The organism is Mesorhizobium sp. Ca11 (assembly GCF_020165275.1).
Lineage (GTDB): Bacteria > Pseudomonadota > Alphaproteobacteria > Rhizobiales > Rhizobiaceae > Mesorhizobium.
The window spans coordinates 1-51868 of record NZ_JAIUHU010000023.1 but is presented as its reverse complement, the minus strand read 5'-3'; the positions used below and the strand labels follow the sequence as shown (position 1 = coordinate 51868).

The window sequence follows — 51868 nt, the reverse complement described above, 5'->3', positions numbered from 1 at the left end:
TCCTTCCCACTTCAACCATACACCAGAACCAACACACAGGATTCCAGGGTCTGCGCGCGTCGCTTCGCTCCTTGCTCCGCCCTGGAATGACGAAGTGGAGGGTTTGCCGCCACCTACCCCTCATTGATCATCGCTTCGATGTTATAGCCGTCGGGATCGAGCACGAAACAGGCGTAGTAGTGCTCAGCATAATCCGGACGCGGCCCGGGCGCGCCGTTGTCCGCCGCGCCAGCATCGAGCGCCGCGCGATGGAACGCATCGACCTCGGCCTTGCTCTTTGCCCGGAAGGCGACATGCAGATGGGTGAGCGGCGGCGTTTCGCCCGTGCTCTGGATCTCGAACAGGCTGCCATTGCCGACATCAAAGGCCCAGAACACGCCGTTTTTGCCGAAGGAGAGGCTGTAGCCCAACGGCGCAAAAGCCTTTTCGTAGAAGAGCTTGCTCTTGTCGAGGTTGCTGACTTCGATGGTGATGTGGTCGATCATGGTAGGGCGGAACACTCGGCGGTCATGGTGGCGGTCGGCCTGCGCCGCGGTTCGTCAGGGACGGTGCAGTCTCATCAATCTGCCTTGTAGCTCCATTGTGCGCGTCTCAAAGGCCTCAGGTTTTTCATAAAAAAAGTCGAATAATTCCTCGATCATTTCTAGACACCAATGAGCGTCTTCATATTCGACTTCGAAGGACCGAAGTCCGTTGCTCGTCATGAAAGGGTGTGCTGCAAGATTGCCAATGCACCTGATCATATCGGCATAGGCTGTATAAGTTCCCGCCATTCCCCCTGGGCGATCGGTTTTGGTAGCTGACCTAATCTGTTTGGCTAGACTTCTTTGGGTGTGACCAAGCGACAGCAATAGGTCTTCAAGGCAGCGTCTTGAAATGACAGCCGAGCCAGCTGGGCTGACAGGAAGAATCTTGCATGCGTCCTCATATGTGCGCCAAACGTCATGGGGGACATAGAGAAAATCTCTTGGGGTATATGAGTAATCCAAACTAAGATTGACCTTAAGGGTAAGCGAGCAAGGCCCCGATTTCCGAAAAGCTAATCTTGCCTGGCTTGTGGCATGTTATGCCTCTACCCTAATGCCGTGGCGCCAGACGCTACGCCTCTACATACTCCGCCAGGCTGACGCCTTTCGGCACATCCAGCCCGTCAGCACGCAAACCTTCGATGTGGAAGCGGATCGCATCACGGATTTCGGTTTCCACCTCAGCTACCGTCGCTCCGGTAGCGATGCAGCCTGGCAGGTCGGGCACATATGCAGAAAAGTTATTTCCGGCTTTTTCGATCACCACGGCGTAGCGCATACCATCACTCCTTCAGGCCGGACTGCTTGAGGATGCTGTTCAACGTTCCTGGTGCAACCTCTTCAGACGGCTTGCCGGCCACGGTGACGCGGCCGGCTTTGGTCTTATGCTTATATTGGCGATGGCTGCCTTTGGTTGCAACCAAATACCAGCCGTCGGCCTCCAGCATGCGAATAACTTCGCGGACTGTAAGCCGAGGCGGCATCTAAGCTCTCAGCTGCATCCGCTCGTGCTTCCACACGTGTCGCACTTCTCGCAGGTGCCGTTCCGCACCATGGTGAAGTTGTGGCACTCGGAGCATTCGTTGCCGGTGTAGCCCTGGAGAAGCGATTGCTGGCGCCTTGTCGCGGCGAGCTTTTTCGCTTCGGCCGCCTCGTTGGCGGCAGCGTCGGTGAATAACGCCTCGGCGCCGCCGGCGGCCTCGGCTTCTTCTTCCACCATATCCTCGACCAGTTCCCTGGCGCGCTCCTCATAGTCGCGCTTATAGGCGATGGCCTCGTCGCTTGCCGGCTTCAGCGCCAGCACGTTGGAGCCTGAGAAGGCGGTGGGCGCCGCGCGGGCAGGGGCGGTCGACGGCCCAGAGCCGCCGAAACCCTTCGGGTCTGAACCAGCAGCGGACACCAGCTTCACCGGCGAGGCGCCGCGATAGAGGCCCTTGGAGAAGGGCGTCGCCTTGCCTTCGGTGATGCCGCGGCCGAGCGCGGTCTTGTCGAAGTCCGACTGGTCGACATGGGCGAGGTCGTGGCGGCCGAGATAGGAGACCGCGAGTTCGCGGAACACGTAGTCGAGGATCGACGTCGCGTTCTTGATGGCGTCGTTGCCCTGCACCATGCCGGCCGGCTCGAACTTGGTGAAGGTGAAGGCCTCGACATACTCGTCGAGCGGCACGCCATATTGCAGGCCGAGCGAGATGGCGATGGCGAAGTTGTTCATCATCGCGCGGAAGGCGGCGCCCTCCTTGTGCATGTCGATGAAGATCTCGCCCAGGCGACCGTCGTCGAACTCGCCGGTCCTGAGATACACCTTGTGGCCGCCGACGACTGCCTTCTGGGTGTAGCCCTTGCGGCGGTTCGGCAGTTTCTCGCGGTCGCGGTAAAGCCGCTCGACAACGCGCTCGACGATCTTTTCCGTCACCTGCACGGCACGCTGCGCGGCGGGTGCCGCGATCAGCTGTTCGACCGCCTCGTCCTCGTCCTCGTCGTCATCGACGAGCAGCGAGGCGTTGAGCGGCTGCGACAGTTTCGAGCCGTCGCGATAAAGCGCGTTGGCCTTCAGCGCCAGCTTCCACGACAGCATATAGGCGTTCTTGGCGTCCTCGACCGTCGCCTCGTTCGGCATGTTGATGGTCTTGGAGATGGCGCCCGAGATGAAGGGCTGCGCTGCCGCCATCATCAGGATGTGGCTGTTGATCGAGAGCGAGCGCTTGCCGATCTTGCCGCAGGGGCTGGCGCAATCGAACACCGGCAGATGCTCGGCCTTGAGGAAGGGCGCGCCTTCCAAGGTCATCGCACCGCAGACATGGATGTTGGCGGCGTCGATGTCCTTCTTCGAGAAGCCGAGAGCCGGCAGCATCTCGAAGGAGATGTCGCCGAGCTGCTCGTCGGTGAAGCCGAGCGTCTCCTTCACCCAGTCGGCGCCGAGCGTCCACTGGTTGAACACGAATTTGATGTCGAAGGCCGACTTCAGCGCCGCATTCAGCGCCGCGATCTTCTCATCGCTAAAACCCTTGGCCTTCAGCGAGGAGGGGTTGATGCCGGGCGCCTGGTTGAGGTTGCCGTGGCCGACCGCATAGGCCTCGATCTCGGCGATCTGGCTCTCGGAATAGCCCAGCGTGCGCAGCGCTTCCGGCACGGCGCGGTTGATGATCTTGAAATAGCCGCCGCCGGCGAGCTTCTTGAACTTCACCAGGGCGAAGTCGGGCTCGATGCCGGTTGTGTCGCAATCCATGACCAGGCCGATCGTGCCAGTCGGCGCGATGACGGTTGCCTGCGCATTGCGGTAGCCATGCTCCTCGCCGAGCTCGATGGCGCGGTCCCATGCGGCGCGGGCATGCTCGGCCAACGCCTGCTGCTTCAGGTCGGAGGCGACCAGCGGCACCGGGTTGACGGCGAGCTTCTCGTAGCCGTCCTTGTCGCCGTAAGCGGCGCGGCGGTGATTGCGCATGACGCGCAGCATGTTCTGGGCGTTGCGGTCATAGTCCGGGAAGGCGCCGAGCTCGGCGGCCATTTCGGCCGAGGTCGAGTAGGCGACGCCGGTCATGATGGCGGTGAGCGCGGCGCAGATGGCGCGGCCCTCGTCGGAGTCGTAGGGAATGCCCGAGGTCATCAGCAGGCCGCCGATATTGGCGTAGCCGAGGCCGAGCGTGCGGTATTCGTAAGAGAGCTTGGCGATCTCTTTGGACGGGAACTGCGCCATCATCACCGAGATTTCGAGCACGATGGTCCACAGCCGAACGGTGTGCTCGTAAGCGGCGATGTCGATCGTGCCGTCTTCGCGGCGGTAGGGCAAAAGGTTGATCGAGGCGAGATTGCAAGCCGTATCGTCGAGGAACATGTATTCCGAGCACGGGTTGGAGGCCCGGATCGCACCGGCGGAGGCGCAGGTGTGCCAGTCGTTCATTGTCGTGTTGAAGTGCAGGCCCGGATCGGCGGAAGCCCAGGCGGCGTAGCCGATCTTTTCCCACAGGTCGCGCGCCTTCAGCGTCTTCAGCACCTTGCCGTCCTTGCGGGCGGTGAGCTGCCAGTCGCCATCGGCCTCGACGGCGCGCAGGAAATTGTCCTTCAGCGACACCGAATTGTTGGAGTTCTGGCCGGAGACGGTGAGATAGGCGTCCGAATCCCAGTCGGTGTCGTAGGTTTTGAACGACATCGAGGTGTAGCCCTGGCGGGCGAACTGGATGACGCGGTAGATATAGTTCTCCGGCACGGCGTCCTTCTTGGCCGCCTTGATCTCGCGCTTCAGCGCGGTATTCAGCGCCGGGTCGAAGCAGTCGTCGCCATGGCCTTCGCAATTGACGCAGGCCTTCATGATGGCTTCGAGATGCTTCTTGACGATCTTGGAGCCGGTCACCAGCGAGGCGACCTTCTGCTCCTCATTGACCTTCCAGTCGATGAAGTCCTCGATATCCGGGTGGTCAGCGTCGACGATGACCATTTTCGCCGCGCGGCGGGTCGTGCCGCCCGACTTGATGGCGCCCGCCGCGCGGTCGCCGATCTTGAGGAAGCTCATCAGGCCGGACGAGCGGCCGCCGCCGGAAAGTTTTTCGCCTTCACCGCGCAGCATCGAGAAGTTCGAGCCGGTGCCGGAGCCGTATTTGAACAGGCGCGCCTCGCGCACCCACAGGTCCATGATGCCGCCCTCGTTGACGAGGTCGTCCTGCACGCCCTGGATGAAGCAGGCATGCGGCTGCGGGTGCTCGTAGGAGGACTTCGACTTGGTCAGCTTGCCGGTGAAGGGGTCGACATAGAAGTGGCCCTGGCTCGGGCCGTCAATGCCATAGGCCCAGTGCAGGCCGGTGTTGAACCATTGCGGCGAGTTCGGCGCGACGCGCTGGGTGGCGAGCATATAGGCGAGCTCGTCGCGGAAGGCGCGCGCGTCATCCTCGGATTTGAAGTAGCCGCCCTTGTATCCCCAGTAGGTCCATGTGCCGGCGAGGCGATCGAAAACCTGGCGCGCGTCGGTTTCCGAACCATAGCGCTCGGCCTCGGGCAGCTTAGCGAGCTCGGCCTCGTCGGCAACCGAACGCCACAGAAAGGAGGGGACGTCGTTCTCCTCAACCTTCTTCAGGCGCGCCGGCACGCCGGCCTTGCGGAAATACTTTTGAGCCAGGATGTCGGCCGCGACCTGGCTGAACTGCGCCGGCACATCGATATTGTCCAGGCGGAACACCACCGAGCCGTCGGGATTCTTGATCTCCGACAAAGCCTTGCGGAATTCGATCTCCGCATAGGCAGACTGATCTGGCTTGGTGAAGCGACGCTCGATGCGCATTGGTCCCGTTCCTTTGTGTCTATATATAGCGCCTTTCCCAAGGGATTGCTGCCCCACATGGCGAAAAGCGCAGTCCGCCGTTTGCCGGCATCGCGGGCGACGCCGACACTCTCCTCGTCGCGGGCGCTGCCATGCAGACAAGCAAACGCCTTTCCAGGCGCTTACCCAGGTTGCCGGCCGACCCGCGGGTCCCTCGAACTGAAACTTTTGTCGATTCCCTCCGTGGAGGGAGGTTCACACTATCTAGCGTCGAGCCTGCCTGCAAACACTAAATATAGTGTTAACAGATCATTTTTTCCAGGCCGACAATTCTCCCTTTCGCCCACCCAAGCCCTAACGATCCCAACGCTTCCGCCGGCCTCGTGAACAGGCGGAAATCCGGGCAAAACGCACAAAATCCGGGAAAAAAGACCGGCCTCAGAACTCTCCGGTCGCGCCCGCTACAGGAGCGCATGGCCTATAAAAAGCGACTCGTTCCGACCCGTCAAGGATTCGTTTGCGTAGCTTTTATGACCCCAACATCTTGTGTGTCACATATGTGGATAACGGGGACATAAGAAGCCCGGCTTTGCAGGCGCTTGACGCGGCGACCGGCCAGGCCGGAAGCCGTGTCGGGCCGATGGCTTTTCATTTTAGCTGGCTTGCACTATCTGTTGCGTTCGCGCGGGGGCGCGCCTTGTCAACACCAAAAGCATCCGCTACGCCCCGCTCATGACAGTTACCGTACGTTTTGCCCCATCGCCGACCGGCCGCATCCATATCGGCAATGCGCGCACCGCGCTGTTCAACTGGCTTTTCGCCATGAACAACAAAGGGCGTTTCATCCAGCGCTTCGACGACACCGACATTGCCCGCTCGACGCAGGAATACGCCGATTCCATCCTTTACGACCTGCATTGGCTGGGCATCTTCCCGGATGTCACCGAATACCAGTCGCGCCGCTTCGAGATCTATGACGCGGCGGTCGAGCGGCTGAAGGCGGCGCGGGTGCTTTATGCCTGCTACGAGACGCCGGAAGAGCTCGACCTGCGCCGCAAGGTGCGCCGCACGCGCGGCCTGCCGCCGGTCTATGGCCGCGAGGCGCTGACGCTGACGCCGGAGCAGGTGGCCGAGTACCAGTCGGATGGCCGCCGGCCGCATTGGCGCTTCCTGCTGCCCAACTACACCAACGACCCGCTGCAGCCGGAGCGCACCGAGGTGCGCTGGAACGACCTGGTGCGCGGCGAGGAGACGGTCGACCTCGCCTCGCTGTCGGATCCTGTCCTGGTGCGAGAGGACGGCACCTATCTCTACACGCTGCCCTCGGTGGTCGACGACATCGAGATGGGTGTCAGCCATGTCATCCGCGGCGACGACCATGTCACCAACACCGGCGTGCAGATCGCCATCTTCAAGGCGCTGGGCGCCGAGCCGCCGGTCTTCGGCCACCACAATTTGCTCACCACAGTGTCGGGCGAGGGGTTGTCGAAGCGCACCGGCGCGCTGTCGATCGAAAGCCTGCGCGAGGACGGCATCGAGCCGATGGCCGTCGCTTCGCTGGCGGTGCTTGTCGGCACGTCGGAAAATGTCACCGCCGCGCATGATCTCAACGAGCTCGCCGGCCATTTTGACCCGGCGGGGACGTCCAAGTCCGCCTCCAAATTCGACCCGGACGAGCTCTTCGTGCTCAACCGCACGCTGATGCATCGCATGTCGTTCGAGGAAGCGCGCGACCGGCTGATGGTGCTGGGCATTTCCGGCGACAAGGCCGAGCCGTTCTGGATGGCGGTGCGCGGCAATCTCGACCGCCTGTCGGACGCGGTCGCTTGGTGGCGTATCCTGAGCGAGGGTCCGCAGGAGCCGGCGGAATTTTCCGGCGAGGACCGCGATTTCCTCAATCAGGCGTTCGACGTTCTCCCCGAGGAGCCGTGGAACGGCACGGTGTGGAAGGACTGGACCGGCAAGATCAAGGAAGCCACCGGGCGCAAGGGCAAGCCGTTGTTCATGCCGCTGAGGCTGGCTCTTACCGGGCGGACTTCGGGGCCGGAGCTTTCAGATCTATTGCCGCTGATGGGTCGGGAAGGAACGCTGGCCCGACGACCCTGACCTTGCGCTGATCGGGCGGCAGCGCCGAGACAGGCGACACCGGCACTTTGGTGGTCAGCCGTCTGATCGCATCAAGGTCGAGCCCGCCTTCGGCATTGGCGAGCGTTTCCGGATCGGCGCCCGGATCGGGCTTGGACGCCGGCATCGGTATGAAGCGCGCTGCCTCGCCGTTCGGCTGCGATTGTTCAGGATCAGTCGGGTTGCCGCCGATGATCGTGAAATTGCCGGCCTGCGCATTGCAGCCGCAGGTGGGCGGGCGCGAGTAATTGGCCTGTTTGTAGAGATAGGCGGTCGGCAGCTCGCTGTAGGGTTGACCTGTCGCCGACGAGGTCATCGAGCCAGAATCGTCGTCCATTCCGCGCGAATAGAAGACCTGCATCTCGGTACCTGGGCAGCTCGACTCGCAATTCTTCTGGTCGCGCTCGAAGTCACCGATGGAAGCGGCATTCGACATCGGGAAGAAATAGCCGTCGCAGGTGCGCACGCACATCGTGTGGAACTCGCCGCCCAGCCGGGGCAGGTCCGTGCCGTCCGGCTGGTTGATGACGCGGCGAATGTTGCGCACGCTCGGATCATCGGACGGCACGTCCGCCGAGTCCGGCATACCGGGGGCATCGGGCGTTTCGAGCTGCTGGTCCTGGCGGCCGAAAAGCTGCTCGAACAGATTGCCGCCGCCATTGTCGCGGGCCGCCTCCCGAAGCGGCGCGCGGCGCGGCGCGATCTCGTCGTCGCGGCAGCCATTGGCATCGAGCGCCGCCAGGACGCGGCTGCGGTCGCGCCGCGTGCCGCCGGCGGCCAGCCGCTCGCGCTTGGCCTGCAATGTGTCGAGATTGGCGTTCATGCGCTCTATCGAGGCGTTGATCGCGGCGCATTGGCTGACATTGCGCGAAAACAGCGTGAAGCCGCAACCGGCGTCGCTTGCCCGGCCGCGGGCCTTGGCAAGCTGCTCGCGCTGCCTGGCGATCGCGTCGTCATATTTGCGGACGAGACCCGGCCCTCCGCCGCCACCGCGCGTCGCGGCGAGTTCGGCTTCGAGTTGCCGGCAGATGCGAGAAGCTGCCTGGGTTTCAGCGGCGGCGACAGCTGAGCCTGCAAGCGCTGCAAGCAGCGTCGCAAGATGCATCAGCTTCAGCCCCTTCATTCTCGTGGAATCCCGATTGCCCGTGCCGGAAGGCTACCGCGTTCGTGGTTACTGTTCCCTTAGTCTGCAACCCGGCACAATTGCGCTTTGTCGCGTCACCTCAGTTCAAGTCGACGAGCGCCTGCGCCTTATGCGCCGCCTCGACTACCGCAAGCGCGGTCATGTTGACGACGCCGCGCGAGGTTACGGACGGCGTCAATATGTGCGCGGGCTTGTCGGTGCCGAGCAGGATCGGCCCGACATGCAGCGCGTCCATCATGGCGCGCAGCGCCGTCAGCGTGATGTTGGCCGAATCGAGGTTCGGGAAGACCAGCAGATTGGCTTCGCCTTTCAGCCGCGAATGCGGGTAGACGCGCTGGCGCAGATGTTCTGAAAGAGCGGAGTCGGCATGCATCTCGCCATCGCACTGGAGTTCCGGGGCGATGCGAGCCAGGATCGCCGCGGCCTGGCGCATCTTCAGCGCGCCGGGTGAATCGCGTGAGCCGAAATCCGAATGCGACAGAAGCGCTGCTTTCGGCTCGATGCCGAAGCGCTGGATTTCCTCGGCCGCGAGCACAGTCATTTCGGCGATTTCTTCCGCTGTGGGATCGACCGAGACATGCGTGTCGGTGAGGAAGATGATGCCGCGCTGCGAGATCAGCATCGACAATGTCGACAGGTCGCGGTCCTTGATGCCGGCGCGAGGCCCGATGATCAGCGTGACGTTGCGCAGATGCCGCTCGAACCGGCCTTCGAGCCCACAAATCATGGCATCCGCGTCGCCGCGCTTCAGCGCAAGGGCGGCGATCACCGTATTGTTGGTGCGCACCATGGTGCGGGCAGCTTCCGTCGTGATACCGCGGCGGCCGGCAAGCTCGATCAGGAGGTCGACATAGTGGCGATAGCGCGGATCGTCTTCCGGGTTGATCAGGCCGAAATCGACGCCCGGACGGATGCGCAGGCCGTAACGCTTCAGCCGGACCTCCACGACATGCGGACGGCCGATCAGGATCGGCTCGGCAATGCCTTCCTCCAGCACCACCTGTGCGGCGCGCAGCACGCGCTCGTCCTCGCCGTCGGCATAGATGACACGCTTGGCGCTCGAGGTTTTGGCGGAGGAGAACACCGGCTTCATTACCAGGCCGGAGCGGAAGACGAAGCGGTTGAGCTTGTCGATATAGGCGGCGAAATCGGCGATCGGCCGCGTCGCGACGCCGGTGTCGCAGGCAGCTTTCGCCACCGCCGGCGCGATGCGCAAGATAAGGCGCGGATCGAAGGGCGAGGGGATCAGGAAATCGGGGCCGAAAATCGGCGTCTCGCTGGAATAGGCGCGCGCCGCGACATCCGAAGGCTCCTCGCGGGCAAGGGCGGCGATCGCCCGCACGGCCGCCATCTTCATCTCCTCGTTGATGGCGCTGGCGCCGCAATCGAGCGCGCCGCGGAAGATGTAAGGAAAGCACAGCACGTTGTTGACTTGATTGGGAAAATCCGAGCGCCCGGTGCAGATCATGGCGTCCGGCCGCGCGGCGCGCGCCACTTCCGGCATGATCTCGGGATTGGGGTTGGCCAAGGCCAGGATCAGCGGTTTCGGCGCCATGTGCTGCAAAAGCTCCGGCTTCAGCACGCCGGCGGCGGAAAGGCCGAGAAAGACGTCGGCGCCGGAGATGACGTCGGCCAGCGTGCGCGCCTCGGTGTCCTTCACATAGGGATCTTTCCAGCGATCCATCTCTTCGACGCGACCCTTATGGGCGACGCCGAAACGGTCGGTGACCCAGATGTTTTCCACCTTGGCGCCTAGCGAGACCAAAAGGTTGAGGCACGCAAGTGCTGCCGCACCCGCGCCGGACGTGACGATCTTGATGTCGGAAATCGTCTTGCCGGCCAGTTCCAGCCCGTTGAGCACCGCGGCGGCGACGATGATCGCGGTGCCGTGCTGGTCGTCGTGAAAGACCGGGATGCCCATGCGGGCCTTCAGCCGCTCCTCGACCTCGAAACATTCAGGCGCCTTGATGTCCTCGAGGTTGATGCCGCCGAAGGTCGGCTCGAGCGCCGCCACCGTCTCGACCATCCGCTCGATCTCGGGCGCGTCGATCTCGATATCGAAGACGTCGATGCCGGCGAATTTCTTGAACAGCACCGCCTTGCCTTCCATGACCGGCTTCGAGGCGAGCGGACCGATATTGCCCAGCCCCAGCACGGCGGAGCCGTTGGAGACGACGCCGACGAGGTTGGCGCGGCCGGTGTAGTCGGCGGCGGTGGCTGGATCGTCGCGGATCTCGAGGCAGGGCGCCGCCACGCCCGGCGAATAGGCAAGCGCCAGGTCGCGCTGGTTGCCGAGCGGCTTAGTCGCCTGGATCTCGAGCTTTCCCGGCGTCGGGTGCTTGTGGAAGAAGAGGGCGGCCTCGTCGAGGTCTGACCGGGCCGTTTTCTTGTTCTCGCCGTCCATTGCGGCCCCTCCCTGCGATACTGGTTTGGAGCCTTTTAGCATGCGTCGACGATTTCGCGACGCCAAAATCTCGGGCTCCGGCCTTCACAATGCCTGAGCGGAAATAATCAAGCGATTCCAGCTGGTTGGCATGAAAGTTTCGGGCGGATGAATAGCGGCTGGTCAGAACGCGCTGACGTAGAGGCCGCCGTCGACCGGGATGTTCTGGCCGGTGAGGTAGCCGGCATGGACCGAGCAGAGAAAGGCGCAGATCTGGCCGAATTCCTCCGGTGTGCCGAGACGTTTTGCCGGCACGTCGGCGCTTATGCGGGCCTTGCGCGCGGCCGCCGCGGCCGGGTCTTCCGGAGTGCCGGCCTCATGCGGGCCGCGCAGCCGGTCGGTGTCGAGCTTGCCGGGCAGCAGGCTGTTGATGGTGACGTTGCGGTCGATAACCTTGCGCGCCACGCCGGCGAGGAACGAGGTCAGGCCGGCGCGAGCGCCGGACGACAGGTCGAGACCGGGGATCGGAACATAGACCGACAGCGAGGTGATGTTGACGATGCGGCCGAAGCCGCGCTTGGCCATGCCGTCGATAACCGCCTGGATGAGCTCGATCGGCGTGACCATGTTCTGCGTCACGCCCTCGAGGATCTTGGCGCGGTCGAGCTCGCGGAAATCGCGCAGCGGCGGGCCGCCATTGTTGTTGACCAGAATGTCGGGATCGGGGCAGGCGGCGAGCATCGCTTTCTGCACCTCGGGCTTCGACACGTCGCCGACAACTTCGATGACATCGACGCCGAACCAGTCGCGGATCTCCTTGGCGGTCTTGGCCACGAGTTCGGCGTTGCGGCCGTTGACGACGAGATCGACGCCGGCTTCGGCAAGCGCCATGGCGCAGCCTCGCCCCAGTCCCTTGCTCGAGGCGCAGACGATGGCCTTCTTGCCGCGAATGCCGAGATCCATGACGTTGTTCTCCTGATTGTGTCGCGCGCAAGCTAGCGCCTGAGCTGGACCAACCGCAACCGTCATACGGTTGTTGCATGAATCGGGGCATAGGCACGCGAAAGCAAAGGGTAAAATCGTGATGTCAGACCCAGAGCCCCGCACTTTTCGCGCGCTATTCATTTCCGACGTGCATCTCGGCTCGAAAGCGGCCAAGGCCGATTTCCTGATCGACTTCCTGCGTCATCACGACGCCGAGATCATCTATCTGGTCGGCGATATCGTCGACGGCTGGCGGCTGCGGCGCAACTGGCACTGGCCGCAGAGCCACAATGACGTGGTGCAGAAGCTGCTGCGCAAGGCGCGCAAGGGCGCCTCGATCACCTATATCGCCGGCAATCACGACGAATTCGCCCGCCAGTTCCAGGGCGTGCACTTCGGCGGCATCGTCGTCGCCGACCGCGCCATTCACGAGACCGCCGACGGCCGGCGCCTGCTGGTCATCCATGGCGACCAGTTCGACACGGTGGTGCATAACCAGCGCTGGCTGGCTTATCTCGGCGACTATGCCTATGACGCGGCGATGCTGGTCAACCGTGTCGTGACCAAGCTGCGGCACCTGCTAGGCCTGCCTTACTGGTCGTTCTCGTCATGGGCCAAGGTCAAGGTGAAGAAGGCGGTGAACTTCATCGGCTCGTTCCAGACCGTGCTTTCGGAGGAGGCGCGGCGCTCGCATGTCGACGGCGTGATCTGCGGCCACATCCATCACGCCGCAATCGAGAGCTACGGCGACGTGCAGTACATCAACACCGGCGACTGGGTGGAAAGCTGCACGGCGGTGGTCGAGCATTTCGACGGCCGCATGGAAATCCTGACCTGGGCGCATGTGCTCCCTGAGGCGTCGGCCGGCAATGAAGCGCTGGTGCCGATCGATATCATCGACCTCAAGGGCAGGGCGGCTCAGGCGGCTTGAGCCCGGCCGCCTTTCCCCGGTTCAGCCTGCTGCCTTCGCGCTCGCGCAGCGCTCGCTCACAGGTACCGTCCGTCAACAGCTTTGCCCTCGATCGATTGGTCCAGCCGGTTCCGTCGCGCTTTGCCGCATGTTAGGGATCGAGACACGTTGCATGGGAGTCGAATGCAGCGGAATTGGATCGATTCATGTCGCTGCCGCCGCTATCGCCCGAACAGCTTGTCAAGCCGAGCCATTTCGAACTGCGCATGAGCCTGATCTTCGCGACCTTGTTCGTCTCGCAAGGCACGCATCTGCCTTACTTTCCGCTCTGGCTGCAGGCGAAAGGTTTTCATGCCGAGCAGATTGCGGTCATCCTGGCCGCGCCGATGTTCCTGCGCGTGTTGACGACGCCGATGCTGACCGCGCTTGCCGACCGGGCCCGGGATCGCGCCGATGTCTATATCGCGGTAGTTGCAGCCTCCATGGTCATCTCTGCCGGCTATTTCCTGCCGGCCACCTATGCCGTCGTGCTCGCCGTGTCGCTGCTTTTGACGATCGTCTGGACGCCGCATTCGCCGATGGCCGATTCGCTGGCGCTTTCGGGCGTGCGCCGTTTCGGCTCGAACTACACGGCAATGCGCAAATGGGGGTCGATCTCGTATCTGTGCGCCAATGTCGTGGGCGGGTTCATCCTGGCGGCCACGGGTCCGCAGGCGGTCCCGGTCATCATCTTCATCGCGCTCGGCGCGGCTCTGGTCGCGGCGCTGTTGTCGCCGCGCATGGGGCGGCCGCGCAAGGCCTCGCCGCTGTCGGCGACCGAGATCCAGCACAAGGCGCCGAGCCTGTTCAATGCCTATTTCCTTTATTTCACACTTGGCGTCGGAATCATCACCGCCAGCCATGCCTTCCTCTACGGCTTCGTCTCGATCTACTGGAAATCGATCGGAATCGGCGATTCCGTCGTTGGCCTGCTATGGGCCTGGGGCGTAGTGTCGGAAGTGTGCATGTTTCTGTTTTTCAACCGTATTTTTGCTTCCATCTCGGTCGCCAGGGTGATGGTGATCGCCGGCATCGGTTCGATCGTGCGCTGGATCGCCTTTCCGCTGGTCTGGCCGCTCGGTCTGGGCGTCGCCGGCTTCTTCGGCGTCCAGACGCTGCATTCGGTATCGGTGGCGATGGTGTTGATCGGCCTGCAGAAGATGATCGGCGAAACGGTTTCCGAAGAGCGCACGGGCGCCGCGCAAGGCATCGCCTATTTCTTCAACGGCTTCTTCATGGCGGCGGTGACGCTCGCTTCAGGCCCGCTCTATGACCGTTTGGGCGTCGACGGTTTCTGGGCGATGATCCCGATCGCGGTCGTCGGCATGGTGCTGATAAGCCTAGCTTCCCGTTCAGCCCCAAAGCACCCTGTCGGGGGGTGAAACCAGCGATCCCCGGTAGACGAGACCGGGCTCGCGATCTCGTGCCAGCAGCAGCGGACCGTCGAGGTCGACGAAGTCGGCGTCGTGCGCGAGCAGCACCGCCGGGGCCATGGCGAGCGAGGTGCCGACCATGCAGCCCACCATGATGCCGAAGCCGAGTTCGCGCGCGCGGTCGCGCAACTTCAACGCCTCGGTCAGGCCGCCGGATTTGTCGAGCTTGATGTTGACGGCGTCATAGAGCCCGGCCAGCGCATCGAGGTCCTTTGCCGCATGCACGCTTTCGTCGGCGCAGACCGGCACCGGATGCGCGATCCGGCGCAGGATGTCGTCTTTGCCCGCCGGCAGCGGCTGTTCGACAAGCGCGACGCCGTGCTGCGCGGCGAAGCTGAGGTTCGCCTCGACATTTTCGTCGGTCCAGCCCTCGTTGGCATCCAGGATGATACGGCTTTCGGGAGCGGCTTCCGTCACCGCGCGGATCCTTGCCATGTCGTCGTCGCCGCCGATCTTGACCTTGAGCAGGGGACGCGCGGCATTGGCGCGTGCTTGCGCCGCCATGGCGTCCGGTTCGGCGAGCGACAGTGTGTAGGCGGTTTCCAGTGGCCTCGTCGGAAGCGCCCCGATGGCCGCCGCCACCGGCGTTCCGGTCAGCTTGGCTTCCAGGTCCCAAAGGGCGCAGTCGATGGCATTTCGTGCGGCGCCCGCGGGCATGGCTGAGAGTAAGGCGGTCCGGTCGATGCCGGAGACGACCGGATCGCGCATGGCCTCGATGGCCGCGCGCACCCCCTCCATGGTCTCGCCGTAGCGCCTGTACGGCACGCACTCGCCGCGCCCGGAACGTCCCCCGTCAGCGATCGTTACGGTGATGACTTCGGCCTCGGTTTTGGATCCGCGTGAGATGGTGAAGGTGCCGGCGATCGGGAATCGCTCCATTTCGACCGAAATGACACGCGCCATAATTTTCTTCTCCGGCTGTGCGACACCGGTCTGCCGGCAAATCGACACGCCAGTCCGGTCACGCTAAACAGGACGCCATGTTGACCATCCGCAAACGCGACGCAAGCGGCGAGGCCAAGGACGCCGAGCACCGGCCTCGCATTGCCGTGGGCGAGGAAGGGGGCGTGCTGGGCTGCGCCTTTTCCGGCGTGTGGACGACGCGCACCGTGGCGCTGGTCGATGCCGACATGCGCAAGATCGAGCAGAGAAGCGGCGCAAAACAGCTGATGCTCGACCTTTCCCACATCGAAAAGATGGACACCGCCGGCGCATGGCTTATCGACCGGTTGGCCAGCGCCTTCGAGAAGAAAGGCGTCGAGGTCCATTTGCAGGGGCAGAGCGAGATCGCTTCGATCCTGCTCGGCGCGGTCGGCGATGCGGTTCGCCGGGAGCCCGAATCGGGTCCGTCCGGGCCGCCCAACATCATCCTGCGCGCGCTGGAGCTGGTTGGCCGGCGTGTCTACGAGATGCGCGACGATTTCTTCGCCTCCATGAACATTCTCGGCGCCACGATCCGCGGCGCGCAGATGAAGCTCGGCCGCGGCCACGCGGTCAACCCAGCCGCGATCTTCAACCAGATCGATCGGATGGGCGTCGGCGCGATACCGGTGGTGGTGCTGATGTCGGCCATTGTCGGCGCCATCGTCGCCCAGCAGGGCGCCTACCAGCTCAGCTATTTCGGCGCCAACATCTTCGTCGTCGACCTCGTCGGCGTGCTGATCCTGCGTGAGCTCGGCGTGCTGATGACGGCGATCATGCTCGCCGGCCGTTCGGGCAGCGCCATCACCGCCGAGATCGGCTCGATGAAAATGCGCGAGGAGGTCGACGCGCTGAAGGTGATCGGCCTCAATCCGATCGGCGTGCTGGTCTTTCCGCGGCTCGTCGCGCTGGTGATCGGGCTGCCATGCCTCACGATCATTGCCAATTTTGCAGCGCTTGGCGGCGGCATCGTTGCCGCCTGGCTCTATTCCGATATCCCGCCGGCCGCGTTCATCGACAGGCTGCGCGTCGCCATCGACCTCAGCACCATCTTTGCCGGCCTGATCAAGGCGCCGTTCATGGCCCTCATCATCGGCATCATCGCGTCGGTCGAGGGCATGAAGGTCGGCGGCAGCGCCGAATCGCTCGGCCTGCACGTGACCGCGTCGGTGGTGAAGTCGATCTTCGTCGTCATCATCCTCGACGGGCTTTTCGCCATGTTCTACGCAGCGATCGGGTTCTGAGATGGCGAACGGCAACGGCGCCACGGCCGCGCAGGACACGAATGACGACGAAATCGTGCTTTCGGTTCGCGACGTTACCGTCGCGATCGACGACAAGGTGATCCTCGACAAGCTCTCCCTCGATATCAAGCGTGGGGAAATCCTCGGCTTCGTCGGCGCTTCGGGCGCCGGCAAGTCGGTGCTGTTGCGCACCATATTGGGGCTGATGCCGAAGCAATCGGGGACGATCAGCCTGTTCGGCGTCGACCTCGACAAGGCCAGCGACGCCGATCGCCTGCGCATCGACATGCGGCTTGGCGTTCTTTTCCAGCATGGCGCGCTGTTTTCAGCGCTGACGGTGATGGAAAACGTGCAGGTGCCGATGCGCGAATATCTCGACCTGCCCAAGGCGCTGATGGACGAACTGGCCTTGCTCAAGATCGAGCTGGTCGGATTGCCGCCCGACGCCGCGCTGAAATTCCCGTCCGAGCTGTCCGGCGGCATGATCAAGCGCGCGGCGCTGGCGCGCGCCCTGGCGCTTGATCCCGACATCGTCTTTCTCGACGAGCCGACCTCGGGGCTCGACCCGATCAGCGCCGCCGAGTTCGACGAGCTTGTCGTCAAGCTGCGCGACACGATGGATCTGACGGTCTACATGGTTACGCATGATCTCGACACGCTGTTCACCGCTTGCGATCACGTTGCCGTGCTCGGCAAGAAGAAGGTGCTGGTCGAAGGCACGATCGACGACATGCTGAAGAGCGACGAGCCGTGGGTGAAATCCTATTTCCGCGGAAAACGCGCCCGGCAACTTGATCTTGCGGCGCGCGCATAGCCATAAGTGGGGCGATGGAAACAAGAGCCAACTACGTAATTGTCGGCATCTTCACGCTTGGCGCGATCCTGGCGGCCTTCGCCTTCGTCTATTGGACGGCCGCCATCGGCGACAGGGGCGAAACGGCGATGCTGCGTGTGCGCATCCCGGGCTCGGCCTCCGGCCTCAGCCGCGGCAGCCTGGTGCTGTTCAACGGCGTCAGGGTGGGTGACGTGAAGAACGTCTATATCGACGGCGACGATCCCACCGTGGCCATCGCCGACACCGAAATCGCCCGTTGGACGCCGATCACCAAATCGACGCAGGCCGATATCGGACTGACCGGCCTCAGCGGCCAGGCCAATATCGAGCTCAAGGGCGCCGATCCGAAGGAGACCAGGCTGCTCGATGAAGCGGAGAAGGAAGGCAAGGTCGCCGAAATCGTCGCCAATCCGTCCGCGGTCACCAACCTTTTGCAGACGGCGCAGAACATCTTCACCCGCGCCGACAAGGTGCTTGGCGAGCTCGAAGGCTTCACCAAGGACGTTCGCGGCCCGCTGACGCAGACGGTCAAGAACGTCGAGACCTTCTCGGACGCGCTGGCCAAGAATTCCGACGGCATCGACAAGTTCCTGTCGGCGGTGAGCTCGCTTTCGGATCAGCTGAAGAATGTCTCGGGCCGGCTCGACAGCACGCTGAAGGCCGCCGAGGGCCTGCTCAATTCCGTCGACAAGGACCAGATCAAGAGCATCGTGGCCAATGTCGACACGGTGACGACGAACCTGAAAGAGACCTCGAAGCAGTTCGATACCGTCATCGATAACGTCAACACGGCGGTCGGCTCGATCAACGATTTCGCCAAGCAGACGCAAGGCACGTTGGCCAAGGTCAACAGCGTGCTCGACGGCATCGATCCGGCCGACGTCAAGGCCGCTTTGGCCAACATCCAGAAGGCCAGCGCCAACGCCGACAAGGCGGCGTCCGACATCGCCAAGGTCACCGACAAGATCGCCAACCGTTCCGACGACATCAACGAGACGATCAAGGACGCCCGCCAGCTCGCGCAGCGGCTCAACGACGCTTCGGTGCGCGTCGACGGCATCCTGGTCAAGGTCGACAAGCTCCTCGGCTCCGGCGAGGCCAACGGCGTCATGGCCGATGCCAGGGCGACATTGAAATCATTCAAGCAGGTGGCCGACACGCTGAACTCCCGCCTCGGCACAATCGTCGACAACCTGTCGCGCTTCTCCGGACAGGGCCTGCAGAACGTCGAGGGGTTGGTGCAGGACAGCCGGCGCTCGATCAACCGCATCGAGGAAGCGGTGACCGATCTCAGCCGCAACCCGCAGCGCATTCTGTCCGGCGGCGCCGGCGAGGTCCGGCAGTTCGATGGAAGGGCACGGCGTTGACTTCGGCCGTCGCGACCGTCAAGAAATGAACCGCAAATGCGGGTTGATCGTAAGATCCGGGGACAGCGGGGATCACGCGTGAAGTCGATCGGGGTGGTTGCGGGTAGTTTGAGATCGTCCGCCGCAGCGTTGCTGGTGCTTGCGGTTGCCGGCTGCGCGGCACTGGGCGGCAAGCCGGCGCCGCTCGACACGTTTGAATTGTCCGCGCCGTCGCTCGATGTGCGTGCCCACAGCCGTCGCCAGATCCTGATCGCCCAGCCGTCGGCGCTCAAGGCGCTGGACAGCCAGAACATCGTCATCAGGCCTTCCGACCGGTCGATCCAGTTCCTCAAGGGCGCGCAATGGGCGGACCGGCTGCCGCTGATCGTGCAGGCGAGGCTGGCCGAAACCTTCCAGCGCTCCGGCAGCTTTGCCGGCGTCGGAAAGCCGGGCGAGGGGCTTGCGATCGACTACCAGATCATCGTCGAGGTGCGCTCCTTCGAGGTGCGCGTCAATGGCGGCGAGCATGCCGATGTCGATCTGTTCGTGCGCATCCTGAACGACCGCAACGGCGAGGTGCGCGCCTCGAAGAACTTCACCGCGAGCGCCCCGGTCTCAGGCGGCGGCAATGCGGCTTATGTCGGCGCGCTGGACAGCGCCTTCGGCCAGGCGGCGGCCGACATCGTCCGCTGGACGGATTCGACGATCTGACAGCGGGCGCCAAGGCGCCGGGAAACCAATTCCATCGATCAACGGACAAAAGAAAAAGGCGGGCCGGGCCCGCCTTTTTGTCAGACTTGTTGGCCGCTCACTGCAGCCGGCCGCTGGCATGGGCCAGCATCGTGTAGACCTTGCCTGTGTCGGACGTCAGATAGGTCTGCGCCATGATGTTGTCGCGGTCGTTGCGCGAGACATCCTTGAGCAGCTTCTCGAAATCCTCGCAGTAACGGTCGACCGCGGCGCGGAATTCCGCCTCGGCCTGATACTTGCGGCGGATCTCGTCGAAGGTCTGCTGGCCCTTCAGCGTGTAGAGGCGACGGGTGAAGACGTCGCGCTCGCCCCGCCGGTAGCGATTCCAGAGCTCGATCGAGGCGTCATGGTCGATGGCCCGCGCGATGTCGACGGAGAGCGAGTTGAGCGACTCCATGACATGCAGCGGCGAGCGCTGGGCAGGCGTCGCGCGCGGCGCTTCCGCCGGCGTTGCCGGCCGCAGCTCTTCCTCACGCGAGGCATTGGTCAGGAGGTCGCGCACCCATCCGCCCTGCTGAGGCTTGCCGTTCGGATCGCGGCGCGGCGCCTCGGCGGGGCGTTCCAGGTCGAGCGTGCCGCGCAGCGTGGTCTCCGCGAGCGGCGCCTGCGGAGCGCGGGCCGTTGGTTGCGATTGCTGCTGTGGCTGCGGGGCCGGGGGACGGCGCAGCGGCGGTTCGGCGGCTCGGGCCGGCGCCTGCGGAGCAGGGCGCAGGCCGCGTGGCTCGCCTTGTTCGCTGCTGCCGCTGCGACCGGATTTCGCAACGATATCCGACAGTTCCTTGAGCGCATTGATTTGCTCTGCGACAGCGCGACGAATGGCCGAGGTCGATTCCTTAGCCTCCTCCGGCATCTCGATCACGCCCTTCTTCAGCTCGGCGCGGGTAAGGTCGAGCTCGCTCTTGATCGAGCCTGCGGTGCGACGCATCTCTTCGGTCGCGTCGGCAAAGCGGCGTGTCGCCGAATCAACGACGTCGGCGATGGCGGTGCGGATCTTTTCCGCCGATTCCATCGTTCGGCCCTCCGCGGTCTGCATCGTCTGGCCGACGAGGTTTTCGAAGGAGCGCATCACCTTCTCGAGATCTTCCGACTTCTTGACCAGGCCGACGGCGAGGTCTTCCAGCGAGGACTGACGCTCCAGCGTGTGCTCGAGATTGCTTTGCGCAGAGCTGAGCAAATTCGAGGCGCTGGAGAGCAACCGGCTGTGTTCGTCGAACTTGGTCGCGATCGAGGCCACCTCGCGCAGCGTCGCCGAGGACAGCTCGGTGAGCCGTGTCGTGTTGGAATCGACCAGACGCGCCGAACTGGCGAAAGTCTGGGCGGCCTTCTCCGTGGTCGTGGCGAAGCTCTGCGTGCTGCCGGAGAGCCGCTCCTCGACCTGGCCGAGATTGACGGCAGCCTGGTCGATCAATTGGCCGAGCTGCGCGCTGGAGGTCGTCATGCGGCCGATAAGATCGGCCACGCTGTCGGCAAGCGACGAGCGGGCGCCTTCGACGGCCGACAGCGTCTCGGCCGTGCGGCTGGCGAGAGCATTGACGAGGTTCGTGTTCTCGCTGCGCAGCTTCTCGGCCGCCCGTTCGGTGACCTCTTCCATGCTGCGCTGCAGCTCGGAGCCGCCCTGGGCGAAGCGCTCGACCAGCGGTTTGGCCGTCTCGTCGAGGATTTTCGCCATCTCTGCCGAACGCGCCGCGAGCATGGTGTTGAGTTCGCGGGTGTTGGCGCCGATCGTGCGCGCGGCCTCGTTGGTGCTCTGGCCGATATGCTGGCCGACCGCCGTGAAGGTCTCGGCGATGACATTGGCGCGCGAGATGAGCTGGGCCTCGGCGCTGGAGACCTGCTCGTTGAGCTTCTGGCCCATGGTCTCGGCGCTGTAGGCGAGGCGGTTTTCCACGCTCGCCACCTGGTCCTCGACACGGGCGGCCGCGGCCGAGGCGCTTGCGGCCAGCCGCTCGTCGGCTCCCGCCAGCGCCTGCTCGATCTCGCGGGCATGCACGGCAAGCTCCTGCCCGGTCTGGCGGGCACGGTCGGCGACGCGCTGTTCGGTCGCCGCGAAGGCACCGACGATCGTGTCGGCATGCTCGCCGATGGTCGAGGTGCTCGAGGCGATACGCGACACCAAACGGCTGTCGGCGTCGTCGAAGATGCGGGCAATTTCGGACGCCCGCGACGACAGTGCCTCCGAGCCCTCGGCAATACGCGAGATCAGATGCTGGTCGGCGCTGTCGAAGATGCGGCCGAGGTCCGAGGCGCGGGCGGCCAGCGCTTCGGCCGATTCGCTGATGCGCATCGAAAGCCGCTCGTCGGCGCCCTCGAAGTTGCGCAGGATGTCGCCGGCACGGGCGGCCAGCGACTGCGCCGTCTCGACGGCGCGGGCAACCAGCTTCTGGTCGGCCGCGTCGAAGGTGTTGGCGATGTCGCCGGCGCGTGCTGCCAGCTTGTCGGCGGTTTCCTCGGCGCGGGCCATGAGCGAGTTGGAGGCGTCGTCGGCTCGCGCCATCAGCATGTTGGACGTATCCTGGGCGCGCTCGTGCAGGCGGCGGTCCGCCGCCTCGAAAGCCTGCGCGATGTCCTCGGCCCTGGCAAGCAGCGCGGCGGACGTCTGCTCGGCGCGTTCGGCGATCTTGCGGTCGGCGTCGCTGAAAGCCGCACCGGCCTGCTCGTGCAGGGTGCTGGTGATCTCCATGACCTTGTCGCGCAGCGCGCCCGCCACGAACACAGCGGTCTTTTCCAGCACGCCGCGGACATTGTCGACGCCGGTCGACAGCGCACGCTCCATGGTGCCGGCGCGCTCCTCGATGACACCGGTCTGCCGGCTGAAGGCCTGCTCGATCTTCTCAACATCGGCGGCAATCGCCGCCGAGATATCGCTGCTTCGGGCAGCGATCTGGTCAATATGGCCGGAAACCGAACGGTCGACGTCCTTGCGCGCATCGGCAAGCTTGACGAGATCGTCCTCGAGGGCTTTGGCCAGCATGTTGCGGCCCTCGGACAGCTTGCCGACATGGCCGGCGATGACGTCGTCGATCTCCGAGCGGCTTTCCGTCAGCTTCTGAAGGTCCGCTTCGAGGGCGCGCCTGAGGATATCGCGGCCTTCGGCGAGCTTCTCGACCTGGCCGGCGACCAGGCCGTCGATCGAGGAACGGCTTTCGGCGAGCTTGGCGAGGTCGGCTTCCAGCGCACGCTTGAGGATGTCGCGGCCTTCCGCGAGCTTCTCGACCTGGCCGGAGACTAGGCCGTCGATGCCGGCGCGGCTCTCGGCGAGCTTGGCAAGATCGTCCTCGAGCGCCTTGGACAGCGTCGCCCGGTTCTGCGACAGTTGGTCGGCATGGGTCTGCATGAGGCCGCTGGCATTAGCCATATCGGTCTCCAGTGCACGCGAAAGCTCGGCGCGATGGTCGGTGATCTTCTGCGAATGATCGACGATCGCGCCCTGGATTGTGTTGAGGTCGGCCTCCAGCGCGCGCTTGAGGATGTCGCGGCCTTCGGCGAGCTTCTCGACCTGGCCGGCGACCAGCCCGTCGATGCTGGAGCGGCTCTCCGCCAGCTTGGCGAGATCGTCCTCCAGCGACTTCGACAGCACGGAACGGTCCTGAACGAGCCGGTTTTGATGGTCGGCGATGGCGCCGCTGACGGCCTGCAGGTCGGTTTCAAGCGCTTTCGAAAGCTGTGAGCGATCTTCCAGAACCTTGTCCGAATGTCCCGCGATGGCACCCTTGATGGCGTTGAGGTCGGCTTCCAGGGCACGCTTGAGGATGTCGCGGCCTTCGGCGAGCTTCTCGACCTGGCCGGCGACAAGGCCGTCGATCGAGGCGCGGCTTTCGGCGAGCTTGGCGAGGTCGGCTTCCAGCGTGTGCGACAGCAGGCTGCGGTCCTCGGCGAGCTTGCCGGCGTGGCTGTCGATCAGGCCGCGGATGCCGCTCAGATCGCTTTCAAGGGCGCGGCTGAGCTCGCCGCGGTCCTCGGCGAGTTTGGTCGAGTGGGTCTCGATCAGGCCGCGGATGCCGATGATGTCGGTCTCGAGCGCTTTGGCGAGCACCGCGCGGCCCTCGGCGATCTTCTCGACCTGACCGGCGACAAGGCCGTCGATGGAGGCGCGGCTGTCCTGCAGCTTGTTGAGATCGGCCTCCAGGGCGCGCGCCAGGATGTTGCGGCCTTCGGCCAGCTTCCCGACATGGCCGGCGACCATTTCGTCAATCATAGTACGGGCTTGGACGAGCCTGCCGGAGTCTTCGTTCAAGACCTGGGACAGGCGGTTGCGGCCTTCTTCGAGCTGCTCCAGATGGCTGCCCAGCGACGCATCGATGGCAGCGCGCGACTCGTTGACCTTGCGCAGGTCTTCTTCCAGCGCGCGCGAGATCAGGCTGCGGCCTTCGGCCAGCTTCTGCACCTGGTTGGTGACGGCGGCATCGATTGCCACGCGGCCTTCGGCGAATTTCGCCAGGTCCTCCTGCATGGCGGCCGCCATGCGCTCGCGGCTCTCCGAAAGCGCGCGGCTGTGGTTCTCGACGGCTTCCTCGATGCCGACACGGGCATCGGCCAGCCGCTGGATGTCGGAATCGAATGAGCGCGACACGACATGCCGGGCCGCTTCCATGCGTCCGGCGAAGTCGGTGGCGCGGGCTTCGAGCATGGAGGAGGTCGACGAGATGATGTCCGCCATGTCGGCGCCGATCTGCGTCTTGCCCTGGTCGATCATCGACGACAGCTGGTCCTTGCTCTCGGCGAAGGTGTGCGCGATCTCGCGGGCGCGCTCAACCAGCGTCTCGTTGATCTGGCGGGCGCGGGCTTCGAGGGCGGCGTTGAGTTTCTGCGTGCCGGTGTCGAGCGCTTCGGCGCGGGTCTGGAATTCGCTGATCAGCGCCTGACCGCGCTCGGCCAGCGTCCGCTCGATGCCGCTGAGGCTCGTCTCGAACTCCGAACTCAAGGTACGCGCCGCGCCGCCGAGCAGCGAGACCATGCCGTTGGTGCGGTCGTCGAGCAGGTCGGTCAGCGAGCGTGTCAGGCCGTCCGTGGTGTCGGTGAGCTTGGCGATACGGGTGTCGAGGAGGCTCGCGAAGGCCTCGCCGGAGGTCGAAAGACGGTCCGTGATGTTGTCAAGGCGCGATTCCACCGAATCGAAGATCGACGTCGAGCTTTCATTAATGCGGTCGATCAGCGTGTCGCCGGAATTGTTGATCGTCATCGACAGCTTGGTCGACGCGTTGAGGATCGAGTCGCGGATGATGTCGCTGGCCGAGCCGATCTCGTCGCGCAGCGTCTCGTGAGCGCTGGCGATGGAGGCGCGCACGCGCTCGGCATGGGTGACCACCGCCTCGCGCTCGCTGCCGAGACCGTCGACCAGCGAACGGATGCGGGCCTCGTTCTCGGAATAGGAGCGTTCGAGCTGGCTGACTTCGCCGTGGACGAGCGTTTCGAGCTCGACCGCGCGGGCCAGGGTGCGCTCGATGCCTTCGCCCATGGCCGCCACCTCGCGGCGAACGGCCTGGCCGATCATCATGACACGGTCCTGGGCGAGGTTTTCGGGCTCCGCCAGGCGGAAGGCGACCTCGGTCATGGATTGCGCGGCGAGGCGCATTTCCTGCGCGCGCCGGATCATGGCGGCGAAAGCCCAGAACAGGATGACCGGAACGATCGCGGCAACCGCCAGGCCGATCAGCTCGGGACGGGCGAAGAACTGGTCGAAGGTACGGATCTTCCAGATGCCGGGACCGAACAACAGGTTGGCCAGGCCGCCGGCGCCGGCGATCCAGGCCAGCGAGATAAAGGCGATCACCCAGTAGACGGTGCTCGACGCACGCCGGTTGAGGCTGTGCAGCAGCGTCTTGTAGTCCTTCTGGCGGTCGTCGTTGGCGGGCGTGAAGCCGGCGGGAGGCGTGAAGCCGGACGGCTGCCCATTGCGCGGCTCGACCGGGCGCAATTCGGCCGGCTTGGCCGCGGGCGCCTTGGGAGGCTGGGGGTTGGCAGGCTGGGGACTGTTTGCCGGCTCCGTCCTGTGGCTGCGCCCTTCGCGCGCCAGCTCGTCGGCCGCCGCCGAAATCTGCGCTTCGAGATCCTCCATCGACGCCGCCATGTCGAGGCCGCCTTCGTCGCCGTTAAGGTCAAGGTCAAGCGCCTTTTCCAGTTCCGCGGCCACGTCATTCTCGAGAGACTTCGTCGTCGTTGGTTTCTTAGCCATGCCTTCGCTACCCTGTACTAGCTGCCGCGGGACTTATGATTTTGGCCTGATTCTGGCCTGATTCTGGCTTGTCTATCCCGCGCAGGAGGCTGAAAAATGGACCTTCGTATCGTAATGACACACAGGGGTAAAGAAAACATGCATTCCGGGCGATACGTAAAACTTTAAATATAAGGTTAACGGAGACGTGATCCGGCTGCCTCCGTGACAACATTTTTCCCTGCAGTCGTTAACCCGTTGGCGACCGGGAGCGCCTATTTTCGTGGGCCCGTCTGCTCGCTTGATGGAGTTGCAGTGCGTATGCGTGGCGAAAGTGGTGTTGCGTTTTCCATGCCGGGAGGCGACGCCTCCGGAACGGCTGGAGCCCGACCGGTGGATCTCGGCCATCTGGCACGCCAGACAATGGGCGACCGCGACCTCGAACGCGAGGTGCTGGCGCTGTTCGTGCACCAGTCGCTGTCGGTCCGTGACCAGATCGCGGATGCCGACGCGAGGCAAAGGGTGCTTCTGGCGCATGGCCTGAAGGGCTCGGCGCGCGGCATCGGCGCCTTTGCGGTGGCCGACTGCGCGGCGATCATCGAAACCCAGCCGGAAGACGTCCGGGCGCTCAAGCGGCTCAGCACGCTGATCGAGGAAGTGCGCGACTTCATCGCCGGCATCAGCCGCTAGTATCCCGCCTTTCTGAAAAACGTCATTTCGTGGCGCTTTCGCGCCGCAGTTGACTTGTCCGGCAGAGTGATTATCCCGGCTGCGACTCCTCAGGTGACTTAATGACCAAGCTGACTTACATCGCCCATGACGGGACCCGGTTTGACGTGGAAGCCGAAAACGGCTCGACGGTCATGGAAAACGCGATCCGCAATGCGGTTCCGGGCATCGAAGCCGAATGCGGCGGCGCCTGTGCCTGCGCGACCTGCCATGTCTATGTCGACGAAGCATGGACAGCGGAGGTCGGCGAGCCGGAGGCGATGGAGGAGGACATGTTGGACTTCGCCTACGAGGTCCAGCCGAACTCGCGCCTCTCCTGCCAGATCAAGGTGCGCGACGCGCTGGACGGGCTGGTGGTTCGGGTCCCCGCGCGCCAGGGTTAAGGCGCGTCGATATTCAGGTGAGGCCGGCCTGCAAATGGCGACTTCCTGCGCTTCCGGCCTTTGCCGGCCGAAGCACTCACGAATGGCGTGGCGGTTAAAATAAGCTACGGCCGGCGTAGGCCGGTTCTCGGACGTCACCAGTTTGGTCGCTTCGCGCCCGTCTTCGACTCCGACTCGGCCTGACCTGAATCTCGACACACCTTGGCTGCTTCCCAATATTCTTTCGCGCCGGCAGCTTGGCAGCGGCCGATAGCTCATGCAGTCTCGCCGCATTCCCAATCAGGGCGCAGCGCATGACCGATACCATCAAAACGGACGTTCTCATTGTCGGGGCAGGGCCGATCGGCCTGTTCGCCGTGTTCGAGCTCGGTCTGCTCGACATGAAATGCCATCTGATCGACATTCTCGATCGTCCCGGTGGCCAATGCGCCGAGCTCTATCCTGAAAAGCCGATCTACGACATTCCAGGCTGGCCGATGATCTCCGCGCAAGGCCTGGTCGACAAGCTCATGGAGCAGATCCATCCGTTCAAGCCGGACTTCACCTTCAACCGCATGGTGTCGAGCCTTGAACAGCTGGAGGACGGCAGTTTCCGCGTCGCTACCGACGAAGGTGAATTGTTCGAGGCCAAGGTGGTGGTGATCGCCGCTGGCGGCGGCTCGTTCCAGCCCAAGCGTCCGCCCATTCCGGGCATTGAGGAGTACGAAGGCAAGAGCGTCTTCTATTCGGTCCGACGCATGGAGGAATTTCGCGGCCACGATCTCGTCATCGTCGGCGGCGGCGATTCGGCGCTCGACTGGACGCTCAACCTGCAGCCGATCGCCAAGAGCGTGACGCTGGTGCATCGCCGCCCGGAATTCCGGGCCGCGCCCGACAGCGTCAACAAAATGTATGCCATGCAGGAGATGAAGCAGCTCGAATTCCTGGTCGGCCAGGTCAGCGGCCTTGCCGGCGCCGACGGCCAGCTGTCATCGGCGACCATCAAGGGTGGTCCGGATGGCGACGTCGAGGTGCCGTGCACCCGCATGCTGCCGTTCTTCGGCCTCACCATGAAGCTCGGGCCGATAGCCGAATGGGGCCTTAACCTCAACGAGAACCTGATCCCGGTCGACACCGAGAAGTTCCAGACGTCGATCCCGGGCATCTTTGCCGTCGGCGACATCAACTGGTATCCAGGCAAGCTCAAGCTGATCCTGTCAGGCTTCCATGAGGTGGCGCTGATGGCGCAGGCCGCCAAGCGGATCGTCAGCCCGGGCGAGCGCATCGTCTTTCAGTACACGACCTCGTCGACCAGCCTGCAGAAGAAGCTCGGCGTGCATGATTGAGGCGTCATTCCGCAAGCGCGGGCGCGGTTTGCTCGTCGTGGCCGCGCAGTTCCTTTTCGGGCATCAAGCCCAGCGTGATCAGCGCCAGAACGAGCGTTGCTCCGGCGGCGACAAAGATCATCACGAACGGCAACGCCGATGCCGGTTGGATATGCGTCTGCGAGCCTTCTGAGGACAGTGGCAGTCCGTAGCCGAGCGCGACGGCGCCGAGCATGGCCACGCCGAGCGCGCCGCCCAGCGTGCGCAGGAAGGTCAGAACGCCCGTCGCGACACCGAGATGCGCGCGATCGACAGCATTCTGGACCGAGACGGTGGCAACCGGGAATGTCGTTCCGCTGCCCAGGCCGATCAAAGTGGTCAGGATTTCCACCTCGATCAGCGAGGCGTGTTCCGCAATGGCACTGAGCACGCCAATGCAAACGATGGCCAAGCCGACGCCGATCATGGCGATGCGCTTATAGTGGACAAAGCGCGGGATCGTGCGGCCGCTGAAGGTCGCGCCGGCGACCGTGCCGAGCAGGAGGCCGAGCATCGCGGTGCCGGATTCGCTGACCGAAAGCCCGACGACCGATTGCAGATAGACCGGCAGGTATACCGACGCGCCGATATTTGCGGCCTGCAGGAGGAACATCGACAGTGTGCCGGCGAGCACGATCGGGTTGCCCAAGACTTCGAGCGAGATCAAAGGCTCGGCCGCCTTAAGCAGCCTGAGCGCGAAGAAGGCCCAGAACACCACCGAGCAGGCAACCAGCCCAAGGATTTCGCGGGAAAACCACGGATAGGCACTGCCGCCCCAGCTGAGCGCCAGGAGCAGAAGCGTTGTGGCGATTACCAGCAGCACGGCGCCCAAGCCGTCGATGCGATGGTTCTTGGCTGCGACCGGCAGCTTCTTCAACGGGTTGTTGATGATGGCCATGGCCAGGAAGCCGATCGGCAGGTTGATCCAGAAGATCAGCGACCAGTGCAGATGCTCGGCAAACACGCCGCCGAGCAGCGGGCCGGCGACGCTGGCGACCGCCCATGTGCCTGCGATCCAGGCCGCATAGCGGGCGCGCTCGCGCGGCGGCACGAGGTCGCCGATGACCGTCTGGGCCAGCGCGAAGAGACCGCCGCCGCCGGCGCCCTGGATGGCGCGGCCGATGACCAACACCAGCATGTTGGGAGCAAGCGCGCTGACCAGCGACCCGAGCAGGAAGACGAGGATGGCGGCGTAGATGACGGGGCGGCGCCCGTAGACATCGGAAATCTTGCCGTAGAGCGGCGCCATCGCGGTCGCGGTCAGAAGATAGCCGGTGACGATCCACGGCAGATATTCGGCATGGCCGAGCGCGCCGGCGATCGTCGGCAGGGCAGGGGCTACGATGGTCTGATCAAGGGCCGCCAGCAGCATCGATAACAGCACGCCGCCGATGATGGCATTCTTCTCGCTCTCGCTCATCATCGGCGCGGCTTTCGACGCCATCGCCTGGTTCTCGACGGTCTGGTCCATGCGTCATTCTTTCAAAGGCTGGTGCTTGGTGCGCCAAGACGGCTTTGGCCGGTCGCACCTGTCATTTCTCATCGTGGACCCGAGGCTTTGGCGCTTCGAACCCGCATTATGTCGTTCGATATAGGCCGATTTCGACCATCACTCGAAAGTTTTTCCGGTCTGGCACCATGCTTGGATGAAATTGGCCCCGGACAGGGCTCGGCTCTCAAGTCAAGGCGGCGGCAGCTGGCCGGCTTCGACACGCTCCATCCGGTAGCGCATCAGCCGAAGGATACGGCTTTCGAAATTGACGCTCTCGACGCGGTCGAAGCGGACCTGGTCCTGATCGTGCCTGGCGAGCTCGGCTGCCTGGACCGCGGCGGCGTTGAGCTTCGCCTGCTCGCAGGTCTTTTGCGGTGGGAGTGCCTTCAGCGCATCCTCGAGCAGGCGCGCATGGTTCTTGGCGATCTCGACATGGCGCTCCTCATGCCGCTTGATGTCGGCCGAGAGCGTATCCCAGACCAGCCTGACGCCGGGATCGGATTTGCGCGGGCGCCGCCATTCGGGGAGGATTACCTTGACCTTCAAGGTGACGGCCGCGTCGGCGATGCGGCAGGACCCGGCGCTCTGCGCGTAGCTGATGCGGGTGGTGAAGGCCATTTGCGTGGCGCCGGGATGCCGCGAGCCGGTGCTCTTCACCTCGGGGCCGTTTCTCGACAGCTGGTTCTGGATATCGTCGAGCGTGCGGCCGCCGACGCTGAAATAGCTGTAGGTCTTGACCAGACTGGCCGCGCCCGCCGGCAGGGCAGTGAGCGAGAGCATCAGGGCGCAGAGCAGGGAGCGGTTCATCATATTGCCTCTTCACGCACCTTGCTTTAGGGCCGTCGCCAGCGCAACGGAATTGATTTCGCGCGGATCACGCATGGTTGATGGACAATGACGACAAGGCGATGGCAGCTGGCGCATGGACGCTATCTCGACCTCGGTCCGAAGGCGGTCGTCGCCGGCATCCTCAACGTGACGCCCGACAGCTTTTCGGACGGCGGCCTGTTCATCGCGCCCGAGAAGGCGCTGGAGCAGGCGCACCGCATGGTGAAGCAGGGCGCGGCGATCATCGACGTCGGCGGGGAATCGACGCGGCCCGGTTTCGCCCCGATCTCCGCCGAGGAAGAACAGGCGCGCGTGCTGCCGGTCATCGCGGCGCTCGCCGCTTCCGGCGAGGCGCTGATCTCGGTCGACACCTATCGCGAGGACACCGCGCGGCTTGGCGTCGCCGCCGGCGCCCATATCGTCAACGACGTCTGGGGGCTGCAGCGTGAGCCGGGCATCGCGCGCGTCGCGGCCGAGACAGGCGCCGGGCTCGTCATCATGCATACCGGGCGCGAACGGCAGAAGCTGCCCGATGTGATCGAGGACCAGTTCCTGTTCCTGCGCAAATCGCTGGAGATCGCGCGCGCCGGCAATGTCGCCGACAGCCAGATCGTGCTCGATGCCGGCTTCGGCTTCGCCAAGGAAACGGCGGAGGAAAACCTCGACCTGATGGCGCGTTTTTCCGAGCTTCAGGCGCTCGGCTACCCGTTGATGGCCGGAACCTCGCGCAAGCGCTTCATCGGCACCGCCACCGGGCGCGATCCCGCGGAACGGGCTGCCGGCACGGCGGCCACCAGTGTCATCCTGCGCTTGAAGGGAGCCGACCTGTTTCGCGTCCACGATGTCGCAATCAACGTGGATGCGCTGGCGGTCACCGATGCTATGCTTCAACGCGAAACCGAGCTTCCTCCCGGACACTGATCATGTACCTCATCCGCATGAAGAACTGCGCCTTCTTCGCCCGCCACGGCGTGCTGGACGAGGAGGAGACGCTTGGCCAGCGTTTCTACGTCGATGCCGAGCTGACGGTCGAGCCCAGCCGGCCGCTGACTGAGGATTCCATCGAAGACACCGTCAATTATGGCGTCGCCTTCTCGGTTATCGAAAAGATCGTGACCGGACATCGCCGCTTCCTGATCGAGGCGCTGGCGCTGGAGGTGGCGAAGGCGCTGACAGCGCGATTCTCGCAGATCAGGAAAGCCGCGATCACCGTGCGCAAGCCGAACGCCCCGGTGCCGGGCGTGCTCGATCATGTCGAGGTGACCGTTGTCTGGCCAGAATAGCGCCGTCTATCTCAGTCTCGGCGGCAATCTCGGCGAGCCGGCGAAGTCCATGGCCGCGGCATTGCGCATGCTGGACGGCGACGACACGACGCGCGTCACCGCCGTCTCATCGCTCTACCGCACGCCTCCTTGGGGCAAGCTCGACCAGCCCGATTTCCTCAATGCCGCCGCCGCGATCGAGACGGCGCTTTCGCCACGCGCGCTGCTTGAGCTTTGCCTCGATGTCGAGAAGCGGCTGAAGCGCGTGCGCGAGGAGCGCTGGGGGCCGCGCCTCATCGATATCGACATCCTGGTGTTCGGCGACCGGGTGATCCATGAGACCGGGCTCGAAGTGCCGCATCCGCGCATGCTGGAGCGCGCCTTCGTGCTGGCGCCGCTGACCGAGATCGCGCCAGGGCTTTCGGTCGGCGGCAGGAGCGTGTCGGAACGGCTCAAAGCCGTCGATACGTCCGGCATTGAGCGGCTGCCTTCGGGCCGCGAATGGTGGCTCGGCTGATTTTGCATTGTCGCAATTCCGGACGGAAAACCGCCCACACTTTTCCTGGAATTGCTCCGAAGCCGGCCGGTCAGCCGGAAAACCCGCCGCCGTCCAAAAATGCCTGCTCCTCGGCCGTCGTCGCACGGCCGAGCATGCGGTTGCGGTGCGGAAAGCGACCGAAGCGCTGGATGATCTCCAGATGCTCATTGGCGTATTTAAGATAGTCCGGCGCTCGCTCGGCGGTGAGTTCCACCGACCGTTCCTGATCCGCCAGCAATTCGGAATGCTCGAACGGCAGATAGAGGAAGACGCGAAACAGTTCTTCCAGCTCGAGGTCCTGACCGACGGCGATTGCCCTGTCGGCGAAGTATCTGGCGAGCGGATCGGTCGCGTACATGTGGCCGGTGCCGCGGAAGCAGTTGCGCGGGAACTGATCGAGCAGGATCATCAACGCCAGCGATCCTTCGGCATGCGCATTCCAGTCGTCGCATTCGCGCCGCGCAGCGGCGTAATGCAGCTCGAGAAAGCGGCTGCGGAAATCGGCGTCGAAGGCGTCGCTCTTTTCGAACCAGGCGTCCTCGCCGGCGTCGCGCCAGAATTTGATGACCGAAAGCGCTCGCGGATCGAGCTCTGCCATATTTGCCCCTCAGTTCTTGGTCTCTGCCTGGTTCAGCACGACGGCGGTTTCCTGGTTCAGCGCGCGGCCGGCGCGGCGCGGCTGCGTAAGCGGCGTCGGGATCGGAGTGCCTATATTGCCCTTGAGGAAACGCTGGCCGGCGCGCACGCCCTCGGCCAATTGCGTCTCGAAGCGCGCTTCGTCGCGGCGTCGCACATCCTCGATGACTTCGGCGACCTCCTCGGGATCGACGCCAAGCGCCTCCAGCGCGGAGCCGCCGAAGACCAGCGCCGATTCGAAGGTCTCGCGCAGCTGATAGTCGACGCCGGCGCGCACGAGCTGCAGCGCGGTGCCGCGGTCGAAGGCGCGCGCCAGGATGGTGACCAGTGGAAATTCGGCCTTGATAAGCTGCGCGATGCGCACGGCGGCGTCGGGCTTGTCGACGCAGATCAGCACCGCGCGGGCGCGCCCGGCGCCAGCCGCATGCAGGATGTCCAGCCTCGTGCCGTCGCCGTAATAGACTTTGAAGCCGAAATCGGCCGCCGCCTGAATCATCTCCACCTCGTTGTCGATGATCGAGACGTCCATCCCGCGCAGCAAAAGCGGCTGGCTGGCGATCTGGCCGAAGCGGCCGAAGCCGATGATCAGCACGCTGCCGGTGAGGCCGTCGGCGATGTCGACGCCGTCGAGGGACTGCTCGTCGCGCGGGGTGAGGTAACGGAGCGCCAAGATCGCGAGCGGCGTCAGTACCATTGAGATGATGACGATGGCAGTCAGCGTGGCGTTGGCCTGGCCGTCGATGATGCCGACTGCGGCAGCGGACGAATAGAGCACGAAGGCGAACTCGCCGCCCTGCGCCATGAAGACGGCGCGTTCGAGCGCCTCGCGATGGCCGCTTTTCAGAATGCGCGCGACGACGTAGATGCCGAATGCCTTCATGACCATGTAGGCGACGACATAGATGGCGATGAGCCGCCAGTTCTGGGCTACGACGCCAAGGTCGAGCGACATGCCGACGGCGAGGAAGAACAGGCCGAGCAGGATGCCGCGGAACGGCTCGATATCGGCTTCGAGCTGGTGGCGGAAGGTCGATTCCGACAACAGCACGCCAGCGAGGAAGGCGCCCATCGCCATCGACAGGCCGGAGAGCTGCATGGCCAGGGCCGATCCCAGCACCACCAGCAGCGCCGCGGCGGTCATGACCTCGCGGGCGCGGGCATCGGCCAGGATGCGGAAGAGCGGATTGAGCAGGTAACGGCCGGCCACGACCAGTCCCACGATCGCGGCGATGCCGATCCCAACTTCGGTCAGCCGCTCCGAAAGGCTGGTTTCGGCGCCGCCCGGCGCTAGGAATGCGATAAGCGCGAGCAGCGGCACGATCATCAGGTCTTCGAGCAGCAGGATGGAGACGATGCGCTGGCCTTTCGGCGTGGCGATCTCGCCGCGCTCTTCGAGCAACTGCATGACGATCGCCGTCGAGGTCAGGACGAAGCCGGCGCCGGCGACGAAGGACTGCGCGATGGGAAAGCCTCCGGCCAGTCCGACGAGAGTGAGCAGGACTGCGCAGACGCCGACCTGCAAGGCACCCAGGCCAAAAATCTCGCGACGCAGGCCCCAGAGCCGCGACGGCTGCATCTCCAGCCCGATGATGAACAGGAACATGACGACGCCGAGCTCGGCGACGTGGAGGATCGCTTCCGATTCGGAAAAGATGCGCAGGCCGAACGGACCGATGACCACGCCGGCGGCGAGGTAGCCGAGGATCGAGCCCAGCCCCATGCGCTTGAAGATCGGCACGGCGACGACGCCCGCCGCGAGCAGCGCCACAACCTGCACCAGATCGCTGCTCGACGCTTCAACTGCCATGCCTGTCATCCCGTTGCTCGAAGCACTCCTTGCATGCCCCGGGAGCGAGAGGCAAGGGCGGGCGGACTGACTTGAAGGGTAGGGTACCGTTGAAGCGGCCTCCGCTTGCCTGCCGGACGTTCGGCATATACAGTAGCCGAATGCCTGACTATTCGTCCCGCCCGCCTCTGCATATCCCGATGGATGCGCTCAGCGAAGTCCTACAGGACTTTCGCTTGAGTGGGGTCAACTATGGCCGCTGCGAGCTCCGGCATCCATGGAGCATCGCCTTTCCGCAACAGAAGCTGCTTCGCTTTCACTTTGTCGGCCAGGGTCCATGCTGGATTTATACCGAGGCGGAAGGCTGGCAGGAGTTGCGCGATGGCGATCTGGTGCTGTTGCCGCAAGGCATCGCCCATCGGCTGGCTAGTGCGCCGGACGTTGTCGACGACTCGCTCGAGAGTTGCCAGGTTACCAAGTTGGGGAGCAATGTCTGTGAGGTGGTGCGGGAAGGGACGGGCGCGACAAGCACCCTTTTCTGCGGCTCCATGGCCCTGGGCGTCTGTGCGCTCAATCCACTGATCACGTTGATGCCATCTATTATCAAGGGGTGCGATGTGGCCGGCAACGATCCGGTCGTCCGTCCTTTGCTGGCGGCTATGACGGCGGAGGCCGCGCAACCGCAGATGGGCAGCGCCACGATTCTGTCGCGCATGGCGGACTTGCTGACCGCCCGGCTTATCCGCTGCTGGGTCAATTGCACTGGAGCTTCGACCACCGGCTGGCTTGCAGCCATCCGCGACCCCCATATTGGCCGCGCTCTGGCAGCCATGCATCGAGACCCCGGCCATAACTGGACCCTGGAAAGCCTTGCCGCCCTGGCAGGCCAATCGCGCTCGATTTTCGCCGAGCGCTTCAGCGCCGTGTTAGGGGAGGGCGCTGCCCACTATCTCGCCCGTCTGCGGATGCAGCTTGCCCGCGAGTTGCTCGGGCAAAACGGCCTGTCGGTTGCCGAGGTCGCTACCCGTTTGGGCTATGATAGCGAAGCATCCTTCGCGCGCGCGTTCAAACGGATCACCAATGTCTCGCCAGGCGTTGTGCGCCGCACAATTCCCGGACGAACGGACATGAATTTCGGATTATAAGGTACATATCATCCGAGAAGACTCGTCTATTGAAGACCTCCAGACTTTGGAGATCTTTCAGTGACAGACACAACATTACAGCTTGAAGACGCGGCGATAGACCTCGAGGACGCCGCGCCAGCCCCGTGGAACGCAGCCACCTGGTTTGCGGTCATTTCATTGGCGGCCACCAGCTTTGCCCTGGTATCAGCCGAATTCCTGCCGGCAGGCCTGCTGACGCCGATGGCGCGGGACCTCGGCATCAGCGAAGGAACCGCCGGACAGGTCGTCACCGCCACGGCTTCGGTCGGCGCCGTGACGGCCATGTTGAGCAATGTTCTCATCGGACGATTGAACCGCAAGACGGTGCTGGTTGGCCTCAGCGCCTTGGCGGTCGGTTCCAACCTCCTTGCCGCGCTAGCGCCCAATTTCTGGCTGTTGCTGCTGGGCAGGGCCGGGCTCGGAATCGCTCTCAGTGCGTTCTGGGCACTCTCGGTTGCCGTCGTGGCCAGGCTGGTCGGCGCCAACGCGACAGGTCGGGGCATGGGCATCGTCACCCTCGGCGTCTCGCTCGCCACCATCGCCGCCCCGTCAATGGGGGCGTTGATCAGCGACTGGCTGGGATGGCGCAGCGCCATGGCCTTGACGGCGGGATTGGCAGTGATTGCCATGCTGCTGCAATTGCTGAGCCTACCGACCTTGCCTGCGACGGCCAGCAATAGTCTGGCTGACGTATTTCGGCTGACACGGCGGCGCGGCATCCAACTCGGTATGCTTGCCATTCTTTTGCTGATGACGGGGCATTTTGCCGGCTCTGTTTATGTGCGCCCCTTCCTCGAACACGTGACGCTCCTCGCTACCGGGCCAATTGCCCTGGCCCTGCTCGGATTTGGCATCGCGGCTGTGATCGGCAACGTCGCCGGCGGCCGTATGGCCGACGCCAATATCCGCATGGCGCTCGCGGGCAACGCCGCATTGATGGCGTTTGCGGCGCTGGCATTGGTGCTTTGGGGCGTGCACATTGGCGTCGCGTTCACATTCGTCACGCTTTGGGGCTTGGCCTTCGGCATGGCGCCGGTCGTGCTGCCGACCAATCTGTCCCGCGCGGCACCTGATGCGCTGGAAGCTGCGGGTAGCCTGATGGTCGTCTCCTTCCAGGTTGCCATCACCATCGGCGCGGTTGTCGGCGGCTATGTCGTGGATACCCATGGCGCCACGGGACCTTTGACCCTTACCGCCGTCCTTGCCGCATTGACCGTCGTGCTGGCGCTGCTACAGCCTCGCGGGTGAACTTTGCTCCAGTTGACATGGAGCGTCTCATCGTTTCACGAAAACGGTGAGACGCACTATCTCTTTGTTTTCGGGGCTGAAAACCGTTTCGCACATTTCCTGGGATTGCTCTAAAGCCGTCGCGTCTGAATGGCCTCGTACGACGCGCTTTAGCTTGTTGCTTTATGCCTGTCGTCGACCCAAAACCGCTGCGCGCTTTGGGCGACATGCATCGGGCAGCCTCAACACGGACGCCGCGACGTTGCAGCCTAATTACACAAGTTTATGCGGTCTGGTCGTTGCTTCACGCCACAATCGGAGGTTATGGCACGTTCGGCTTCGGCCAGTGGAGGCAGCGGCGATGGGCGGCTGCCTTTTTTGAGGAGATGATTGACATGAAGAAGTTTTTGCTCGTTGCCGTGGGTGTTGCGGCGTTGGCCGGTTCGGCTTGCTCCAAGGGGCCGGAATGCACGCAGGAAATCGCCACCAAGAAGGCGCAGGACATGGCTGCCGCGCTCCAGGAAGCCATCACCAAGGATCCGAGCAAGGCGGCTGATTTGACCGCCAAGGTGCAGGCTGTGACGACGAAGTATCAGGGCGCCACGACGCTCGACGAAGCCTGCAAGGCCTATGACGAGCTGACCGCCACCATCAAGGGTTGAGCCCAGCCGTCGACAATGCGAAGGCGGTGGCCGGTTGGTCGCCGCCTTTTTCTTGCGCGGCGCTTCGGACAAGACGCGCTACGAGATACCCATCGTGCGCTTATGGTCGGCGATCTCGGCGAGCAGCCAATCCTGGAACAGGCCGGTGCCTGGCTTGTTTCCGATGCTGCGGCGCTGGTGCAGGTAGATTCCGGCGGGATAGGTGTGGCGGGCGCTGAACGGGGCGACAAGCTTGCCCTGCTGCAAAAGGTCCTGCGCCATCATGGTGTCGGCCAAAGCGATCCCCGCGCCGTTTATCACCTCGCGCATGATCAAAGTGCAGTCATCGAGTGTCGTGCTGGATTTCGGCGTGGCGTCCAGAACGCCTTCCTGTTCCAGCCAGCGCCGCCAGCGCATGCTCTCGCATTCGTGGATGAGGTGATGATTGACCAGATCGGCGGGCGTTCTGAGCGGCACCGGTCCCTCAAGCAGCGACGGCGCGCAGACCGGCGTCAGAACGAGCGGGATCAGCAGCGTCAGGGCCGGGCCGGCCTTGTAGACGAACTCGTCGACAATGGCCAAATCGAAGTTGGCGCGCTTGCCCGACGTCGAGATCTCCAGGTTCACGGACGGATGCAGCTTGCGGAAATTCGGCAGCCGGTCCGCCAGCCAAAGGTTCAAAACCGCCGGCACGCAGAGAACCCTGACCCGCTGGGTCCTGCCGTGACCATGGACGAAGCTGACATCGTCGGTGGCGCGCCAGATAGCCTCGAATGCTTCGGAGAGGCCGCGCGCATAATATGAGCCCCTGATGGTCGGTGTGATCTGGCGAAAGCCGCGCTCGAACAGCTCCTGGCCAAGGTTCTTCTCGAGCGCGCGGATGTGGCGGCTGACGGCCGAGGGCGTCAAATGCAGTTCTTCCGCTGCATCCTTGATGCTGCCGAGACGCGCGGCGGCCTCGAAAGCGCGCATGCCATTGAGTGAGGGCAGGGCCATTGCCCGATCATGAAATGTCAGTTGAGTTTTTGTCAATCGACTTGGGCAAAATTGGCGTTTGATCGCTTGACCGGTTCGGGGATACCCAAAAGGCAAGAGCGACCAAGTCGCCATCCGAAAACGATTGTTTGGGCACTCCGATGCCATTCCACCAGCGGCGGAAACCGGTATGACCGGCTTCCACCGAGGACCGGCGAAGCTTTGCGTATGACGCCAGCTGAGCCTCGGCGGGGCGCCCCAGAATGGGAGAATGAGCTTCTATGCCTCAGTCGCCGGCGCCGGTCTTTGAAGCGGCGGAGGAGATTTCCGCGGAAACCTCGGTCGTCGTGATCCTGCAAACCGCTCAAAACGGTTTTGGCTTCCGGGCAGCGGCGCTCGATGCTGAAATGGACGGGATCTTGTCCCGTGCGTGTTCCGAGCCGGCCGCGCTTGAGGAGTCCGGCGCCTGTGTCGATGTTATCGCCCCCAAGGCGATGTCGGCCCGGCGCGTGGTGGTGCTGGCTTTGGGCAAGGCCGAGGCCGTAACCCCGCTTTCGCTGGCGCGCGCCGGCGGTCTGCTTGCAGCGCACCTGGAAGGCAAGAGCGAATGCGCAGCTACCCTGATGCTGGACCCGCTCGCCGGCGTCGACCTGCCCGCAGCGGAAGTCCTGGCGCGGGTCGCGCTCGGCATGCGGCTGCGGCGCTATCGTTTCGACCTGCGCAACCGGCGTCAGGGAGCTGGCGCCGACCGCACTTTGCGGGTGCAATTGATCGGCGCGGCCGGTCCGGAGCTGAAGGCGGCGCTGGCACGGGTCAATGCCATCGCGGACGGCGTCGAATATGCGCGCACGCTGGTCAACTTGCCGCCGAACCATCTCCATCCCGACAATTTCCACGATCATCTGGAGCCGCTGCGCGAGACCGGCATCGATGTCGAGATTCTCGACACGGCGCGGCTGAAGGAGCTCGGCATGAATGCGATCCTGGCCGTCGGCTCCGGCTCGGCGCGACCGCCGCGCGTCGCGGTCCTGCACTATCGCGGCAAGGGCGCTCCCGCGCAGCCGCTGGCTTTCGTCGGCAAGGGCGTCTGCTTCGATTCTGGTGGTCTATGCATAAAGCGCGGCGAGCAGATGTTCGACATGAAGGCCGACATGGGCGGTGCCGCCGCCGTGGTCGGCCTGCTGATCGCGCTCGCCCGGCAAGGCAGCCCGGTGCATGCCGTCGGCGTGCTCGGCATTGCCGAGAACATGCCGTCCGGCACCGCGCTCAAGCCGCGCGACATCATCACGACGGCGTCGGGCCAGACCGTGGAAGTGTTCGACACGGATGCGGAAGGCCGGCTGATCCTGGCCGACTGCCTCTATTATACCGCTTCGCGCTTCAATCCCTCGGTGATCGTCGATCTGGCGACGCTGACCTATTCGGTGATGCGGGGCCTCGGCTCGGTCTTCGCCGGACTTTTCAGCACCGACGACACCATCGCCTCGCGCATGATCGCGGCGGGGGAAAAGGTCGGCGAGCGGTTCTGGCAACTGCCGCTCGACCGGGCCTATGACGAGGGGCTGCAATCGCCCTTCGCCGACATCCGTCACCACGCCAAGGACATGGAAGATGGCGACGCGCCCTATGCCGCGGCCTTCCTGCGCAATTTCACCGAAGACCGCCCTTGGGTGCATCTCGACATAGCCGGCAAGGAAATGGCCGACAAGGATCGGCCGCTGGGCCGGGAAGGCGCCACGGCCTTCGGCGTGCAGATGCTGGAAGAGTGGGTGCAGTCCGGCCGGGCAGCGAACTAGGCGACAGCGAGATGTCTTCAACCACGCAGGGAGCCGGGATGCCGTCCGAGATCGTCAGCAAGGAAGGGCGGGCCGGGTTCGGCGCCTATGAAACCTGGTACCGGGTCAGCGGCGCCCTCGATGCCGGCAAGGCCCCAGTCGTGATCCTGCATGGCGGGCCGGGTGCTGCCCATAATTACGTCGATGCCTATAAGCTTCTTGCCCGAGGCGGCCGCGCCGTCATCCACTACGATCAGTTGGGCTGCGGCAATTCCACCTTGCTGCCGGAAAAAGGTGCCGATTTCTGGACGCCCCAACTCTTCATCGACGAACTGGAAAATCTCGTCGACCATCTCGGCATCCGCGGCGGCTTCCATGTGCTGGGGCAAAGTTGGGGCGGCATGCTGGGCGCCGAATTCGGCGTGACCAGGCCGAAGGGCCTCAAGTCGCTGACCATCGCCAACTCGCCGGCGTCCATGAAGCTTTGGGTCGAGGAAGCCAACCGGCTGCGCGCCGGTCTGCCCAGGGAAGTCCAGGAGACGCTGACGAAGCACGAGCAGGCCGGCACGACGGACGATCCGGCCTACCAGGAAGCGACGATGCGGTTCTACGAACGGCATGTCTGCCGGGTCGTGCCTTTCCCGCCCGAGGTGACGGAGACTTTCGCACAGATCGTGCGCAATCCGACCGTCTACAATGTGATGAACGGCCCGAACGAATTCCACGTCATCGGCACGCTGAAGAGCTGGAGCGTCATCGACCGCCTGCCGGCCATCGAGGTTCCGACACTCCTCATCTCCGGCCGGCACGACGAAGCCACACCCGCGACCGTGCAGCCCTTCAAAGACGGCATCAAGGGATCGCGCTGGCAGATATTCGAGCATTCCAGCCACATGCCGCATGTCGAGGAGCAGGAACTCTGCATGCGTGTGGTGGGAGACTTCCTGGACGACAACGACAACAGAAAAGGGGAATGACGACATGAAGAAACTGCTTTTGGCGGCGTCGGCCGCCGCATTGCTGGCCGGCTCGTGGCTCGCTCCGGCACAGGCCGAATATCTCAAGGAGCACCGCGGCGGCACCATTCGCCTTCTCGCCCGATCGGCGGCCGGAACGCTCGATCCGCATATCAACTACACGGACCAGGGCTGGCAGATGTACCAGCCGATCTATGACGGCCTGGTCGCCTTCCGCAAAGCCGAGGGCGTCGACGGCTTTTCCATCGTTCCCGACCTGGCCGAGGCGCTGCCCACGGTCAGCAATGACGGCAAGACATTCACCTTCAAGCTGCGCAAGGGCATCAAGTTCTCCAACGGCCAGGATCTTGGCGTGAAGGACGTCGTCGCCTCCTTCCAGCGCATCTTCAAGATTTCCGGGCCGACCTCGGGCACCTTCTATGCCGGCATCGTTGGCGCCGACAAATGCCTGGCCGACACCAAGAGCTGCACGCTGGAAGGCGGTGTCGTCGCCGACGAGACGGCCGGCACGATCACCCTCAATCTCACCAAGCCGGACGCCGAGATCCTCTACAAGCTTGCCTTGCCGCATGCCGTGATCCTGCCGGCGGACACGCCGGCGGAAGATATGGGCTCCAAGCCGATCCCCAGCACCGGCCCGTACATGATCTCGGCCTTCGATCCGAACAAGGGCATGACGGTTTCCCGCAACCCCAATTTCAAGCAGTGGAGCGAGGAAGCCCAGCCGGACGGCTATCCGGACGTCGTGCAGTATGATTTCGGCCTGTCGGAAGAGGCGGCCGTGACGGCGATCCAGAATGGCGAAGCCGACTGGATGTTCGACGCGCTGCCCAGCGACCGCCTCGGCGAGCTCGGCAGCAAGTCCATGGACCAGCTGCACATCTCGCCGCTTTCGGCCTGGTGGTACGCACCGCTTAACACCCGCATGGCGCCATTCGACAATGAAAAGGCCCGCCAGGCCGTCGCTTATGCGGTCGATCGCAACACGCTGGTCAAACTGTTCGGCGGCAAGGTGCTGGCTTCGCCGGTCTGCCAGGTCCTGCCGCCGGATTTCCCCGGACATGAGGACTATTGCCCCTTCACCAAGAACCCTGGCGCCAAATGGTCGGCTCCTGATGTCGACAAGGCCAAGCAGCTCGTCGAGCAATCGGGCACCAAGGGCCAGAAGGTGACCATCATTGTCGAGGACACCGCCATCTCGCGGTCGATCGGGGTCTATCTGCAGAGCGTGCTGACCAACATCGGCTACGTCGCCGACGTCAAGCCGATCTCGTCCAACCTGCAGTTCACCTATATCCAGAACACCAACAACAAAGTGCAGATGTCCGTCACCCAGTGGTACAAGGACTATCCGGCAGCGTCGGACTTCCTGAACATCCTGTTCAGCTGCGCCTCCTATCGCGAAGGCTCGGACGCCTCGATCAACATTTCCGGCTTCTGCGACAAGGATATCGACGCTCAGATGCAGAAGGCGCTGGACCTCGGCGTGACCGACCAGAAGGCGGCCGACAAATTGTGGGCGGCAATCGACAAGCAGGTCACCGACAAGGCACCGGCGGTCGGGCTGTTCACGCCGAAGCGGCTTGATTTCGTCAGCAAGCGCATCGGCAATTTCAAGTTCAACCCGCAGTTCAACTGGATTATCACCCAGTCCTGGGTGCAGTAAGGGGCCTGGGTCCAGTAACGAACCGCGGAATCACATATCGTGTCCAGCCAAGTCGCCGCCATGCCGCGCAAGACGCGAGGGCCTTGGGCCGTCGCGTTTGCGAGGCTGGCAACGGACAGGGCCGCCATGGCGTCCCTGGCTGTGTTCCTCATCATCGTTCTCGCCTGTTTCAGCGCGCCGCTTTATGCAAAATGGGCGGGCACGGACCCGTTCGCCTCGACGCTCGACGCCGTCATCCAGATCGACGGCGCCGACGTTCCGGTGATGGAACAGTCGACCGAGGGACTGGGGCTTGGCTACACGCCGATCGGTCCGACCTGGCGGCTCGGCAATTATTTCCTAGGCGCCGACAGCCAGGGGCGGGACGTCATGGCAAGGTTGCTCTATGGCGGCCTGAACTCGCTTTTGATCTCCGGCGCAGCCACCATCTTCACACTGATCGTCGGCACGATGGCAGGACTGATCGCGGGTTATTTCGGCGGCATCACCGACACGGTGCTGTCGCGGTTGCTCGACGTGCTCTGGGCGTTTCCGATCTATCTGCTGGCGATCTCGCTTTCCATCGTCACTATCGCGCAAGGCATCGCGATCGGCCCGATCGAGATACAATCGGGCAGCCTATGGCTGCCGATCATCATCATAGGCATCGTCTATATACCCTATGTGGCGCGGCCGATCCGCGGCCAGGTTCTGGCGCTGCGCCACAGCGAGTTCGTGTTCGCCGCGATCAATCTCGGCGTGCCGGGCTGGCGCATCCTGTGGCGCGACATCCTGCCCAACATCACCACCACCCTCATCGTGTTCGTGCCGCTGATGATGGCGCTGAACATGCTGACGGAATCGGCGCTTTCGTTCCTGTCGATCGGCGTGCAGCCGCCGGCCGCGAGTTGGGGCACCATCATCCAGGACGGGCAGGCGCTGCTCTACACAAGGCCGCTGGTGGCGCTGGTGCCTGGCCTGGCGATCGCCGTTTCCGTCATGGCGCTCAACGTCTTCGGCGACGGCCTGCGCGATGCGCTCGACCCGCGCTCCAAGGTCCGGCTGGGGCGCGACTGATGTTTTACGCCATCCTTCGCCGTTTCGGTCAGATGCTGTTCGTGATGTTCGGCATCTCGGTCATCGTCTTCCTGATCTTCTTCGCCACGCCCGGCGCCGATCCGGCGGCGCGCATCGCCGGCCGCAACGCTTCGCCGGAAGTGCTGGCTGCGGTGCGCCACAGCTTTGGCTTCGACCAGCCGCTCTACGTGCAATACACGCGCATGATGGAGAAGATCTTCGTCACCGGCGATCTGACCTCCTTCGTCAACCGCGGCTGGAAGGTGGTGCCGGCCGTCATGGATTCGATCCCGGTCACGCTTTCGCTGGTGTTCGGCGCCGCGGTCCTGTGGGTGGTCGTCTCCATCATCATCGGCATCGTCGCCGCGGCCACCCGCGACAGCTGGCTGGACAAGCTTCTGATGGTGCTGGGCCTGCTCGGCATTTCCATGCCGGTCTACTGGCTGGGCGAGGTGATGAACCTGATGACCCAGAGCCGCTACCACGACAGCTGGGCATTCTCCTGGGTGCCGCCGCTTGGCTATAAGAATTTTTCCGACGATCCCAAGGGCTGGTTCCTGACGCTGGTCATCCCATGGATCACGCTGGCCGTCCTCTATATCGGCATCTACGGACGCGTGCTGCGCGCGGCCATCATCGAATCCATGCAGGAGGATTATATCCGCACCGCACGCGCCAAGGGCCTGTCGGAGACCCGTATCCTGTTTCGCCATGCGCTGCGCACGTCGCTCATCGCCTTCGTCACCCTGTTCGGTCTCGACTTCGGCGCGCTGGTCGGGGGCTCGGCCTTGCTGACCGAGGTCGTGTTCGGCCTGCACGGCATTGGCAAGCTCACCTATGACGCGCTGCAGAATCTCGATTTGCCGATGATCATGGCGACGGTCATGTATGCGTCCATGTTCGTGGTCATCGCCAACGCGGTGGTCGATTTCGTCTATATCCTTCTCGATCCGCGCCTGAGGGCATCATGATACTGTCGGTGCGCGACCTCAAAGTCTCCTTCCGCACCCATGATGGGCCGGTTCGCGCCATCGACGGCGTTTCCTTCGACCTGGAGGAAAGCGAGATCCTCGGCGTCGTCGGCGAATCCGGCTCCGGCAAGACGGTGTCGCTGCTCGCCGTGATGGGGCTTATCACCGACCCGAACGCCACCATCGAAGGTTCGATCCGCTACAAGGGTCGCGAACTGGTGGGACTGCCGCCGCGCGAGCTGAGGCGCCTGCGCGGCAACGAGATCGCGATGATCTTCCAGGACCCGATGACGGCGCTCACGCCGGTCTACACCATCGGCTGGCAGATCGCCGAGCAGATCCGGGCGCATCGTGGTGTCAGCAAGTCCAAGGCGATGGAGCGCGTCGAGCAGCTGCTGGCGGAGGTGAATTTCCCCAACCCGCACGAGGCGATGTCGCGCTATCCGCACCAGCTTTCCGGCGGCATGCGGCAGCGGGCGGTGATCGCGATGGCCTTGTCCTGCGATCCGGCGCTGCTGGTGGCAGACGAGCCGACCACCGCGCTCGACGTCACCGTGCAGGCCGGCATTCTCGATCTCGTGCGCAAATTGCGGGCGAAGCACAAGTCGGCGGTGGTCTTCATCACGCATGACATGGGAGTGGTCTCCGAGCTCGCCGACCGGGTCATGGTCATGTATGCCGGCCGCGTTGTCGAGCGCGGCACCCGCACCGAGCTGTTTTCCGATCCGCGACACCCTTATACGCGCGCGCTGCTCGGCTCGATCCCGCCGCTGACCGGCCAGAAACCGCGCCGCCTGCCGGCCATCCCCGGTTCGCCGCCGTCGTTGCTGCGGCTGCCGGAAGGCTGCGCCTTCGGCCCGCGCTGTCCGGTCCGCTACGAGCCTTGCGAGGCCGGCAAGCCGGATCTCGGCGCGGGCGCGCACGCCGCCGCGTGCTTTCGGGTGGCGCAGGCATGAGCGAGCTGATGACAGATACAGACCGACCGATCCTCGAGACGCGTTCGCTGGCAAAACGCTTTTCGATCGGCAGCCGCTTTTCCGCCGAGGGCAGGCGGACGGTCCATGCGGTGGACAACGTCTCGCTGAGCGTGCGGCGCGGCGAGACTGTCGGCCTTGTCGGCGAATCCGGATGCGGCAAGTCCACGCTGGCGCGCTGCCTGGTTCGGCTCTACGACATCACCGGCGGCAAGCTTCTGTTCGAAGGCGACGACATCACCTCGAAATCGCTGTCCGAGCTCAGGCCGCTGCGGCGGCGCTTGCAAATGGTCTTCCAGGATCCCTCGGCTTCGCTCAATCCGCGCCGGCGTGTCGGCGATCTCGTCGCCGAGCCGCTGCGTATCCATGGCAAGGTTTCGGCGCGTGAGATCACCGCGCGGGTGGCGGAGCTGTTCGAGCTGGTCGGGCTGTTGCCGGACCATATGATGCGCTATCCGCACGAATTCTCCGGCGGGCAGCGCCAGCGCGTCGGCATAGCGCGGGCGATCGCGTTGAATCCCGACCTTGTCGTGCTGGACGAGCCGGTCTCCGCACTCGACGTGTCGGTGCAGGCCCAGATCGTCAACCTGCTCGCCGATCTGCAGGAGAAGCTGAAGCTCACCTATATCTTCATCGCCCACGATCTCTCCGTAGTGCGCCAGGTCTCGACGCGCATCGCGGTCATGTATCTCGGCTCGATCGTCGAGGAAGGACCGGCGGAAGAGGTCTTTGCGACACCCGCCCATCCCTACAGCCAGGCACTGATCTCGGCGGTTCCCATCGTCGAGACGACGCCTGCGGGCGCGCGCAAGCGCATCATCCTCACCGGCGACGTGCCGAGCCCGCTGAAGCCTCCGTCCGGATGCCGCTTCCATCCGCGATGCCCGATCGCGGCGGACCGGTGCCGTTCCGAGCGGCCGGAACTGAAGGAATATCGTCCGGGTCGCAAAGTGGCCTGCCACTTCCCGACTTTGACCTGAACCGTCTTGTAGCGGGTGGCGGACGCGGGCTGCCGGAACGCGCCGGATCAGTTCTTGGCGATGGCGCCGACTTCGACCGAATCGATCCGCTTCAGGCTCATGCCGATCACCGGCACCAGTTGATTGTCGACGCGCACGGCCACCGTCACGGTCATCGAATTGCCGTCGGGCACACGCGCCTGCATGACACCGTTCAACTGCTTGCGGTTGATGGTGAAAACGACCTTCTGGGCGTCGACGACATTGCCGCTGACAATGTCCATGCCACTTTCGGCCGAGCCGCCCATGAAGGTGCCTCGATAGCCATCGCGCCCCTTGCGCTCGACGCTGGCCGACATCTTCTGCGTGAACACGCCGACCCTGCAGCCGCCGTCAAGCGTCATGCCGAGCTTGCTGGCGGGCGTGGAGCCATTGAAATCGCAGGTGAATTTGGTGCCTTTGTATTTGCCGGCGATGATCTCGCCAGGGCCGACCCATCTGCCTTCGACGGAGCGGAAAAACTGCTTGTCCGGCTCTGCGCCAAGGGCCTTTTCGACGAGGCCGAGCGGCGCGACGATCGCAATGGCGGCAGGCAGGACGCAGGACAGGATCACGCTTCTCATCGACGACACCCGGCACGAAAGAGTCTATTCTTGGGACCGGACCGACCATGCAGAAGATTGGTTAATGCTTCGTCACCCGCGATGGGTCGCGCGTTTACCTTATCGGTCGTCCCGGCCGTCCTTTCGTGCCGCGAACGACGTCAGCGCCGAAAGGAAATCGCCGAGGCCCGGGCGCTTCACGGCGATGAACGGCAAGGGGCGGGCGGTTTCCATCGCGGCGATGCCGATGCGCGCCGTCATCATGCCGTTGACGACGCCTTCGCCGAGTTTTGCCGAGAGTTTTGCGGCAAGCCCATGGCCGACGATCTGCTGCACGAAACTATCGCCCACCGCGATCGAGCCGGTCACCGCCAGATGCGCGAGCACGCCGCGCGCCAGCCGGAAGAAGCCGAGCGTGCCTGGGCGGCCGCCATAGAGTTCGGAGAGACGCCGGATCAGCCGCCCGGCCTCGAACACGACATAGGCGATGTCGACCAGCGCGCGCGGGCTGACCGCCGTTATGAGGGACACCCGTTTCGCCGCCTCCAGAATCATGACTTTGGCGCGGGCATCGAGAGGCGACAGGATCTCGGTCTCGGCCAGCCGCACCAGATTGGCGCCATCGATGATCTCGCCGCGCAATTCGGCCAGCGAACGGCGGCCGGCGGCGGTCTCGGGTTTTGCGGCGACGAAAGCCGAGAGCTCGTCGACCAAGGCGCGCGCCGCCTTCGGGTCGTCGCGCGCCACGGCATCCAGGGCCCGTTTCTGCATCTTTTCGACTTCGGCAAGGCGGGCGACGGCGAGGAATTCGCGGATCAGAATGACGAGCAGCGAGAGCAGCGCGATCGCCGCCATGCCGGCCGCCAGCCAGCCGAGCCATTCGGCGCGTGCGAACAGGTCGCGGATCAGCTGGTCGGCCCAAAGGCCGACCGCCAGCGAGACGAGCACGCCGAGAGCGCCGAAGAACAGCCGGGACAATAGCGAGCGCTTTCTCGGCGCTGTCGCCGGCGGCGGGACCGCGGCCTCGATATCCGGCTCGTCGAAGACGTCGACTTCCGAGGGGATCACGACCGCTACATCAGCCCTCGCGGCACGTGGTCTGCGCGCCGGCGGCTCCTCGGCGGCGCTGTTTCGCTGTGGTTGCGGCGGCGCTTCGGTCTCAGGCTCGATGCGAAAGGCCGCCGGTTTGCGGGGCGCGGTCATGCCAGATGATCTCCGATCAGGAACTGCAGCGCGCGGTCGAGCCGGATATGCGGCAAGGACAGCGTGACGCCTTCGGCGGTGCGTTCAAGCTTCGGCGGGCGGAAACGCACGAAGCGGATCGCCGGTTCGGCGCTGTCCACCTGCGATCCGGAAACGTCGAAGACGGCATCCACCTTTTCCGGCAAATCGCCCGGGAAAATGGCGGTTTCGGCCTTTCCGTCGAATGTCTCGCCGTTGATCGTCTCGCTTTTCAGCGGCGTGCCGATGATGACGGGGAGTGTCTCTCGCCCCCGCTTCACCGTGCCTTCGCGGGTCGAGCGAACCGCCGCCATGGCGACGACATCGACGGCGGCACCGCTGAAATTCGCCCGCGCGACGGCCCGGTCGGTCAGCCGGCGCACGATCGCCTGCAGCCGGTCATGGCTTTCGTGGTGCAAATGGTCCGCCTTGGTCGCGGCCACCAGGATGCGGTCGATGCGGCGCGAGAAGAAGTCGGTCAGGAAATTGCCCCGTCCGGGCCGGAAGCAGGACAGGATCTCGGTCACAGCGCGCTCCAGATCGGCCATCGCGGCCGGGCCGGCATTGAGCGCCTGCATGGCGTCGATGAGCACGATCTGCCGGTCGAGGCGGGCGATGTGCTCGCGAAAGAACGGTTTGACGACATGCGTCTTATAGGCCTCGTAGCGGCGCTCCATCATCGCCCGTAGCGATCCGGAGCGCGGCCGGCCTTGCGAGAGCGTCATCAGCGGCGCGAAGGTGAGCGCCGGCGAGCCTTCGAGATCGCCCGGCATCAGGAAGCGGCCTGGCGGCAGCGTCGACAGCGCGCGGTCGTCGAGCTTGCACGCCTTGAGATAGGCGGCAAAACTTTCGGCCAATCGCCGGGCGGTCATCTCGTCGGCGTCGGCATCGGGATCGATGGTGGAGGCCAACTCACGCCAGGCCTGCGACAGGTCGCAGCGGACGGGCAGGGCGGCCAACTCGACCGCCTCGCGCGAAAAATCGGCGAAGGATTTGCCGAGCAGTGGTAGGTCGAGCAGCCATTCGCCGGGATAGTCGACGATGTCGACCGACAGTTTTCCGGCTGAAAACAACCGGTTCCAGCCGGAAGCCGACTCATATTCGATGGTGAGCCGGAGCTCGGAGATAGCGCGGGTCGAGTCCGGCCAGACGCGCTCGTTCACCAAAGCCGCGACATGGTCTTCATATTGGAAACGCGGAACGGCATCGTCCGGCTGCTCCTCGAGGAAGGCGCGGGCGATGCGGCCGGATTTCTGCGCCTGGAACAGCGGCAGGCGACCGCCATGGATGAGATTGTGGACGAGGGCGGAGATGAACACCGTCTTGCCGGCGCGCGACAGGCCGGTGACGCCAAGGCGCGTTGACGGAGAGAAGAGCCCGGCGGCGCGGCCCGACAACGTGTCGAGCGCAATCCTCGCCTCGTCGGTAAAACTGGTCAGCGATGATGCCAAATCAGGCCTCTGGTTGCGCGTCAGCGCCCGATATAGGCCCTGCACCGCGCGTTTGAAATGGCCTCAGAGGTCGGCCGGCGTGAGAAAGGCTTCGAGATAGCCATTGCCCTGGGCCGCTTCGGCAAGGTTGCCGGGAAAGCGAACCACGGCAAGGCCGGAGGTCGGAAAACCGTGATTCATCATGCCGCGCGCCGTCTGCTCGCCATTTCCGGACACCGCCATGGCCAGATCTTCGGTCATGGGGTTGTGGCCGATCACCAGAAGCTGGCCAGCGTCCCGATTTTTGCGGATGATCTCCAGATAGCCTGCCGCATCCTCGCTGTAGAGCGTGTCGAAGAACAGCACCCGGCCGGTGTCGGTGCGCCCCGCCAGGCCTTCCAGCGTCTGTCTGGCCCGCTTGGCGCTGGAGCAAAGGGTGACGTCCGGCACATAGTTGCGGGCCCGCATGGCCTCTCCGATCGCTTCGGCATCGGCCATGCCCGATTCGTCGAGCGGGCGGTCGAAATCGCGCATGCCGGGCAGCGCCCAGCCGGCTTTGGCATGCCGCAACAGATAAAGTCTGCTCAACCGGACCCCCATGGCGCTGCCTTCGTGACAAAGCGCGATTAGTCACCAGAACGATGTCATGCACAATGGTCGGCCGGCAACTGCAACGAATCATGTGCGAATTCGTTTTCTGCCGTTGAACAACGTTGTCGCCGGAGTTGCCGATGCAAGACTAACAATTGCGTGAAACTGTCGCCGATAGCGCTTGTGCAGGCTCTTTTCCCCGAATATATAGGCGCCAAATTTTGGGGTTGTTGGGTGAGTCGAATGAACGATATCGTTACCGCCAATTACGTACCCTCCGAAGACGAGCCGTTCATGAACGAACGGCAAAAATCGTACTTCCGTCAAAAGCTTATCACCTGGAAAAACGACATTCTGCGCGAAGCGCGCGAAACCCTAGAAATCCTGCAGCAGGAAAACGCCAATCATCCCGACCTAGCCGATCGCGCCTCCTCCGAAACCGATCGTGCCATCGAATTGCGCGCCCGCGATCGCCAACGCAAGCTCATCTCGAAAATCGACTCCGCGCTCCAGCGTATCGACGAAGGCACCTACGGCTATTGCGAGGAGACCGGGGAGCCGATCGCGCTGAAGCGGCTTGATGCACGTCCGATCGCGACGTTGTCGATCGAGGCGCAGGAGCGCCATGAACGCCGCGAGAAGGTCTATCGCGACGACTGACGCGATCCAACAGGCAGGAACATCAAAAATGGCCGGAATTCCGGCCATTTTTGATTTCAGCGCTCCCATTGTCTTTGCCGACACAGGCGCGAAAGGCTCGCTTGCGCCGTTGGCCGGTCAGCGCTTGTGGCTGCCCAACTCGCCAAGCAGCTTGGTCATCTCGTCATCGAGCGAAGGCTTGGCCGCGGGCTTGCTGGGTGCCGGCTGGGAATGCGTCTCGTCGAGAGAGGTCTCGAGCTCGTGCATCAGCGTGTCGTCGATGGAATCGTTCGGGGGCGGCGGCGCATATCGGGTGCTTCCGTTCGTCGTTCCGTAGCCCGGCAGCGGCATAACCTTCGCCGTCGGCTGGCTCGGCGCCGCCGGCTTGGGCGCGGGTGCGGGCGCCGGCGCGCGCGGACGTGCGACGGCAGGCTGGGCGGCAGGCGGCGGCGCCGGCCGGGCG

The 51868-nt window shown here is 64.1% G+C and carries 43 protein-coding genes and 1 pseudogene; 24 read left to right on the top strand and 20 right to left on the bottom strand.

What is annotated here, in order from left to right; genetic code table 11:
- Positions 1-113: 113 nt before the first annotated feature.
- From LB538_RS27570 to LB538_RS27550, 5 genes are all read right to left on the bottom strand, one after another.
- Positions 114-485 carry a VOC family protein gene (locus tag LB538_RS27570; protein ID WP_224532054.1) on the bottom strand — a complete coding sequence of 124 codons (372 nt, stop codon included), beginning with the start codon at positions 483-485 and terminating at the stop codon, positions 114-116.
- 54 nt (positions 486-539) lie between these two features.
- Entirely contained in the window at positions 540-989 is a 450-nt protein-coding gene (locus LB538_RS29410; protein WP_095765236.1) for a DUF4145 domain-containing protein, read from the bottom strand.
- 109 nt (positions 990-1098) lie between these two features.
- Positions 1099-1305 carry a type II toxin-antitoxin system HicB family antitoxin gene (locus tag LB538_RS27560; RefSeq protein WP_013532022.1) on the bottom strand — a complete coding sequence of 69 codons (207 nt, stop codon included), beginning with the start codon at positions 1303-1305 and terminating at the stop codon, positions 1099-1101.
- Positions 1306-1309: 4 nt separating this feature from the next.
- Positions 1310-1510 (bottom strand): type II toxin-antitoxin system HicA family toxin, encoded by a 201-nt coding sequence (locus LB538_RS27555; protein ID WP_127863793.1) that lies wholly within the window; start codon positions 1508-1510, stop codon positions 1310-1312.
- Between the two features lie 8 nt (positions 1511-1518).
- Positions 1519-5295: a vitamin B12-dependent ribonucleotide reductase gene (locus tag LB538_RS27550; RefSeq protein WP_224532053.1), complete on the bottom strand. Its 3777-nt coding sequence runs from the start codon at positions 5293-5295 to the stop codon at positions 1519-1521.
- Between the two features lie 711 nt (positions 5296-6006).
- Here LB538_RS27550 and gltX point away from each other — a divergent pair.
- Positions 6007-7380 (top strand): glutamate--tRNA ligase, encoded by a 1374-nt coding sequence (gltX, locus tag LB538_RS27545; RefSeq protein WP_224532052.1) that lies wholly within the window; start codon positions 6007-6009, stop codon positions 7378-7380.
- Here gltX and LB538_RS27540 read toward each other — a convergent pair.
- The 3 genes from LB538_RS27540 to LB538_RS27530 form a co-directional block, all read right to left on the bottom strand.
- Positions 7298-8521, bottom strand: coding sequence for a DUF2865 domain-containing protein (locus LB538_RS27540; RefSeq protein WP_411909065.1), 1224 nt, complete (start codon positions 8519-8521; stop codon positions 7298-7300). The genes gltX and LB538_RS27540 overlap by 83 nt on opposite strands.
- A 100-nt stretch (positions 8522-8621) precedes the next feature.
- Entirely contained in the window at positions 8622-10946 is a 2325-nt protein-coding gene (locus tag LB538_RS27535) for an NADP-dependent malic enzyme (protein WP_224532051.1), read from the bottom strand.
- 162 nt (positions 10947-11108) lie between these two features.
- Positions 11109-11888, bottom strand: a complete 780-nt coding sequence (locus LB538_RS27530; RefSeq protein WP_224532050.1) for an SDR family oxidoreductase — start codon at positions 11886-11888, stop codon at positions 11109-11111.
- Positions 11889-12009: 121 nt separating this feature from the next.
- On the opposite strand from LB538_RS27530, the gene LB538_RS27525 reads away from it, so the two are divergent.
- The gene (locus tag LB538_RS27525) at positions 12010-12840 is read left to right on the top strand and encodes a UDP-2,3-diacylglucosamine diphosphatase (RefSeq protein WP_140841106.1); all 831 of its coding nucleotides are present in this window, start codon (positions 12010-12012) and stop codon (positions 12838-12840) included.
- Between the two features lie 185 nt (positions 12841-13025).
- Positions 13026-14240 (top strand): MFS transporter, encoded by a 1215-nt coding sequence (locus LB538_RS27520; protein ID WP_224532049.1) that lies wholly within the window; start codon positions 13026-13028, stop codon positions 14238-14240.
- Here LB538_RS27520 and dgcA read toward each other — a convergent pair.
- Positions 14211-15194 carry an N-acetyl-D-Glu racemase DgcA gene (gene dgcA, locus LB538_RS27515; protein ID WP_224532048.1) on the bottom strand — a complete coding sequence of 328 codons (984 nt, stop codon included), beginning with the start codon at positions 15192-15194 and terminating at the stop codon, positions 14211-14213. The two genes, LB538_RS27520 and dgcA, sit on opposite strands and share 30 nt — an antisense overlap.
- A gap of 77 nt (positions 15195-15271) precedes the next feature.
- Between dgcA and LB538_RS27510 the strand changes: the two genes are divergently transcribed.
- The 4 genes from LB538_RS27510 to LB538_RS27495 are packed head-to-tail and all read left to right on the top strand — an operon-like array spanning position 15272 to position 19348.
- A complete protein-coding gene (locus LB538_RS27510; protein WP_224532047.1) occupies positions 15272-16456 on the top strand; it encodes an ABC transporter permease in 1185 nt (394 codons plus the stop codon).
- A 1-nt stretch (position 16457) separates the two neighbouring features.
- Positions 16458-17270, top strand: a complete 813-nt coding sequence (locus LB538_RS27505; RefSeq protein WP_224532046.1) for an ABC transporter ATP-binding protein — start codon at positions 16458-16460, stop codon at positions 17268-17270.
- 14 nt (positions 17271-17284) lie between these two features.
- Positions 17285-18658, top strand: a complete 1374-nt coding sequence (locus LB538_RS27500) for an MCE family protein (protein WP_224532045.1) — start codon at positions 17285-17287, stop codon at positions 18656-18658.
- 36 nt (positions 18659-18694) lie between these two features.
- The gene (locus tag LB538_RS27495) at positions 18695-19348 is read left to right on the top strand and encodes an ABC-type transport auxiliary lipoprotein family protein (RefSeq protein WP_224532044.1); all 654 of its coding nucleotides are present in this window, start codon (positions 18695-18697) and stop codon (positions 19346-19348) included.
- A gap of 97 nt (positions 19349-19445) precedes the next feature.
- Here the strand turns inward: LB538_RS27495 and LB538_RS27490 are convergent, their stop codons facing one another.
- A complete protein-coding gene (locus LB538_RS27490) occupies positions 19446-25559 on the bottom strand; it encodes a kinesin (protein WP_224532043.1) in 6114 nt (2037 codons plus the stop codon).
- A 300-nt stretch (positions 25560-25859) separates the two neighbouring features.
- Here LB538_RS27490 and LB538_RS27485 point away from each other — a divergent pair, with 300 nt between their 5' ends.
- The 3 genes from LB538_RS27485 (at position 25860) to LB538_RS27475 (ending at position 27975) form a co-directional block, all read left to right on the top strand.
- The gene (locus LB538_RS27485) at positions 25860-26228 is read left to right on the top strand and encodes an Hpt domain-containing protein (protein WP_224532042.1); all 369 of its coding nucleotides are present in this window, start codon (positions 25860-25862) and stop codon (positions 26226-26228) included.
- Positions 26229-26329: 101 nt separating this feature from the next.
- On the top strand, positions 26330-26650 hold the full coding sequence (locus tag LB538_RS27480; RefSeq protein WP_095765250.1) for a 2Fe-2S iron-sulfur cluster-binding protein: 321 nt from the start codon (positions 26330-26332) through the stop codon (positions 26648-26650).
- Positions 26651-26943: 293 nt separating this feature from the next.
- Positions 26944-27975: an NAD(P)/FAD-dependent oxidoreductase gene (locus LB538_RS27475; RefSeq protein ID WP_140841121.1), complete on the top strand. Its 1032-nt coding sequence runs from the start codon at positions 26944-26946 to the stop codon at positions 27973-27975.
- Positions 27976-27979: 4 nt separating this feature from the next.
- Here LB538_RS27475 and LB538_RS27470 read toward each other — a convergent pair whose 3' ends face one another.
- Both LB538_RS27470 and LB538_RS27465 read right to left on the bottom strand, forming a co-directional pair.
- A complete protein-coding gene (locus tag LB538_RS27470) occupies positions 27980-29464 on the bottom strand; it encodes an MDR family MFS transporter (RefSeq protein WP_224532041.1) in 1485 nt (494 codons plus the stop codon).
- Between the two features lie 210 nt (positions 29465-29674).
- A complete protein-coding gene (locus tag LB538_RS27465) occupies positions 29675-30295 on the bottom strand; it encodes a DUF922 domain-containing Zn-dependent protease (protein ID WP_095765253.1) in 621 nt (206 codons plus the stop codon).
- 84 nt (positions 30296-30379) lie between these two features.
- On the opposite strand from LB538_RS27465, the gene folP reads away from it, so the two are divergent.
- Genes folP through folK form a run of 3 tightly spaced genes read left to right on the top strand, consistent with a single transcriptional unit; the run spans position 30380 to position 32092 of the window.
- Positions 30380-31234: a dihydropteroate synthase gene (gene folP / locus LB538_RS27460; protein WP_224532040.1), complete on the top strand. Its 855-nt coding sequence runs from the start codon at positions 30380-30382 to the stop codon at positions 31232-31234.
- A 2-nt stretch (positions 31235-31236) separates the two neighbouring features.
- Positions 31237-31596 (top strand): dihydroneopterin aldolase, encoded by a 360-nt coding sequence (folB, locus tag LB538_RS27455; RefSeq protein ID WP_095765255.1) that lies wholly within the window; start codon positions 31237-31239, stop codon positions 31594-31596.
- Positions 31580-32092 carry a 2-amino-4-hydroxy-6-hydroxymethyldihydropteridine diphosphokinase gene (folK, locus tag LB538_RS27450; protein WP_224532039.1) on the top strand — a complete coding sequence of 171 codons (513 nt, stop codon included), beginning with the start codon at positions 31580-31582 and terminating at the stop codon, positions 32090-32092. Before folB ends, folK begins: the two co-directional genes overlap by 17 nt.
- A gap of 70 nt (positions 32093-32162) precedes the next feature.
- On the opposite strand, the gene LB538_RS27445 is transcribed toward folK, so the two are convergent.
- Positions 32163-32711, bottom strand: coding sequence for a DUF924 family protein (locus tag LB538_RS27445; RefSeq protein WP_224532038.1), 549 nt, complete (start codon positions 32709-32711; stop codon positions 32163-32165).
- A gap of 9 nt (positions 32712-32720) precedes the next feature.
- Positions 32721-34556, bottom strand: coding sequence for a monovalent cation:proton antiporter-2 (CPA2) family protein (locus LB538_RS27440; protein WP_224532037.1), 1836 nt, complete (start codon positions 34554-34556; stop codon positions 32721-32723).
- A 140-nt stretch (positions 34557-34696) separates the two neighbouring features.
- On the opposite strand from LB538_RS27440, the gene LB538_RS27435 reads away from it, so the two are divergent.
- From LB538_RS27435 to LB538_RS27425, 3 genes are all read left to right on the top strand, one after another.
- On the top strand, positions 34697-35680 hold the full coding sequence (locus tag LB538_RS27435) for an AraC family transcriptional regulator (protein ID WP_095765259.1): 984 nt from the start codon (positions 34697-34699) through the stop codon (positions 35678-35680).
- 60 nt (positions 35681-35740) lie between these two features.
- Positions 35741-36949, top strand: coding sequence for an MFS transporter (locus tag LB538_RS27430; protein ID WP_224532036.1), 1209 nt, complete (start codon positions 35741-35743; stop codon positions 36947-36949).
- Between the two features lie 374 nt (positions 36950-37323).
- Positions 37324-37590 carry a hypothetical protein gene (locus tag LB538_RS27425; RefSeq protein ID WP_224532035.1) on the top strand — a complete coding sequence of 89 codons (267 nt, stop codon included), beginning with the start codon at positions 37324-37326 and terminating at the stop codon, positions 37588-37590.
- Positions 37591-37668: 78 nt separating this feature from the next.
- On the opposite strand, the gene LB538_RS27420 is transcribed toward LB538_RS27425, so the two are convergent.
- Entirely contained in the window at positions 37669-38565 is an 897-nt protein-coding gene (locus LB538_RS27420) for a LysR substrate-binding domain-containing protein (protein ID WP_224532034.1), read from the bottom strand.
- A 260-nt stretch (positions 38566-38825) separates the two neighbouring features.
- Here LB538_RS27420 and LB538_RS27415 point away from each other — a divergent pair, with 260 nt between their 5' ends.
- The 7 genes from LB538_RS27415 to LB538_RS27385 are packed head-to-tail and all read left to right on the top strand — an operon-like array spanning position 38826 to position 46943.
- On the top strand, positions 38826-40340 hold the full coding sequence (locus LB538_RS27415; protein ID WP_224532033.1) for a leucyl aminopeptidase: 1515 nt from the start codon (positions 38826-38828) through the stop codon (positions 40338-40340).
- Between the two features lie 38 nt (positions 40341-40378).
- The gene (locus LB538_RS27410; protein ID WP_224532032.1) at positions 40379-41296 is read left to right on the top strand and encodes a proline iminopeptidase-family hydrolase; all 918 of its coding nucleotides are present in this window, start codon (positions 40379-40381) and stop codon (positions 41294-41296) included.
- 4 nt (positions 41297-41300) lie between these two features.
- Positions 41301-42962 carry an ABC transporter substrate-binding protein gene (locus LB538_RS27405; RefSeq protein ID WP_224532031.1) on the top strand — a complete coding sequence of 554 codons (1662 nt, stop codon included), beginning with the start codon at positions 41301-41303 and terminating at the stop codon, positions 42960-42962.
- Between the two features lie 60 nt (positions 42963-43022).
- The gene (locus tag LB538_RS27400) at positions 43023-44018 is read left to right on the top strand and encodes an ABC transporter permease (RefSeq protein ID WP_224532057.1); all 996 of its coding nucleotides are present in this window, start codon (positions 43023-43025) and stop codon (positions 44016-44018) included.
- The gene (locus LB538_RS27395) at positions 44018-44989 is read left to right on the top strand and encodes an ABC transporter permease (RefSeq protein ID WP_224532030.1); all 972 of its coding nucleotides are present in this window, start codon (positions 44018-44020) and stop codon (positions 44987-44989) included. Before LB538_RS27400 ends, LB538_RS27395 begins: the two co-directional genes overlap by 1 nt.
- Positions 44986-45945, top strand: coding sequence for an ABC transporter ATP-binding protein (locus LB538_RS27390; protein ID WP_224532029.1), 960 nt, complete (start codon positions 44986-44988; stop codon positions 45943-45945). The genes LB538_RS27395 and LB538_RS27390 overlap by 4 nt, the downstream gene beginning before the upstream one ends.
- Before the next feature lie 8 nt (positions 45946-45953).
- Positions 45954-46943: an ABC transporter ATP-binding protein gene (locus LB538_RS27385; RefSeq protein ID WP_224532028.1), complete on the top strand. Its 990-nt coding sequence runs from the start codon at positions 45954-45956 to the stop codon at positions 46941-46943.
- Positions 46944-46990: 47 nt separating this feature from the next.
- On the opposite strand, the gene LB538_RS27380 is transcribed toward LB538_RS27385, so the two are convergent.
- The 4 genes from LB538_RS27380 to LB538_RS27365 all read right to left on the bottom strand — a co-directional run bounded on the left by LB538_RS27380 (position 46991) and on the right by LB538_RS27365 (position 50763).
- Entirely contained in the window at positions 46991-47545 is a 555-nt protein-coding gene (locus tag LB538_RS27380) for a hypothetical protein (protein WP_224532027.1), read from the bottom strand.
- A 99-nt stretch (positions 47546-47644) separates the two neighbouring features.
- The gene (locus LB538_RS27375; RefSeq protein WP_224532026.1) at positions 47645-48727 is read right to left on the bottom strand and encodes a YcjF family protein; all 1083 of its coding nucleotides are present in this window, start codon (positions 48725-48727) and stop codon (positions 47645-47647) included.
- The gene (locus LB538_RS27370; RefSeq protein WP_224532025.1) at positions 48724-50196 is read right to left on the bottom strand and encodes a YcjX family protein; all 1473 of its coding nucleotides are present in this window, start codon (positions 50194-50196) and stop codon (positions 48724-48726) included. The genes LB538_RS27375 and LB538_RS27370 overlap by 4 nt, the downstream gene beginning before the upstream one ends.
- A 63-nt stretch (positions 50197-50259) precedes the next feature.
- Positions 50260-50763 carry a SixA phosphatase family protein gene (locus tag LB538_RS27365; protein WP_095765607.1) on the bottom strand — a complete coding sequence of 168 codons (504 nt, stop codon included), beginning with the start codon at positions 50761-50763 and terminating at the stop codon, positions 50260-50262.
- A gap of 246 nt (positions 50764-51009) precedes the next feature.
- On the opposite strand from LB538_RS27365, the gene dksA reads away from it, so the two are divergent.
- Positions 51010-51426 carry an RNA polymerase-binding protein DksA gene (gene dksA / locus LB538_RS27360; protein WP_095765270.1) on the top strand — a complete coding sequence of 139 codons (417 nt, stop codon included), beginning with the start codon at positions 51010-51012 and terminating at the stop codon, positions 51424-51426.
- Positions 51427-51543: 117 nt separating this feature from the next.
- Here the strand turns inward: dksA and LB538_RS27355 are convergent.
- Positions 51544-51868 (bottom strand): annotated as a pseudogene (locus LB538_RS27355) (hypothetical protein); the annotation flags it as partial.

Excerpts from the sequence above, each read along its gene's own strand:
- LB538_RS27570 (WP_224532054.1), bottom strand. The coding sequence starts at position 485 with ATGATCGACCACATCACCATCGAAGTCAGCAACCTCGACAAGAGCAAG.
- LB538_RS27560 (WP_013532022.1), bottom strand. The coding sequence starts at position 1,305 with ATGCGCTACGCCGTGGTGATCGAAAAAGCCGGAAATAACTTTTCTGCA.
- LB538_RS27555 (WP_127863793.1), bottom strand. The coding sequence starts at position 1,510 with ATGCCGCCTCGGCTTACAGTCCGCGAAGTTATTCGCATGCTGGAGGCC.
- LB538_RS27550 (WP_224532053.1), bottom strand. The coding sequence starts at position 5,295 with ATGCGCATCGAGCGTCGCTTCACCAAGCCAGATCAGTCTGCCTATGCG.
- gltX (WP_224532052.1), top strand. The coding sequence starts at position 6,007 with ATGACAGTTACCGTACGTTTTGCCCCATCGCCGACCGGCCGCATCCAT.
- LB538_RS27540 (WP_411909065.1), bottom strand. The coding sequence starts at position 8,521 with ATGAAGGGGCTGAAGCTGATGCATCTTGCGACGCTGCTTGCAGCGCTT.
- LB538_RS27535 (WP_224532051.1), bottom strand. The coding sequence starts at position 10,946 with ATGGACGGCGAGAACAAGAAAACGGCCCGGTCAGACCTCGACGAGGCC.
- LB538_RS27530 (WP_224532050.1), bottom strand. The coding sequence starts at position 11,888 with ATGGATCTCGGCATTCGCGGCAAGAAGGCCATCGTCTGCGCCTCGAGC.
- LB538_RS27525 (WP_140841106.1), top strand. The coding sequence starts at position 12,010 with ATGTCAGACCCAGAGCCCCGCACTTTTCGCGCGCTATTCATTTCCGAC.
- LB538_RS27520 (WP_224532049.1), top strand. The coding sequence starts at position 13,026 with ATGTCGCTGCCGCCGCTATCGCCCGAACAGCTTGTCAAGCCGAGCCAT.
- dgcA (WP_224532048.1), bottom strand. The coding sequence starts at position 15,194 with ATGGCGCGTGTCATTTCGGTCGAAATGGAGCGATTCCCGATCGCCGGC.
- LB538_RS27510 (WP_224532047.1), top strand. The coding sequence starts at position 15,272 with ATGTTGACCATCCGCAAACGCGACGCAAGCGGCGAGGCCAAGGACGCC.
- LB538_RS27505 (WP_224532046.1), top strand. The coding sequence starts at position 16,458 with ATGGCGAACGGCAACGGCGCCACGGCCGCGCAGGACACGAATGACGAC.
- LB538_RS27500 (WP_224532045.1), top strand. The coding sequence starts at position 17,285 with ATGGAAACAAGAGCCAACTACGTAATTGTCGGCATCTTCACGCTTGGC.
- LB538_RS27495 (WP_224532044.1), top strand. The coding sequence starts at position 18,695 with ATGCGGGTTGATCGTAAGATCCGGGGACAGCGGGGATCACGCGTGAAG.
- LB538_RS27490 (WP_224532043.1), bottom strand. The coding sequence starts at position 25,559 with ATGGCTAAGAAACCAACGACGACGAAGTCTCTCGAGAATGACGTGGCC.
- LB538_RS27485 (WP_224532042.1), top strand. The coding sequence starts at position 25,860 with ATGCGTGGCGAAAGTGGTGTTGCGTTTTCCATGCCGGGAGGCGACGCC.
- LB538_RS27480 (WP_095765250.1), top strand. The coding sequence starts at position 26,330 with ATGACCAAGCTGACTTACATCGCCCATGACGGGACCCGGTTTGACGTG.
- LB538_RS27475 (WP_140841121.1), top strand. The coding sequence starts at position 26,944 with ATGACCGATACCATCAAAACGGACGTTCTCATTGTCGGGGCAGGGCCG.
- LB538_RS27470 (WP_224532041.1), bottom strand. The coding sequence starts at position 29,464 with ATGGACCAGACCGTCGAGAACCAGGCGATGGCGTCGAAAGCCGCGCCG.
- LB538_RS27465 (WP_095765253.1), bottom strand. The coding sequence starts at position 30,295 with ATGATGAACCGCTCCCTGCTCTGCGCCCTGATGCTCTCGCTCACTGCC.
- folP (WP_224532040.1), top strand. The coding sequence starts at position 30,380 with ATGACGACAAGGCGATGGCAGCTGGCGCATGGACGCTATCTCGACCTC.
- folB (WP_095765255.1), top strand. The coding sequence starts at position 31,237 with ATGTACCTCATCCGCATGAAGAACTGCGCCTTCTTCGCCCGCCACGGC.
- LB538_RS27445 (WP_224532038.1), bottom strand. The coding sequence starts at position 32,711 with ATGGCAGAGCTCGATCCGCGAGCGCTTTCGGTCATCAAATTCTGGCGC.
- LB538_RS27440 (WP_224532037.1), bottom strand. The coding sequence starts at position 34,556 with ATGGCAGTTGAAGCGTCGAGCAGCGATCTGGTGCAGGTTGTGGCGCTG.
- LB538_RS27435 (WP_095765259.1), top strand. The coding sequence starts at position 34,697 with ATGCCTGACTATTCGTCCCGCCCGCCTCTGCATATCCCGATGGATGCG.
- LB538_RS27425 (WP_224532035.1), top strand. The coding sequence starts at position 37,324 with ATGAAGAAGTTTTTGCTCGTTGCCGTGGGTGTTGCGGCGTTGGCCGGT.
- LB538_RS27420 (WP_224532034.1), bottom strand. The coding sequence starts at position 38,565 with ATGGCCCTGCCCTCACTCAATGGCATGCGCGCTTTCGAGGCCGCCGCG.
- LB538_RS27415 (WP_224532033.1), top strand. The coding sequence starts at position 38,826 with ATGCCTCAGTCGCCGGCGCCGGTCTTTGAAGCGGCGGAGGAGATTTCC.
- LB538_RS27410 (WP_224532032.1), top strand. The coding sequence starts at position 40,379 with ATGCCGTCCGAGATCGTCAGCAAGGAAGGGCGGGCCGGGTTCGGCGCC.
- LB538_RS27405 (WP_224532031.1), top strand. The coding sequence starts at position 41,301 with ATGAAGAAACTGCTTTTGGCGGCGTCGGCCGCCGCATTGCTGGCCGGC.
- LB538_RS27400 (WP_224532057.1), top strand. The coding sequence starts at position 43,023 with ATGCCGCGCAAGACGCGAGGGCCTTGGGCCGTCGCGTTTGCGAGGCTG.
- LB538_RS27395 (WP_224532030.1), top strand. The coding sequence starts at position 44,018 with ATGTTTTACGCCATCCTTCGCCGTTTCGGTCAGATGCTGTTCGTGATG.
- LB538_RS27390 (WP_224532029.1), top strand. The coding sequence starts at position 44,986 with ATGATACTGTCGGTGCGCGACCTCAAAGTCTCCTTCCGCACCCATGAT.
- LB538_RS27385 (WP_224532028.1), top strand. The coding sequence starts at position 45,954 with ATGACAGATACAGACCGACCGATCCTCGAGACGCGTTCGCTGGCAAAA.
- LB538_RS27380 (WP_224532027.1), bottom strand. The coding sequence starts at position 47,545 with ATGAGAAGCGTGATCCTGTCCTGCGTCCTGCCTGCCGCCATTGCGATC.
- LB538_RS27375 (WP_224532026.1), bottom strand. The coding sequence starts at position 48,727 with ATGACCGCGCCCCGCAAACCGGCGGCCTTTCGCATCGAGCCTGAGACC.
- dksA (WP_095765270.1), top strand. The coding sequence starts at position 51,010 with ATGAACGATATCGTTACCGCCAATTACGTACCCTCCGAAGACGAGCCG.